Raw genomic sequence first — 57,295 nt, 5'->3', positions numbered from 1 at the left:
GCGGCGTTCCGCCGCGGGATCCGCGCAGGTCATTCCGTCGGCCCGGAGAAGCAAACATCTACGGATTTTTCGCGGGTCGGCCGAGTTTGCCGTCGCTTTCGGCAGTGCCGAGTTTTCGCAGCCGATCAGCCGCGATGTCGCCCCGACATGAGGGCTGAATTACTCACTTCGGGACAATTTGCCCGAGACGTGCGAGAAGGGCCGCTCAGTCCCAGCGGCGGGAGCGCTGCCGCTTGACGTCGGAGCGGCGCTTCTTGTTCTCCAGACGCCGCTCGTTGATGCCGCGCGGGACCTTCTTGGGGATGCGCTTCTTCGGCGGCGGCGCCGTGGCCTCGGCCAGCAGCGCGCCGAGCCGGGCGCGCGCGGCCTCGCGGTTGCGCATCTGGGAGCGGTACTCCTCGGCGCGGATCGTCAGGACGCCCCGGACGAGCCGTCCCGACAGCCGCTCCAGCGCGCGCGCCTTGAGGGGCTCGGGCAGGGACGGGGACGCGGCGACGTCGAAGGACAGCTCGGCGGCGGTCGCGCTGGTGTTGACGTGCTGCCCGCCGGGTCCCGAGGAGCGGGAGAAACGCCAGCCGAGCTCGGACTCCGGGATGGAGACCGAGCCGCGGACGTGGATGTCGTCGGGCATGTCCCCGATTATCCCCGTCCGCGGACGATCATGTCGTCCGGTTTTCCGCCGCCCCGGGGGTGCGTGTCGTGCAAGTACTTACTTACACTGATCGTCATGACCGAAGGACTGTTCTCCGACGACGACCTCATCCGCCGGATCACCCGGGAGGGCGTGCTCATCGCGGCGGGCGGGGCCGCGTCGCTGCTGCAGACCGCGCATCCCCAGGTCGCGCAGGGCGTGTACGACCACAGCTACACCGCCGAGGACCCGCTGCGGCGGCTGCGCAACACCATGGGCTGGCTCTACGCGGTGCAGTTCGGGACGCGGGAGGAGGCGGAGGCCCTCAGTGCCCTCGTGACGCGGGGGCACGACCAGGTCACCGGCCCCGGTTACCGGGCGAACGACCCGGAGCTGCAGGTGTGGGTCGCGGCCACCCTCTTCGCCGTCGCCGCGCAGTTCTACCAGCTGCTGTTCCGCCGGACGCTCGCCGAGGACGAGCTGGCGGAGTTCTACGGCCAGACCAAGGTCTACGCGACGATCCTGGGCTGCCCCGAGGAGCGGCTGCCCAAGACGTACCGGGACTTCCGCGTGTACTACGCCGGCATGCTCAACGACCTGGAGATCAGCGACGCGTCCCGGGCGATCGCCCACCAGGTGCTGCACCCGAGGCTGCCCGGCGGCCCGCTGAACGCGCCCGGCCTGGCGGCGATCCGGCTGATCACCGCGGGGATGATGCCGGCGCCGATCCGCGAGCAGTACGGATGGACGTGGAACCGGGCGCGCGAGCTGCGGTTCCGGATGCTGATGGGGGCGCTGTCGGTGGTGTACCCGCGGCTGCCGCTGCGGCTGCGGACGCTGCCCCGCGACTACTACCTCCACACGACGCGCAAGATGCTGGCGAAGGCGACGGCCGGGCGCCGTCCGGCGATCCGCGTCCCGTCGAGCTGACCGCGTCCCGTCGAGCTGAGCGCGGCCGCGTGACCCACAGGCAGGTCACGCGGCCGCTCTTCCATGCCGGGGCCGTCCCCAGCACCCGGCCCGGCCTGGGAACGGCCCCGCACACCGGGGCCGCCGCCCGTCCGCCCGCTCCCCCCAGAGCCTGGACGGGACGGCGCTCCCCGGTGAGCCTCTACACCGACGCGCTCGAGATGATCTTGTCGGCGGCCTTCTTCGCCTGGTCGATCGGGATCGCGAAGCCGACGCCGATGTTGCCCGAGCTGCTGCCGGACGTGGCGATCGCCGTGTTGACGCCGATCACCTGGCCGGCGCTGTTCACCAGCGCGCCGCCGGAGTTGCCGGGGTTGATGGCCGCGTCGGTCTGGATCGCGTTCTCGATGACGGCCTGCTGCTGCTGGGACAGCCGTCCCTGCAGGCCCGGCGGCAGGTCCTGCTGGCCGCCGCCGGAGTCGCCCTCCTGGACCTGGCGGCCGAGCGCGCTGACGATGCCGGACGTCACCGACCCGCTCAGCCCGAGCGGGTTGCCGACCGCGAGGACGGTGTCGCCGACCGCGAGCCGGTCGCTGTCGCCGAGCGTCGCGGGCTTCAGCCCGGACACGCCCTGCGCCTTGATCACCGCGATGTCGTTCGCGGTGTCGGCGCCGAGCAGCGTCGCCGGCGCCGTCCTGCCGTCGCTGAACTTCACCGAGAGCTGTCCGCCGTCCGACACGACGTGCGCGTTCGTCATGATCACGCCGTCGGAGCGCAGGATCACCCCGGACCCCTCGCTCTCGCCCGTCTGCGACCGGCTCGAGATCGACACGACGCTCGGCTGCACCGCGGCGGCGACCTGCGCCGTCGTGCTCGCCTTGCTGGACGCGCCGGAGACGGCGACCGGGCTGGAGTAGACGGTGCCGTGGTCGGCGAACGCCATCGCCACGGCCGCGCCCGCCCCGCCCGCGCCGACCGCCAGCGCGGCCCCCGCGACCAGCGCCGCGACCTTCTGCCGGGCCGTCCACAGCGGGCCACGGCGGAACGGCCCCGCCGCCCCGGCCTGCGGGACGCCCCAGTGCGGCGGCCCCGCCGCGCCGGCACCTGCCGCCGCCGTGGGCGCGTGCCACGCCCCGGGCTGCTGCCATCCCCCGTACGCCTGCTGGCCGTGGGCCTGCTGGCCGTGCGCTTGCTCCTCGGGTGCCTGCTGGCCGGGCGTCTGCTGGCCGGGCGCAGCCTCCCCGAGCAGCGGCTGGTCGTGCGGCTGCCGCTGGTGCGGCTGTCCGGGCCGGCTGAGATCGGGCCGCTCGGGGCCTCCGGCGTGCCCCGGTGCCGCGGGCCGCTCGGATGGCGCGTGCCGCTCGGATCCCGCGACGTGCCGATCCCAACTGTGCTGCTGTGGCTCCTCGGGCCTTCCGGCGTCCATGTGAACTCCCTCGTCTCGCCGTCGCATACGAATCTGCGCCGGGGGTCTGGAGCCCACCTGGATCCGGCCTGAAAGTGTGCTGGATAAGGCCGGCGTCAAAAAAACCGCGGCCGGGAGGGCGTGCGGCGTGTCGCCCTCTCGGCCGCGGTGGCGAGGAGGAGTGGCCAGGGCGCGGGGATCCGGTCCCTGTCCGGACCGGGGCGCGCCCTGTGCCGACTACTCAAGCGCACGTACCTGAACGTTCCCTGAATCCACGCCCCGCTCTTCCCGAGGATCCCGCGCGCCCCCGGGACCGCGCGGGATCGCGGCGGCGACGCCGAGGGCCGCGACCGCGATCACAGCGAGCACCGCGAACGCCCCGGTGTAGCCCGACTCCGGCGAGAGCTTCGCCGCGGACGCCCTGCGCGCCGCGAGGATCGCGGTGACGGCCTGCGCGCCGACGGCGGCCCCGACCGTCCGCACGATCGTGTTGACGCCCGTCGCCACCCCGGTCTGCCCGGGCGGCGCGTTCTCCACGACGAGGTTCCCGATGGCCGCGAACGCCAGCCCGTAGCCGACCCCGATGACCGCGCAGGCGGCGTACACCTCCCACAGCGCCCCGTGCGCCCACGCGAGCAGGGCGAACGCGGCGACCGCGCAGACCGTCCCGGCCTGGAACGGGACGCGGGACCCGGCGCGGCGGGCGAGCCGGGGCGCCGCCGGGCCGGCGAGCAGCATCAGCGCCGCCATCGGCACCATCAGCAGCCCGGCCGCGGACGCGGAGAGCCCGAACCCGTAGCCGGACGCCCGCGGCGCCTGCACGAACTGCGGGATCAGCGTGATCGAACCGAACATCGCCACGCACACGACCAGGGTGGCCAGCGTGGTGGCGGCCGGTCCGCGCCCGCGCAGCAGCCGCAGGTCGACCAGCGGCGCGCGGACGCGCAGCTCAGCCGCCGTGAAGGCGGCCAGCGCCAGGGCCGCGCCCGCGAACAGCCCGATGACCCGCGCCGAGCCCCAGCCCCACGCGCGCCCCTGGCTGATCGCCAGCAGCAGGCAGACCAGCGTCGCCGGCAGCAGCACCGCGCCGACCGGGTCGATCCGCCCGGAACCGCCCGGCCGCGTCGCCGGCAGCCGGGTCGCCAGGGCGAGCGCGCCGGCGGCGAGGACCAGCGTCGCCCAGAACAGCCACGGCGTCCCGGCGGCGTCGACGAGCGGGCCCGCGACCACCATCCCGGCCGACCCGCCGATCCCGAACACGGCGCTGACCAGCGCGACCACGCTGCGCAGCCGGTGCGGCGGCAGCGCCGACCGGGCGATCCCGAGCGCGAGCGGGAAAGCCCCAGAGCCCGTCCCCTGGACGGCGCGTCCCGCCACCAGCCACCCGAAGGAGTGCGCGGACGCGGCGAGGCCCGCGGCGACCGTCCCGGCGGTGAACAGCAGCAGGCAGGCCACCAGGATCCGGCGGTGCCCGTACAGGTCGCCGAGCCGCCCGGCGATCGGCGTGACGACGGCCCCGGCCAGCATGAACGCCGTGAGCGTCCAGGTCACCTGCGCGGCGGGGACGTCGAGCTCGTCCCGCAGCACGGGCAGCGCGGCGATGACGATCGTCTGCGCGAGGCTCGCGGGGAACGCGGCGGCCAGCAGCGCCGCGACCATCCCCCTCCGTTCCGGCCCTCCGGGCATCGGATCCGCCTTTCCGATCGATATTAGGTAAGGCGAACCTAAATCTTGCGGACAGGCGTCCGCAAGATGTTCGGCTACGGTTCTCCGCATGTCCGAGTCCGGCCCGCACCGCCCGCCCGCCGGGCCGCCCGACCCGACCGCCGGGCCGTCCGACCCGCCCGCCCGGGAGCGGCGGCCCTGGGGCAGCATCAGCCGCGCGCAGATCGTCGCCGCCGCCCTCGAGATCACCCGACGGGACGGCCTCGGCGCCCTCACCATCCGCGCCCTCGCCGCCGACCTCGGCGTCTCCCGCATGGCCCTCTACCGGCACGTCTCCGGCAAGGACGAGCTCGTCGCCCTCGTCATGGACGCGATCGCGGCGCGCGACATCGTCCCGCCCGACCTCGGCGCCGGCCCCTGGCCCGGCCGCCTCCGCCGCATCGCCGACGGCCTGCGCCGCGAACTCGGCGCCTACCCCGGCACCATCGACGCCCTGGTCACCCGCGGCGACCACGGTCCCGGCGCCCTCCGGCTCGTGGAGACGATCCTCGCGACCCTCGCCGACGCCGGCCTCGACGAGCGCGCCGCCGTCCGCTACTACCTGGTCTTCATCGACCTCGTCCTCGGCCGGATGCACTTCGAGGCCCACGGCGACCCCATCGACCGGCACCGCAACGCCAGCCTCGGCGTCCACGGCCGCGCCGCCGGCGACGGCCCCGGCGCCCTGCCCCGGCTGCGCGCCGCCGAACCCCACCTCCGCGAGATCACCACCGCGGAGGTGTTCGACACCGAGCTCGACATGCTGATCCGCGCCGTCGAGGCGGAGGCGGGGAGCCGCAGGTGAAGGGAATGCTCGGCGCACCTTCAGGGGACATTCAGGTTCGGGTGCGAGCCTCGGAGGCGACCCTGGAGGGAGAGCGTGTCAGTGGTTGAACGGACGGCGAACGCGAACGCGGGCGTGCGGGCGCCCGAGGCGACGCTGCTCGTCGTCGAGGACGAGCCGAACATCCTGGAGCTGCTGGCCGGCAGCCTGCGCTTCACCGGCTTCGAGGTGCTCACCGCGACCAACGGGGCCGACGCCGTCCAGTCCGCGCGCCGGCACCGGCCCGACCTGATCGTCCTCGACGTGATGCTGCCCGACATCGACGGGTTCGACGTCGCGCGGCGGCTGCGGTCCGGCGGCGACCACACTCCCGTGCTGTTCCTCACCGCGCGCGACGCGGTTCAGGACCGCATCAAGGGCCTGACGATCGGCGGCGACGACTACGTCACCAAGCCGTTCAGCCTGGAGGAGGTCATCGCCCGCATCCGCGCCGTCCTGCGGCGCTTCCGCGGCGGCGTCGCCGAGCCCCCGCCCCGGATGGTGTTCGCGGACGTCGAGCTGGACGAGGACAGCCACGAGGTCTGGCGCGGCGGCAAGGCGGTGCAGCTGTCGCCGACCGAGTTCAAGCTGCTCCGCTATTTCATGGCGAACGCCGGGCGCGTCCTGTCCAAGGCCCAGATCCTCGACCACGTGTGGAACTACGACTTCCGCGGCGACGCGGGCATCGTCGAGTCCTACGTGTCCGCGCTGCGGCGCAAGGTCGACAACGCCGAGCCCCGCCTCATCCACACGCTGAGGGGCGTCGGCTACGTCCTGAGAGAGCCCCCGGCCTGATGGAGCCCCGCGTCCCCGGCCCCGGCGCGCTCCCCGCGCACCCCGCGGGCCCGGCGCCCGGCGACCGGCCGGTCATGGAACCGGGACCGCCGCCCGGCGGCGCGCACGCGGCCGGCATGCCGTACGGCCCGTACCCGGGCGGGACGGGGGGCGACGAGCCGCCGCGGGGGACGCGGCGCCCGCGCTGGAACTCCTGGATCCGCGGGCTGTGGTCGCGGTCGCCGCTGCAGATGAAGCTCATCGCCGGCATGCTCGTCCTGGTCACCCTCGGGATGACCGTGATGAGCGCGGCCGGCGCCTCGGTGCTGCGCCAGTACCTCGTCGGGCGCGCCGACGACCAGCTGCGCTCCTCGGTCGGGCATGTGATCATCCAGGTGACCGAGCAGGTCCAGGGGCACTACAACCTGAACGTCCGGGTGCCCAGCGAGATGTACGCGCAGGTCCGCGGGAGCAACGGCCGTCCGATCGGGCAGAACCTCGCGGTGGGCGAGCGCGGCTACCCCAAGCTGCCCGCCGACGTCACCGGCCGGATCGACCGGCCGTTCACCGTGTCCGGGACGGGCGGGTCGAGCACGAACTGGCGGGTCCTCGCCGAGCCGATCCCCGGCACCGGCGCCACCGTCCTCATCGCGGTCAGCCTGGCGGAGATCCAGCGGACCGTGAACCGGCTCATCGCCATCGACGTGATCGTCGGGCTGCTGGTCCTCGCGGTGCTGGTCGTCCTCGGGGTGTGGGTGGTGCGCGCGAGCCTGCGCCCGCTCGCCGAGGTGGAGGAGACCGCCGGCGCGATCGCGGCCGGCGACCTGTCGCGGCGCGTCCCGGAGGCCGACCCGCGCACCGAGATGGGCCGGCTCGGACGGTCCCTGAACGCGATGCTCGCCCAGATCGAGGCGGCGTTCGGCGCCCGCGCCGAGTCGGAGGCGGCGGCGCGGCGCTCGGAGGAGACGGCCCGCCGGTCCGAGGAGCGGATGCGCCGCTTCGTCGCCGACGCGAGCCACGAGCTGCGCACCCCGCTCACCGCCATCCGCGGTTTCGCCGAGTTCTACCGGCAGGGCGCCGCCCGCACCCCCGAGGAGATCGGCCGGATGATCGGCCGCATCGAGGAGACCGCCGGCCGGATGGGCCTGCTCGTCGAGGACCTGCTGCTGCTCGCCCGCCTCGACCGCCAGCGGCCCATCGAGCGGCGCCCCGTCGACCTGCTCGCCGTCGCCGCCGACTCGGTGCAGGAGGCCCGGGTGGTCGCGCCGGACCGCCGGATCGAGCTGTCGGTCGAGGGCGGTCTCGCCTACCAGGTGCGCGGGGACGAGCCGCGCCTGCGGCAGGTCCTCGGCAACCTGCTGACGAACGCGGTGGCGCACACGCCGCCGGGCACGCCGGTGGAGGTGCGCCTGTCCCCGGGCACCCTGCGCGGGGCGCCCGCCGCGATGCTGGAGGTCGCGGACGAGGGCCCCGGCCTCTCGCCCGACCAGGCCGAACGCGTCTTCGAGCGCTTCTACCGCGCCGACGCGTCCCGCTCCCGCGAGGGCGGCCGGACCGGGACCGGCCTCGGTCTCGCCATCGTCGCCGCGCTCGTCGCCGCGCACGAGGGGTCGGTCGAGGTCGACTCGGCCCCGGGCGAGGGCGCGACCTTCCGCGTGCTCCTCCCGCTCGACGCCGACTGAGCCGCGCTCAGTGGACCGGGCTCCGGGGGCCGGGCTCCGGGGGCCGGGCTCAGGGCGGTCGGGCTCAGGGGGAGGCCGGGCTCAGGGGGAGGCCGGGCTCAGGATCGTCACGCCGGTGCGGCCGGGAGGCCGGGCTCAGGGGCGCTGGAGGTTCCGGATCGCGCGCATGGCCTCGCGTCGCGCGTCGCCGGACAGCACGTCGATGTAGACCTCGCCGTCGAGATGCCCGCACTCATGCTGCAGGCAGCGGGCGAAGTACCCGGTCCCCTCCACGCGGACGGGCCGGCCCTTCGCGTCCACGCCCTCCACGACCGCGTGCGCGTGGCGCGGGGTGTCGAACCGCAGGCCCGGCAGCGACAGGCACCCCTCGGGCTCCACCAGCAGCTCGCCGTCGGCGGCCACGAGCACCGGGTTGACGACGTGGCCGACGTGCCGGCGGCCCCGGTCGTCCTCGCAGTCGTACACGAACAGCCGCAGGCCGGAGCCGACCTGGTTCGCGGCCACGCCCGCGCCGTCCGCCTCGTACATCGTGACGAACATGTCGTCGACCAGCTTCTCCAGGGACGCGTCGAACGTCCGCACGGGGTCGCACGCGGTGCGCAGCACCGGGTCGCCGAGAAGCCGGATCGGGCGGGCGGTCCCGTTGCGCGTCGTGGTCCTCTTGCTCACCCGGATGATCCTATGTCGCGATTTCCGCTCCGCCCGAACGGCCGCGGAAACGCGAACGGTGCGCCCGGCAAGGGCCGGGCGCACCGTTCGGGGAGCGGGTGACGTTTCCGCCGGGGCTGGGGATCAGCTCGGGTCGGCGGGCCCGCGCGGGGCCGGGGGGACGATCGGGGCGTGGCCGCCGGACGGGCCGCCGTCGGTGTCCTCGATCGGACGCGGCGCCTTCGCGGGCGGCGGGACCTGCGGCCCCGTGCCCGTGCCGGTGGCCGGGCCGTCCGGCTCCGGCTTCTTCATCGACGGCGCCGGAGCGGCGACCGGCTTGGCCACGATCGGCTTCGGCCCGGTCGCGGTGGACGGCGCGGGCGGCTTGGGGCCGGCCGCGGCGGCGGGGGCGGGCTGCGCGGGGACCGGCTGGGCGGGGGCGGCGGCCGGCTGCTTGCGCGGCGGCGTCTGCCGGACGGCGTCCTCGACCATCTTCTCCAGCGGGCCCGCCTCGTTCTCGGCGGTCAGCAGCCGGTGCAGGGTCTCGCTGATCTCGGTGAGCCGCTGCAGCGCCTGCGTGTGGTTCTTGGTCAGCGAGGTGAGCCGCTGGGTGGCGCCCTCGTTGATCACGCTGGCGCGGCGCTCGGACGCGGTGAGCGTGCGCTCGGCCTCCAGCCGCGCGCTCGTCACCGTCTGCTCCGCCTCCTGCTTGGCGGCCGACAGCACGCTGTCGGACTCCTTCTTGGCGGCGGCCAGCATGTGGTCGGCCTTCTCCTGGGCCTGGGAGAGGTTCTTGTCGGCGTGCGCGCGGGCCTCGTCGATGATGCGCTTGGACTCCTGCTCGGCGTCCTTGCGGATCTCGGCGCCCTTGGCCTCGGCCTCGGCGACCTTGTCCTGCGCCTCGTCCTCGGCGAGGTTGATGATCTGGCGCAGCCGGTCGCTCAGGTCGTCGCCGGTGGGCTTGCGGGCCTCGCGCACCTCGGCCATCTCCCGGCGGACGCGCTCGGCGTCGTCCTGGGCGCGCGCGAGCCGGGCCTCCAGCTCGCGGTGCTTTTGCTGGGCGCGGGCGATGTAGTCGTCGACCTGGCGGCGGTTGTAGCCGCGCATGACGATCTCGAAGGACTCGTCTTGAAGGAGGTTCGGCAGGATTTCGGCTTCGTTGCTCATGATGCCTTGGGGGGTCGTTGGCGGGGGTATCACCCCGTCAGGGTCGGTTTGCGAATCCTCACCCGCCGGTCAGCGGGCCCACAGCAGAAACGTCAGCATCGACTCTCGTGCGATCCGCCCCGCTCGCGCAACCGGAACGCCCTTCTCGCTGCCGTTTCTTCATCTGGCTGGAGGCGACAAACTACCCAATTTCCCGAAAAAACGCCCTCACCTGCGCCGCCGTGTCGCGCGACATCCACCGAATCCGACATCCCGTCGAACCCGTGCCCGACCCCGCCTCCCCGGCCCCCGGACGGATCCGGGCACGGCCTAGCATCGGGCGCATGAGCTATGTGGGGTCGCTGGGCGAGGACGAGCCGAAGATCCACGCCGAGGCGTGGGTGGCGCCCGGAGCCGTGATCGTCGGACGCGTGACGCTCGGCCGGGCGTCCAGCGTCTGGTACGGCTCGGTGCTGCGCGGCGACGATGAGGAGATCGTCGTCGGCGACGAGTGCAACATCCAGGACCTCAGCTGCCTGCATGCCGACCCGGGCATGCCCGCCGTCCTGGAGGACCGGGTCAGCCTCGGGCACAAGGCCATGGTGCACGGCGCGCACGTCGAGACCGGCTCGCTGATCGGCATCGGCGCCATCGTGCTGAACGGCGCCCGGATCGGGGCGGGCACGCTCATCGCCGCCGGCGCGCTGGTGCCGCCCGGCAAGCAGATCCCCTCGGGCGTCCTGGTGGCGGGCACGCCCGGCAAGATCGTCCGGGAGCTGAACGACGGCGACCGCCTCGTCCTCCAGCACACGCCCGACGTCTACATGCAGAAGGCCGAGCGCCACGGCCGCGCCACCTGGCGCTGACGCCGCCGGCTGCCCCGGCGGACGGGCAGATCGACGGGTTTGCGCGGGACGGTAGGCGCTGACCTGCGGGTATTCGCGGCGGGCGGCTCGGGGGGAAATCTGGGGCGTTCCGTCTGACTACCATGACCCACGTGGTGTGGGGACCGGGCTATGGCAGTGCTCCGCCGCCCAACCCCCGGATGGGGCAGGATCCGTTCGCGGAGGCCGAGCGCGACACGAGGGCGATGGTGGCCGCCCAATGGTGGCCGTCGGCGCCTCCTCAGCAGCGCCATCACGCCATCGCCGGCCGCATGCTCGTCCTGCCGGACGGGACGTGGTGGCTGTTCGGCGCGTGGGCCCGGTGGTACCGGCTGCACCCGTCGGACGGCCAGTGGTACCTGTGCCCGCCGCCTCGGACGCCCGCCGTGCGGATGGCGGCGCGGCCCGCGCAGCAGGGCGGGATGCAGGTCCCGCAGCTGCCGCCGCACGTGATCCCGGCCGGGCCCGACTTCTCCTACGACCCGCCCGCGTCGCTGCCGTTCGTCGGCCACGGCTTCGCCGGCGAGCTGACGGCGCGGGTCCGCGCGACCGTGGAGTCCGCGGCGGCGCTGCCCGCGCCGGAGTACCCGCACTGGTGGTCGCAGTTCACGCAGGAGACGCCGTCCACGGTGGCCGTCGCGTGGGGCGTGATGATGTGGTGCGCGACCGCGCCGGTGTTCGACGCCCGGCTGGACGCGCAGATGCTGGACCTGTGGAAGCCGTACCGGGCCAAGCCGCTGCCGGACGTGGACGGCCCGCGCTGGATGACCCCGCCCGCGCTGGAGACGCTGGTCGGGCTGTACTCCGAGCGGCTGCGCGCCAGCCGCGTGGACGCGGCGGTCGTCGTCCTGCGGACGATGTGGGCGGTCGCGAGCGCGCTGCGCGACGACGTGCGGTTCCAGACCCGGGCGGACGCGCTGCTGGCGATCCTCGGGACGACGCTGAGCAACCCGACGGTCGACTACGGGGCGCTCCCGTACGGGGACCAGGCGATCGTCCAGCAGTGGCTGACCCGGTGCCCGCCGCACCTCGTGCCCGCGCTGCGGAACGAGAGCTCGCCGGGCGACAACTTCCGGCACGCGTTCTACACGCTGAGCGAGGCCATCGGCGACCTGCCGGGCGACCCGGCCGACCCGGCGTACACCGAGCCGCGGATGGTCGCCGCCGCGCTGCTGGCCGCCGACCTGGACGTCGTCCGCAAGGACGTGGCGGGCTCGATCGTCCCGTGGCTGGACCCGGAGATCCGGTACACGGTGCAGGCGGTGGCGGAGCAGAAGGGGCACCCACTGCGCCGGCTGTGGCCGGCCGACCTGCGGCTGCCGGAACCGCTGCGGGCGGCGGGCTCCGGCGAGGGCGCCGAGACGCTGCTCGCCGCGATGTACGAGCTGGACCTCGCGTGGTGCCGGCTCGGCGGGATGCCGGCGCGGCCCCGCGGCTTCCCGGTGCCGACCGCGATCATCGCGGGGATCATCGGGCGCGGCCGGGCGCGCGCCACGGCCGCCGCGCCGACGCAGACGCCGCCGCCGAGCCCGTCGCCGAGCGTGTCGCCGTCACCCCCGTTCGGCATGCAGAGCCAGCCGGGCGTGGCGCCGGGGGCGCCGCCGAAGCCGGCGGAGCCGCAGGGGCCCGCGCAGCCGTTCGTCCAGCCGCCGGCCCAGCCGGGGTGGGAGAACGCGCCCGGCCCGGCGGGGCTGCCGCAGCCGGCGGCCGGGTTCGCTTCGCCGGATCCGGCGATGGGCGGGTTCTCGCCCGCCGAGGAGGACGCCGGCGGGAGCGTGGCGCCGCCGTACACCGAGCTCGGTTTCCAGCAGGCCGCGCCCAAGCCCGTACTGAGCGATCAGGGGCAGGCCGCCTTCGGGATGCCGGGCGCGCCGCCGCTCGGGCCGCCCGACCCCGGACGGCCCGGCCATCCGGGCTTCGACGCCGGTCAGGCGCAGCCGCCCGCGGGCGGGGCGCCGTATCCGGGGGCCGGGCAGCCGCCCTTCGCGGACCAGGAGGGCACGTCGCCCGACCGGGGGCCGGGGCCGGCGGAGCAGCCGCTCGGCGGTTTCTCACCGGACGAGGAGAAGCACGACGAGCCGATCGTGCCGCCGTACACGCAGCTCGGCTACCAGCCGGCCGGTGCCGGGCCTCCCGCTCAGGGCCTGCCTCCCGGCGCCGGCGTGCCCCCGGCCGCACAGAACCCGCAGGGGCCTCCGGCCGCGCAGAGCCCGCAGGGGCCTCCGGCCGTGCAGAATCCGCAAGTCCCTCCGGCGGTTTCGGGGCCGCAGGGAGCCCAGCCGGGGGAGCAGCCGGCCGCGTTCGACCCGTACGCGACGCGCGCCGAGGACGCAGGCGCGCCGTCGCAGCCGGCCGCCGGCGCGTACGCGACGCGGTTCGAGGACGGCGCGGCGTCCAAGCAGGGCCCCCCGGTGCCGCCGCTTCCGCAGAACGCGCCCCCGCGGAACGCGCAGCCGCCCGGCACGCGCATCCTCGGCCCGGAGGACCTGGAGGACGGCCCCGCGCAGGGGCCGCCGCCCGGCCCCGGGACGCGGGTCATGTCCGAGACCATGGTCGGCGACTTCGACTTCCTCGACGACACGCCGTCGCCCGAGCGGCCCGTCCACGAGATCCCGCCGCCGCAGGACCTCGGCCGCCGCCGGACGCTCGAACGGTTCGGGATCGGGTTCGTGTCCGGCGAGCACGACGCGGGCGAGCTGCTGGACGAGCTGCGCACGCAGGTCGAGGAGTGGAACGCGGCGGCCGGGGAGGACGCCGAGGTGACCCGGGTCGACGGCCGGCCGGGCTCGGCGCCGGCCGGCGTGCCCGGGGTGCTGCTGGTCGGCGGCCCGCACACCGGGCAGCGCAGGCTGGCGCGGCTGATCGCGCTGACGCTGGCGGACGCGGGCCTCGGCGACGGCGCGATCCGCGCGCACGACGCCGACGACGTCCGCGACGCGCCGGTGGACGCCATGGAGCGGATCCTGCGGCAGCCGGGCCCGGCGATCCTCTTCGAGCGGCTGGACGTGGCGATCGGCGCCGCGCAGGACCCGGTCGCGGTCACCGGCGCGGTGCGGCGGGCGCGGCGCGACCCGGTGAACACGACGCCGCTGATCGCGACGTGCGAGCCGCGCGCGTACAAGCGGCTGCTGAGGGAGCACCCGAAGCTGGTGCAGGCGTTCCGGGTGTACCGGCTGCCCGACTTCAGCGGGCTCGACGACCGGATGACGCTGCTGCACCTGCTGGCGGACGAGCGGCGCGTCACGATCGGGGCGTCGGCGCTGGAGGTCGCGAAGGAGGACCTCGAACGGCTCCGCGGCCCCGGCGACCTGGTGAACGCGCGGCTCGTCGAGGCGTACCTGGACCAGGCGAGCCAGCGGAACATGGCGCGGGCCGGCGCGTCGCACGACCGGCTCGTCCTGACGCCGGACGACCTGCACGGCGTCGCGGAGGGCATCGAGCCGGCGCTGCGGCCGCCCGGCGACATCGACGGCTACCTGCGCCGGCTGGACGGGCTCACCGGGCTGGACGACGTCAAGGCGGTCGTCCGGGAGCTGGCGGACGAGGCCGAGCAGACGGCGGACCGGGTCCGGTACGGCGTGGCGGACCGCGACGCCCACCACCTGGTGTTCGTCGGGCCGCCGGGGACGGGCAAGACGACGGTGGCGGGGCTCGTCGGCGGGATCTACGCCGCGCTCGGGCTGCTGGAGTCGGGGCACGTGGTGGCGTGCCGCCCGGTGCATCTGGCGGGGCGCGACCAGCCGGACACCGAGAGCCGGGTCGCCGGCATGATCGAGCAGGCCCTCGGCGGCGTGCTGCTGATCCAGGAGGCGTACCTGCTGGACCGCAGCCCGGCGGTGGTGAACGAGCTGCTGCGCGGCATGCGCGAGCGCGGCGGCCGGTTCATGGTGGTCTGCTCCAGCCCGGCGGCGGAGATGGAGGGGTTCCTCGCGGGCAATCCCGCGTTCCGCGCCGAGTTCGCGCGGATCGTGGAGTTCCACGGGATCAGCGACCGGGAGATGGTCCGGCTGTTCCAGAAGTACGCCGAGCGGGACCTGTACATGCTGGACGAGGAGCTGCGCGTCGAGCTGCTCACCCGCTTCGAGCGGTTGCGGCAGGACCCGTCGTTCGCCTACGCCAGGACCGTCCGGGCGCTGTTCGAGCAGACGGTCGCGCGGCAGGCGGCGCGCCTCGCGGGCGCCGACGTCAACGCGGCGACGGTGGCCCGGCTCACCGCCCGCGACCTGCCGGAGTCGGCGCTGGAGCAGATGCTCGGCGACTTCCACCGGGGCGGCTGACGGCGTCCGACAGGAGTCCTTGACGGGCTCCTCTCGGGACCCCTCCCGGGTGATCGGGCGCATCATGCTCACCTGACCCGGGAAGACCACGGATATGGGTGGCCCTCGAATGGCCCTCTTGGGTCATGTGCCCGTCGGGGCGGGACGCGTAGCCTCGAACTCGGGTGTGGGGAACGAACGGAGGTGGACGCGGTGCGCCAGCAGAACCTCGATCTGCGCGTCCACGACCGCGTTGCGTTGGACGAGATCGAACTCTATGCCGAGATGCTCAGCGCGGTGGCGGCGGCGGAGCGGCCGCTCACCATCGCGGAAATCGACATGGTGCTCGGGGTGCGTTCCGGCGAGGCCGGTCGTCGCGAGCTGACGCCGCAGGAGTAGCCGAGGCCCGATCCGCCCGGGGACGTCCGCGCCGGACGTCCCCGGTCCGCGTTTCCAGGGCGGTTCCGCGCACCGGGGCCGGCCCGTGCTCCGGAGGCCGCCGCGACGGTCCGCGGACGGCGGCTGAGACGGGCTGACCGTATTCGCCGAAAGTGCAGGTCCGGAACCGGCCGCCCAGGTCAGCCCGCGACGTCGTACCCGGCCTCGTCGATCGCCGCGCGCAGCGCCGCGTCGTCCAGGCCGTCGCCACGGACGGTGACGAGCTTGGCGTCCACGTCCACCGCCACCTCGCTCACGCCGGGCACCCGCCCGACCTCCCCGCTGATCGCGGTCACGCAGTGCCCGCAGCTGATCGCCGGGACGCTGTAACGAATCTCACTCACGCGCGTCGTCACTCTCCGTGCGGCCGTTGGTCCGGCCCCGAGCCTATGCGCAGCGGGCCCGATTGGGGCAACCGCAGGGGTATGTACCTGGTGATCTAGGGCAATCTTGTAGGTGAGAGGATGGGTGACACCGGCCGAAGCTGGGGCAAAGGTTCTTTTTACGGCCGGTAGCGCCTACGATCCTCTGCGGACTGTTCCGGCACCACAGGAGAACGACGTGCGCTTGCGTCTCACGCCGCGTGAGGACAGCTTCTACGACATGTTCGCCGACTCGGCGAACAACCTGGTCACCGGCGCCAGGCTGCTCGTGGAGCTCATCAGCGACGGCGCCGACCGGGCAGCGATCGCGGAGAAGATGCGCGCCTGCGAGCACGCGGGCGACGAATGCACTCACGCGATCATGCGACGGCTGAACGAAACGTTCATCACCCCGTTCGACCGCGAGGACATCTACCGGCTGGCCTCGACGATCGACGACGTGATGGACGAGATGGAGGAGGCAGCCGACCTCGTCGTCCTCTACAAGATCGACGAGTTCCCCAAGGGGATCGTGCACATGGTGGAGGTGCTGGAGCGGGCCGCCGAGCTGACCGCGGAGGCCATGCCCCGGCTGCGCTCCATGAAGGAGCTCAACGAGTACTGGATCGAGATCAACCGGCTCGAGAACCAGGGCGACCAGGTGTACCGCAAGCTGCTGGCGCAGCTGTTCAGCGGCGAGTACGACACCCTGACCGTGCTGAAGCTCAAGCAGGTCATCGACCGCCTCGAAGAGGCCGCGGACGCGTTCGAGCACGTCGCGAACACGGTCGAGACCATCGCGGTCAAGGAATCATGAGCGCGGACCCGGAGCCGGGCTCGACCATCGTCCGGGAGCCGTCGGCGGACACCGACGGGTCGATCGGCGAGCAGGCGACCCGGCGCGTCTCCGGACGGGCGTGGCTGCTGCTGCTCGCCGGGATCCTCCTGGTGATGGTGGCGGGCGCGCTCGGACTGCGGTCCGACGCGCAGATGGCCGTGCTCGTCCTGGTCGTCGTGGTGTCGCTGGTGTTCGACTACACCAACGGCTTCCACGACGCCGCGAACGCGATCGCGACGGCGGTGTCCACGCGGGCGCTGACGCCCCGGGTGGCGCTCGGCATGGCCGCGGTGATGAACATGCTGGGCGCGCTGCTCGGGGTCGAGGTCGCCAAGACCATCAGCGAGGTCATCACCCCGCCGACCGGCCTCCACGGCCTCACCGTCATCGCCGCCGGCGTGCTCGGCGCGATCACCTGGAACCTGATCACCTGGTACTTCGGGCTGCCGTCCTCGTCCTCGCACGCGCTGATCGGCGGCGTCGTCGGGGCCGGGCTCGCCTCGTCGTCGTACGTGAACTGGCACAGCGTGGTCGACAAGGTCGTCGTGCCGATGGTGGTGTCGCCGGTCGTCGGGTTCGTCCTGGCCTACCTGGTGATGGTCGCGATCCTGTGGATCTTCCGGCGGGCGCAGCCCAGCCGGGTGGTGCGCCGGTTCCGCATCGCGCAGACGCTGTCGGCGGCCTCGCTCGCCCTCGGCCACGGCCTGCAGGACGCGCAGAAGACGATGGGCGTCATCGTGCTCGCGCTGGTCACCACCGGGCACGCGAGCGGGAACTCGGTGCCGCTGTGGGTGATCGTGGCGTGCGCGGGCGCGCTGTCGCTCGGCACCTACGCGGGCGGCTGGCGGATCATGCGGACGCTGGGCCGCAAGGTGATCGAGGTGGACCCGCCGAAGGGCTTCGCCGCGGAAGCGACCGCTTCGATCGTCCTGTACGTCACCGCCTACTTCTGGCACGCTCCAATCTCCACCACGCACACGATCACCTCGGCGATCATGGGGGCAGGGGCCACGAAACGGCTGTCCGCCGTCCGCTGGGGCATGGCCGGCAACATCGTCATGGCCTGGGTCCTCACCCTCCCCGCCGCCGCGATCGTCGCCGCCGTCGTCTACTGGGCGGTGCACTTCTGGGCGTGATTTCCCAGGGGGGACGAGTTTGCCCAGGGGGGCGACCCCCTGGAACCCCCGTTGCGACTGACAGGCTGTTTCGCCGCTCCGCTAGCGCTCCGCGGCGAAACAGCCTGTCAGTCGTCGGGCAGGCCCGCTGCGCTCGCTGCACTCGCTCCGCGGGCCTGCCCGTGGCCGTGGCTGGGGTCCGGCCTTCCGGGCCGGTGTTCAGCCGGGTCGTAGGGAGAGGTGTTCAGCCGGTCTTACTGGCCGGTGATGCGGTCCAGTGCGGGGGGTGCGATGGTGCCCTGGGCGGTCAGGTAGGCGACGAAGCCGTCCAGGTCGATCGGGCCTAGGACCTGGTCCTTGCCCTGGGTGAACGTGGTGAAGCCGTCGCCGCCGCCGAGCAGGAAGTTGTTCGCGGCGACCTTGTAGGTGGCGGCCGGGTCCACGGCGGCGCCGTCGACCGTGATGTTCGAGACGCGGTCGCCGGCCGGCCTGGAGCGGTCGATGGTGAAGTGCAGGTTCGCGGACGGCTGGAGTATCTTCTCGCCCGCGGACGTCCACTGCTGCTCCAGCAGGGCGTCGAGCTGCGCGCCGGTCAGCGACGTCACGCCGAGCACGTTGCTGAACGGCTGGACGGCGAACGCCTCGCCGTAGGTGACGACGCCGTCGCCCTCGGAGCCGCTCGCCTTGTAGGTGAGGTCGGTCCGGACGCCGCCGGGGTTCATCAGCGCGACCTGGGCGCCCTTGTCCTTCATCGCGGCGAGCTGGGAGTCGGCGATGACGTCGCCGAGCGTGGTCTCGCCGGCGGCGGACGGGGCGCGGGTGAGATCGGCGGTGATCTTGCCGATGGGTTTGTCGGCGATCACGCTGACCCGGTCCTTCCAGGTCTGCACGAACCGCTGCGTCGCCGGGTCCGGCGGGACGTCGCGGGTGACGACGTGGTTGTCGGCCGTCATCGACGAGCGGACGATGTCGTCGGTGCGCCGGTCGACCTTGAAGTCGACCTGGGTGATGATCCGGCCGAACGAGGAGCCGGACGAGTAGAGCCGCGGCCGGCCGTCCGGGCCCTTCACCGTGCAGACGTACTGCTGGTGGGTGTGGCCGGAGAGGACGACGTCGATGTCCGGGTCGGCCTGCTGGGCGATCCGGGTGCCCGCGCCGGGGACCACGCCGCAGTCGTCGGGCTTCTCGCCGGCGGTGACGTTGTCGCCCTCGTGGACGAGGAGCACCATCGCGTGGACGCCGCGCTCCTTCAGCTCCTTGGCGGCCTTGTTCGCGGCGTCGACCTCGTCGTCGAACCGCAGGCCCTTGACGCCGTCGGCGGTGACGATGGTCGGCGTCGTCTTGGTGACGACGCCGATGAAGCCGACCTTGACGCCGTTGATCCAGCGGATCGTCCAGGGGTCGAGGAGCGGCTTGTTCTCCTTCTCCAGCAGCACGTTCGCCGCCAGGTAGTCGAACTTCGCGCCCTCCCACTCGCCCGCCGGGGAGCAGCCGTCGACGGGGTGGCAGCCGCCGTTCTGGATGCGCAGCAGCTCCTGGTAGCCCTCGTCGAACTCGTGGTTCCCGACGGCCGACGCGGTGAGCCCGATGTCGTTCATGAACTGGACGGACGGCTCGTCGTGGAACGCCGCCGAGATGAGCGGGGACGCGCCGATCAGGTCGCCCTGCGCGACCGTGAGCGTGTCGCGGTTGCGCAGCTGCTTCAGGTGCGCGGCGACGTAGGCGGCGCCGCCGGCGGGGACGGAGTTCCCGTTCTCGTCGATGGCGGTGCCGCTGCTGCCCGTCGGGGGCTCCAGGTTGCCGTGGAAGTCGTTCAGCGCGAGCAGGCGCACGGACGCCGGGGGCTCGGGGTGCGCGGACGCGGGTTGCGCGGCCAGTCCCGCCGCCACCAGCCCCGCGGTGGCGCCGGCAAGGAGGGTGCGTCGTCGGATCATGGGCTGGACGCTAGAGACGCCGGGCATCCGGCGATCGGCGGAGTGATGACGGTTATGTGACGACTTGACCAGGGCGGCGGGCGGTTAGGGTGTGATCATGGAGGAGCTGCGGGCGGACGAGGCGGAGCGGGTGGGGGCGCTGGTCGAGGCGGCCGCCGGAGCCGACGGCGTGGCACCGCTGTCGGAGCACGCGCTGCTCGCGCTGCGCGCCGGGCGCGGGGGACTGGTGGTCCGCGACGGCGGCGCGGTCGCGGGCTACGCGCATCTCGATCCGGCGACGGAGGACGAGCCCGCCGCAGGCGAGCTGGTCGTGCACCCCGACCACCGGCGGCGCGGGCATGGGCGCGCGCTGCTGCGGGCGCTGCGCGAGAAGGCCGGCGGGCCGCTGCGGGTGTGGGCCCACGGCGATCTCCCGGCCGCCGCAGGGCTCGCCGAGTCCGAAGGGATGGCCCGTGTGCGCGCGCTGTTCCAGATGCGCCGTCCCGCCGAGGGGCCGCTGCCCGAGCCGGCGGTCGCCGAGGGCGTCCGGCTGCGCACGTTCGAGCCGGGACGCGACGAGGAGGCGTGGCTGCGGGTGAACGGCCGCGCGTTCGCCGACCATCCCGAGCAGGGCGCCTGGACGATCGAGGACGTCCGCGAGCGCGAGGCGGAGGACTGGTTCGACCCGTCCGGCTTCTTCCTGGCCGAGCGCGGCGGAGAGCTCGCCGGGTTCCACTGGACGAAGGTGCATCCCGGCGGCATCGGCGAGGTGTACGTGGTGGGCGTCGACCCGGACGCGCAGGGCCTCGGCCTGGGCCGGACCCTCACGCTCGCCGGGCTGCACCATCTGCGCGACACCGGGGTCGCGCAGTTCATGCTCTACGTGGACGAGTCGAACACGGCGGCCGTCCGGCTCTACGAGTCGCTGGGGTTCACCCGGTTCGCGGTCGACGTGATGTACGGCGCCCCCGAGTGATGTCAAGGAATCCTTGACATCATGACCCCTCCTGCCCGTGCCCTGATCGGCGTCGCCGCCCGCCTCGACGAGCTGGAGCCGCTGCCGGCCCGCGACGAGGACGGCCGGTGAGCGCGTTCCTCGCCGATGAGCAGGCGGACGCGATCCGCGAGGCCGTCGCCGAGGCCGTCCTGTCGGCGAGCGAGCAGGGACGCAAGGGCCTCGACAGCGACCCGGACGCCTCCCTGCTGATGGTCGCCGCGTCGGCCGTCGCGGCGGAGGAGACCAGCAGGCTGCTGCGCCAGTCGATCACCGGCGCGCGCGCCGCCGGGCACAGCTGGGAGGCCCTCGGCGGGCTGCTCGGCATCAGCCGCCAGGCCGCCCAGCAGCGGTTCGGCGCCTCCGTGGCGGCGGCCAAGGGGGCCGTCCCTGACGGCGGCCCCACCCGCAGGGTGCTGCGGCCACTGCACGCCTTCAACGAGATGGAGGCGCTGGAGAAGGAGGGCCGCCGAGGCTGGCACGCCGTCGACTACGGCTACCTCTTCCATCTGGTCGAGGCGTCGCCGGACAAGTGGGAGCACCGGCGCCTGTGGTGGCCGTCGCGCCGCCGCCGTCGCGCGCTGGAGGAGCAGGGGTGGGAGCTCATCGTCCCGTCCGACTTCGATTCGCCGTGGGCCTACTACAAGCGCCGCCTGGACGAGCCCGCCGATCCGCGGTGACCGGAGGCGGTGCCGCGCCGCCGCCGGAACCTCCGGCGGCGGTCCGGATCCGTCTCCGTGGCCGGATCGCGCCGGTTCCCGGTGTCCGTTCCGGCAAACCCGGATGACCTTCTCCGCACGGGCTTTTGGCATGTCTGAGCTGCGCTGTTAACCCGGCGGCCACGCCAAATCGGGACATTCTTCGTAATAGGGCCTGGCCTCGTTCATTCTCCGTTCACCTGGATCGGGGTGTCCGGTCACCTCGCCTGCCTACCGTCGCATCCGACGGCGACCCCACCACCTGGTCAAACCGTGCCAGTGCGGCGGTCGGGGGACCCGCCCGACGAATCCAAGAGGAGACCTCCCGGTGAAGAACGGTTCTCGGCTCGCCGCCCTCGGCGGTGTGGTCGTCGCTGGGGCGCTGGCCCTGTCCGCCTGCGGCAGTGACGACAACAACGGCGGCAACACCACGGGTGCGAACAGCCCAGCGGCCGCAAACATCGACTGCGCGAAGGGCGCGATCAACGCGGCCGGGTCGAGCGCGCAGAAGAACGCGATCGAGGAGTGGACGAAGGTCTACACCAGCAAGTGCTCGGGCGCCAACATCAACTACAACCCGAGCGGCTCGGGCGCGGGCGTCCAGGCGTTCACCTCCGGCCAGGTCGCCTTCGCCGGTTCCGACTCGGCGCTCAAGCCCGAGGAGCACGGCCCCGCCGACGCGCGCTGCAAGACCGGCAAGGCGATCGACCTGCCGATGGTGCCCGGCCCGATCGCGGTCGTCTACAAGCTCAACGGGGTCGACGGCCTCCAGCTGTCGCCGAAGACGCTCGCGGGCATCTTCGCCGGCAAGATCACCAAGTGGAACGACGCGGCGATCGCCAAGGAGAACAGCGGCGCCAAGCTGCCGTCCTCCGAGATCAAGACGCTGCACCGCTCGGACGACTCCGGCACCAGCGACAACTTCACCAAGTACCTGAAGGCCACCGCGCCCGACGTGTGGTCGTTCGAGCCCGGCAAGAAGTGGGTCGCCCCCGGCGGCCAGGGCCTGAAGGGCTCCGACGGCATCTCCACCGCGCTGAAGCAGACCGAGGGCTCGATCTCCTACGTCGAGCTGTCGTTCGCCAGCAACAACAGCCTGCAGACGGCGAAGCTGCAGAACGGCGCCGGCGAGTACACCGAGATCAGCCCGGAGAGCGCCTCCAAGGCCGTCCAGGGCGCGCAGATCGTCGGGACCGGCAACGACCTCGCCCTGAAGCTGGACTACGGCACCAAGGTCGCGGGCGCCTACCCGCTGGTCCTCGTGACCTACGAGATCGCCTGTGAGAAGGGCCTGCCCGCCGAGCAGGCGAAGTTCGTCAAGTCCTTCCTGACCTACATCTCCAGCCCCGAGGGGCAGCAGTCGCTGACCGCCCAGGGCTACGCCCCGCTGCCCGACAACATCGCCACCAAGGTGCGCGAGACGGTCAAGGGCCTGTCCTGACCGGCGAGGACTCCGGCACCAGCCACAGCCCCGCCGCCGGCGATCCCGGCGGCGGGGCCGCCGCACGTCTCAGCGGCCCGGACGCGGGCCGCGAGGAGGGAGACACCGTGACGAGCGACACACCCGCCGCCCTGGCCAAGGCGGCGGAGCGTCCCCGGCCCGCGCTCTCGATGAGCACCGGCCGCGCCGGGGACCGGATCTTCGCCGGGCTGAGCCGCGGCTCCGGCCTGGTGATCCTGGCGATCATGGCGGCGATCGCCGTCTTCCTGGTGTGGAAGGCGATCCCGGCGCTCCAGGACGACAAGGCGAACTTCATCACCTCGCAGGAGTGGAACCCCGACGGGACCCCCGCGAAGTTCGGCATCGCCCAGCTCGTCTTCGGCACGCTGATGACCTCGGTCCTCGCACTGGTCATCTCGGTGCCCGTGGCGGTCGGCATCGCGCTGTTCATCACCTACTACGCGCCCCGCCGGCTCGCCGGCGCGATGGCCTACCTGGTCGACCTGCTCGCCGCGGTGCCGAGCATCGTCTACGGCCTGTGGGGGCTGAACTTCCTGGTCACGAAGATGACCGGGGTGTCGGAGTTCCTCAACACCTACTTCGGCTGGATCCCGCTGTTCGGCGGGAACGAGACCGGCGGCCGGACGATCCTCACCGCGTCCATCGTGCTCGCCATCATGATCCTGCCGATCATCTCCGCGATCACCCGCGAGGTGTTCGTGCAGGTCCCGCACGCGCACGTGGAGGCGGCGCTGGCGCTCGGCGCGACCCGCTGGGAGATGATCCGGATGTCGGTGCTGCCGTTCGGCCGGTCCGGGATGGTGTCGGCGGCGATGCTCGGCCTCGGCCGCGCCCTCGGCGAGACGATCGCGGTCGCGATGGTGCTGTCCACCACGTCCGGGATCGACTGGCACATCCTCAAGGACGGCGGCAACACGTTCGCGGCGAACATCGCGAACACCTTCGCGATGTCCGGGCCGGCGGGGCGCAGCGCGCTCATCGCGTCCGGTCTCGTCCTGTTCGTCATCACCCTGATCGTCAACGTGGGCGCCCGCGCGGTCGTGGCCCGCCGCAAGGAGTTCTCGTGACCTCCCTCTCCGGAACCAAGCCGACCTCGACGCTGGCCTCGGTCTCGGCGGGCCGCAAGGCCAAGGACCGCGCCGCGCGGGTGTTCGTCTACGCGGCGTTCCTGCTGGCGGTCATCCCGCTGGTGTCGGTGCTGTGGACGGTGATCTCCAACGGCGCCAAGCGGTTCGACGGCGTGTTCCTCACCCACTCCATGAACGGCCTGGCCAGCAAGGACGCCGGCGGCGGCGCCTACCACGCGATCATCGGCACGCTGGAGCAGGTCGGGCTGACCGCGCTGATCTCCGTCCCGCTGGGCGTGCTCACCGCGATCTACCTGGTGGAGTACGCCCGCAACGGGCGCCTCGGCCGCACCATCAGCTTCTTCGTCGATGTCATGACCGGCATCCCGTCGATCGTGTCGGGCCTGTTCGTCCTGGCGTTCTGGCTGCTCGCGCTCGGTATGGACTTCTCCGGCTTCGCGGGCGCGCTGTCGCTGACGATCCTGATGCTGCCGACCGTCGTCCGCGCCACCGAGGAGATGCTCAAGCTCGTCCCCGGCGACCTCAAGGAGGCGGCGTACGCGCTCGGCGTGCCGCGCTGGCGCACGATCATGTTCGTGGTGCTGCCGACGGCGCTGCCCGGCATCGTGTCCGGCGTCATGCTCGCCGTCGCGCGCGTGATGGGCGAGACCGCCCCGCTGCTGCTGACGATCTTCATCACGAAGGCGATCAACACCGACCCGTTCAGCGGCGCGCAGGGCTCGCTGCCCACCTTCATCTGGGACCAGTCCACCGACCCCAACACCAACGCGGTGGACCGCGCCTGGGCGGGCGCGCTGGTGCTGATCCTGCTCATCATGCTGCTCAACCTGGCGGCCCGCCTCGTCGCGTGGCTGCGCAAGCCGTCGTCCCGATAGCCCGATAGGAGAGAACCCCACAATGGCCAAGCGGATCGAAGTCTCCGGGCTGCACGCCTACTACGGCGGCACCCACGCCATCGAGGACATCTCGATGACGATCGAGCCGCGCTCGGTGACGGCGTTCATCGGCCCGTCGGGCTGCGGCAAGTCCACGTTCCTGCGCACCCTGAACCGGATGCACGAGGTGATCCCGGGGGCGCGCGTCGAGGGCAAGGTGATGCTGGACGACGAGGACCTGTACGCCTCGTCGGTCGACCCGGTCGCGGTCCGCCGCGTCGTCGGCATGGTGTTCCAGCGGCCCAACCCGTTCCCGACCATGTCGATCTACGACAACGTCGCGGCCGGGCTGAAGCTGAACGGGGTGCGCGGCAAGCGCCGCCTCGACGAGGTCGTCGAGGAGTCGCTGCGCGGCGCGAACCTCTGGAACGAGGTCAAGGACCGGCTCGGCAAGCCCGGCGCGGGCCTGTCCGGCGGCCAGCAGCAGCGGCTGTGCATCGCCCGCGCGATCGCCGTCCAGCCGCAGGTGCTGCTGATGGACGAGCCGTGCTCGGCGCTCGACCCGATCTCCACGCTCGCGATCGAGGACCTGATCGGCAAGCTGAAGAGCCAGTACACGATCGTCATCGTCACGCACAACATGCAGCAGGCCGCCCGCGTCAGCGACCGGACGGCGTTCTTCAACATCGCCGGCACCGGCAAGCCCGGGAAGCTCATCGAGATCGACGACACCAGCAAGATCTTCACGAACCCCGAGCAGAAGGGCACGGAGGATTACATCACCGGACGCTTCGGCTAACCTGCCGCGGTGGACCGAGACCGCGCGCGCCCGCGGGCGCACCTGTTAAGGACGCCCGCGTTCCCGCTGCTCACGGCCGTGGCGGCGGCCGGTCTCGCGGGCTGCGGCGGCGGAGGCGGCCACCGGGCCGCGCCGGTGGTGCAGGCGGACCGGGCGCACTGCGGCCGGGGCTGGAACGATCCGCGCGCGGGCACGCAGACGCTGATGGTGCACAACGCCGACAGCGCCGCGACGGAGGTCGACCTCATCGACCCGTCCAGCGGGGCGATCTACGCCGAGCTGGAAGGGGTCGGGCCGGGGACGACGCGGGCGCTGCGGGTGACGGTCGGCGGCGGGACCTACGCGTTCTGGTGCTTCCCGGACGGCGGCCACCCGGTCACCGGGCCGAAGGTGACCGTGACCGGCTCCGCGGGCGGCCCGGCGGTGCGTCCCGTCACGCAGAACGACCTGTTCCCCGCGCTGCGGTCCTACCGCGCGTACGTGACGAAGGGGCTCGGCGTCCTGCGCGACCGGGTGGACGAGCTGCGCGACGCCGTCCGCTCCGGCGACCTGGACGCGGCGCGCGAGAAATGGCTGCCCGCGCACCTGGCCTATGAGCGGCTCGGCGCCGCGTACGGCACGTTCGGCGACTACGCCGACAAGATCGACGGACGCCCGGCGGGACTGCCGGACGGCGTCCGCGACCCGGGCTTCACCGGCTTCCGGCGCATCGAGCACGGGCTGTGGCACGGGGAGTCCGCGGCGTCGCTGCGGGGACCGGCGGACCGGCTCGCCGCCGACGTCCGGGCGCTGGTCGCCGACTTCCCGCGCGAGCAGATCGACCCGTCCGACCTCGGGCTGCGGGCGCACGAGATCCTCGAGAACACGGTGCGGTTCGAGCTGACCGGCAAGGGCGACCAGGGCAGCGGGACGGCCCTCGCGACCGCGTCGGCGAACCTCGACGGGACCCGCGCGGTCCTCGACCCGCTGCGCCCCGTGCTGAAGCCCCGGATGGACCTCGGCGGCATCGACGCCGGCCTCGACCGCGTGTCCAGGCTGCTGGAGGCGCAGCACCGGCACGGGAGATGGACGCCGCTGGACGAGCTGAGCACCACCGACCGTGAGCGCGTCAACGGCGCCGTCGGCGACCTCGTCGAGCGGCTCGCGTCCGTCGCGACCGTCGCCGCCGTCCGGAGGACGTCATGAACGCCGGTCCGGAGGACGTCGTGAGCACCGGTCCGGAGGACACCGGGAGCGGGCCCGGCCGCCGCTCGTTCCTGCGCGGCGCGCTCGCCGCGGGCGTCGCGGGAGCGGTCACGACCGGAAGCGCCGCCGCCGCGAAGGCCCCGGCGGACGCGAAGGACCCGAAGAGCCCGTCCCCGGCGGCGCCGCCGTTCCACGGCGTCCACCAGGCCGGGATCATCGAGGAGCCGCAGGCCCGCTCCATCGTCGCCGCGTTCGACGTGATCGCCGAGAGCAGGGCCGAGCTCACCGACCTGATGCGCGCGCTGACCGACCGGGCGCGCGTCCTGACCGGCGGCGGCGTCCCGGCCGAGCCGGGCATCAGCGCACCGCCTCCCGACTCCGGCATCCTCGGCCCGGACGCCCCCGGCGGCGGCCTCACCGTCACCGCCGGCGTCGGCGCGTCCCTGTTCGACGACCGGTTCGGGCTCGCGTCCCGGCGCCCGAAGCGGCTCACCCGGATGCGGACCTTCCCCGACGACGACCTCGACCCCGCCTGGTGCCACGGCGACCTCGCCCTCACCCTCGGCGCCGCCGACGAGGACACCGTCCTGCACGCGCTCCGCGACATCTGCCGCCACACCCGCGGCGGCATGCAGATCCGCTGGCGGATCAGCGGGTTCTCCAGCCGGCCCCGGCCGTCCGGCGCGCCCCGCAACCTGATGGGCTTCAAGGACGGCATCGCCAACCCCGACGTCACCGACGCCGCCGCCATGAACCGGCTCGTGTGGGCGGCCGCCGACGAGCCGCCCTGGACGTCCGGCGGGACGTACCAGGTCATCCGGCTGATCCGGATGCTGGTCGAGTTCTGGGACCGGGTCGGGCTGCCCGAGCAGGAGCAGATGTTCGGCCGCAGCCGCGACACCGGCGCGCCCCTCGACGGCGTCCACGAGACCGACGCGCCCCGCTACGCCGCCGACCCCGTCGGCAAGGTCATCCCGCTGACCAGCCACATCCGCCGCGCCAACCCGCGCGTCCCGGACACCGAGGCCAGCCGCATCCTGCGCCGGTCCTGCAACTACGACCGGGGCGTCGACGGCGCCGGGAACCTCGACATGGGCCTCGTCTTCGGCTGCTTCCAGCAGGATCCGCACCGCCAGTTCGAGGCCGTCCAGGAGCGGCTCGCCGGCGAACCCCTCACCGACTACATATCACCGTTCGGCGGCGGTTACTTCTTCGTTCTTCCCGGCGCCCGGAATCGGGTAGATCATCTCGGCCGGGGGTTGCTCGGGTAGGCGCGCGGCGCGCCTGCGGGCCCCTCGCACCAGAGGAGGAGACAAGACATGCGGGAGACACCAGGTCCGAGAGAACCGGCCGGAACCGGACACCGGCCGGGCGCCCGCCGCCGGCCCGCGCTGATCGCCGCCGCCGCCGTCACGGCGGGGCTGGCCGGCCTCGCCGCCGCCTGCGGAACGTCCGGCGCGCCCACCGGGATCGCGGCGCGGGACGGCGCCACCGGCCACGGGCCGGGCGCGCCCCCGCGGACACCGATCGAGCACGTCGTGGTGATCTACGGGGAGAACATCTCCTTCGACCACTACTTCGGCACCTACCCGCACGCCGCCAACACCGACGGGACGCCGTTCCACCCCGCCAAGCACACCCCGAAGGTCAACGGCCTCACCGAGAAGCTCCTGAAGGACAACCCGAACCAGTACGACCCGAAGCGGCTGACCCCGTCCCAGGCCCTCACCTGCGACCAGGACCACGGCTACGCCGCCGAGCAGAAGGCCGTCAACGGCGGCGAGATGGACAAGTTCGTCGAGTTCACCGGCAAGGACAAGTGCACCGGGCAGCCCATTCTGTTCGGCGAGCCGGGCCTCGTCATGGACTACTACGACGGCAACACCGTCACCGGCATGTGGAACTACGCCCAGCACTACGCCATGAGCGACAACTCGTGGGACGGGACGTTCGGGCCGTCCACCCCCGGCGCCATCAACCTGATCTCCGGGCAGACCCACGGCGTCTACGCGGTCGACCCGAAGACCCACGAGAAGGTCACCGACGCCTACACCGTCCAGTCCCCGGACGCGGACGGCGTCGGCACCATGATCAACGACCCGGACCCGGCGTTCGACGACTGCTCCGACAATAACCACACCTCGGCCAACGCCCTCGCCGTCATGACCGGCAAGAACATCGGCGACCTCCTCAACGCCAGGAAGGTCACCTGGGGCTGGTTCCAGGGCGGGTTCCGGCCCACCGGCAAGGCGAACGGCTACGCCGTCTGCGGCGCCGCCCACGCCAACATCGGCCACAACCAGGTCGTCGACTACAGCCCGCACCACGAGCCGTTCCAGTACTACAAGTCGACGGCGAACGAGAAGCACCTGCCGCCGTCGTCCGTCCAGGCCATCGGCCGCACCGACCAGGCCAACCACCAGTACGACCTGACGGACTTCGACGCCGCGCTCGGCGCCCACAACCTGCCGGCCGTCAGCTTCCTCAAGGCGCCCTCGTACCAGGACGGCCACGCCGGCTACTCCGACCCGATCGACGAGCAGAGGTTCGTCACCAGCACGATCAACAAGCTGCAGCGGTCGCCGGAGTGGAAGTCCACCGCCGTCGTCCTCGCCTACGACGACTCCGACGGCTGGTACGACCACGCCGCACCGCGCATCACGAACGGCTCGACCGACGCCGCGACCGACCAGCCCCTGTGCACGAGCGTCAAGGCCATGGGCGGCTACCAGGACCGCTGCGGCCCGAGCCAGCGCCTGCCGATGCTGGTCGTCTCCCCGTACGCCAAGGTCAACCACGTCGACCACCGCCCGGTGGAGCAGGCGTCGGTGCTGCGCTTCATCGAGGACAACTGGGGCACCGGCCGGATCGGCGACGCCTCCTTCGACGCCCGCGCGGGCGGCATCGAGGGCATGTTCGACTTCCGGCGCCCCAAGGCCGAGCAGGTCATCCTCGACCCCGACACCGGCGCGGTCGTGTCCAGGGGGGCGACCCCCTGACCCCCGTCACGGGCAGGCGCGCCGCACTCGCCTGCCCGTGGCCGGCGGCCGAGGTCCGATCCGCGGGAACCGCCGTCAGCGGGCGCTGAACGAAGAACCCCCGCCAGGGCTCACGCTTTGGCGGGGGTTCTCTCTTCGGCGTCGCCGGGACGATGATCGGGGACGAAGCGGTAGCCGACGTTGCGGACGGTGCCGATCAGCGACTCGTACTCGGCACCGAGCTTGGCGCGCAGCCGCCGGACGTGGACGTCCACGGTCCGGGTGCCCCCGAAGTAGTCGTAGCCCCACACCTCCTGCAGCAGCTGGGCGCGGGTGAAGACCCGGCCCGGGTGCTGCGCGAGGTACTTGAGCAGCTCGAACTCCTTGAACGTGAGGTCCAGGATCCGGCCGCGCAGCCGCGCCGTGTAGGTCGCCTCGTCGATGGTCAGCTCGCCGCTGCGGATCTCGCCGGGCACCTCCTCGGCGTCGGCGACCGCCGCCGCCCGGCCGACCGCGAGCCGCAGCCGCGCCTCGACCTCGGCGGGCCCGGCGGTCTGCAGCAGCATGTCGTCCAGCCCCCACTCGGAGCTGAGCGCGGCGAGACCGCCCTCGGTCACGATGCCGAGCAGCGGGCAGTCCAGTCCGGTGGTGCGCAGCAGCCGGCACAGGCTCTTGGCCTGCACCAGCTCGCGCCGCGCGTCCACCAGGACGACGTCGGCGGGCGGCGCGTCGATCAGCGCGGACGCCTCGGCCGGCGCGACCCGCACCGAGTGCAGCAGCAGCCCGAGCGCGGGCAGGACCTCGTCGGACGGCTCCAGCGCGTTGGTCAACAAGAGCAAGCTGCTCAAGGGCCCGCCTCCTCGTCCCCTAAAAAGACGTAGGACCCAGGCGGCTCATCCTCAAGCCCGGCCACGGTCGGCGGCTCGAAGACGAGGTGACCATGAAGGGTCATGCGGATGAACTCCATGGCCTCGTCGCCCGGATCCCTCGTCCTGAGCATATCCGAGCCCTGGACAGAGGCAATGGCCGCATACCGGGAAGCCATGAGATCGTGGGAGCGTGGCCAGAGGGACGATGCGGTACTGGGCCGCGGCCAAGGCGGCGGCGGGGACGCACGAGGAGCCTTACGACGCCGGGACGCTGGCGGAGGCGATCGAGGCCGCGCTGGCGCGCGACGGGCGCGGCGCGGACTTCGCGCGGGTCGTCGGCCGCAGCTCGTTCCTGATCGACGGGGACCCGGTGGGCGGCCGTCCGCACGGGTCGGTGGAGCTGCCGGAGGGCGGCGTGGTGGAGGTGCTGCCGCCCTTCGCGGGCGGCTGATCCCGGAGTTCCGGCGCCGGAACCGATCTCACGGAGTGATCCGGGCGCCGGGCGAACTCATCCCGCAGTGCGACTCGACCGGGGCGTTCCGGGCAATAAGGTGTGGCGATCGCGCATGCCGCCGCTCGAGGGAGAGAGATGCGCAAAGCACTGCTGGGGTTGCTGATCGTGGTCGCCGTGGGCCTGGTCGTCGCCGACCGGGTCGGGGTCCGGATCGCGCAGAACCGGATCGGGCAGCAGGTCGCGGCGCAGTACAACCTGCCGCGGCAGCCCGATGTCACGATCCACGGCATCCCGTTCCTGACACAGGTGGTCGGCGGCGAGTACGACCACATCACCGTCGACATCGGCGACTGGACGGAGCAGGGCGTCACCGTCTCCGACGTGACGGTGGACATGCGCGGCCTCAACGCGCCGCTGTCCGACGTGATCAACGGCGACACCACGAACATGACGGCCGACACCGCCGCCGCCTCCGCGATCATCCCCTACGACGTGATCAAGAAGGAGGCCCCGAAGGAGGTCAAGAGCATCGGCCCCAAGGGGAACGACCTCTCGGTGGACCTGACCGGCAGCGTCCTCGGGTTCCAGGTGAACGGCACCGCGGTCGTGTCGGTGAAGCCGACCTCCAAGGGCATCGCGATCACGCCGGAGTCGGTGGGCGAGGGCGCCGCGCAGATGCCGCTGACGCTCGTCCGGCAGCAGCTGACCTGGGTCGTCCCGGTCAGGGACCTGCCCATCGGGGCGCGGATCAGCGGCATCGAGCCGACCGCCGGCGGCCTGAAGGTCACGGCGACCGCCCACGACGTCAACCTGAACGATCTTCAGCAGCAGCAGAAATAGCCGCGGCCCCCGTGAACCGGGACGCGCCCGCATCCGTGACAGGGATGTGGGTCCCACCGCGGATGAGGGTTTGCTGCGCGCCCTGTACAGCGAGCACGGCGGTCCCCTCCTGGGCTACGTCCTGCGGCTGACCGGCGGGGACCGGCTCCAGGCGGAGGACGTCGTGCAGGAGACGCTGCTGCGCGCCTGGCGGCATCCGGACGCGCTGGCGGGCCGTCCGGTCCGCCCCTGGCTGTTCACCGTCGCGCGCAACCTCGTGGTGGACGCGCACCGGGCGAAACGGGCGCGGCCCCCGGAGACGGGCATCGACGAGCAGGTGATGGCGACCCTGCCGGGCTCGGACGACATCGACCGGGCGCTGGAGTCCTGGACGGTCGCCGAGGCGCTCGCCGAGCTGACCCCGTCGCACCGGGCCGTGCTCGTGGAGACCTACTACCGCGGCCGGTCGGTCGCCGAGGCCGCCCAGGCGCTCGGCATCCCGGCCGGCACCGTGAAGTCCCGCACCTTTTACGCGCTGCGGGCGCTCAAACTCGCATTGGAGGAGCGGGGGTTGGCGCCATGAACGAATGCGCGGACGTGCGCACCGCGCTCGGCGTGTACGTGGTCGGCGCGATCGACCCGGCCGAGCGGGGGCGGGTCGACGCGCACCTGGAGGGCTGCCCGGCGTGCCGGGACGAGCTGGCCGGGCTGGCCGGGCTGCCGGCGCTGCTCGGCCGGGTCGAGGAGGCGCAGCTGGAGCAGGTGGCCGGGCCGGGCCGCGCGGCGGCGCCGGACCCGGAGTTCCTGGACGGGCTGCTGACCCGCGCGGCCGAACGGCGGAGGGGACGGCTCGGACCGCTGGGGCGGCCGGCCGGCGGGCGGGGCCGCGTCACCCGATGGGCCCCGCTCGCCGCCGCCGCGTGCCTGCTGCTGGTCGCGGGCGCGCTGTTCGGCGGGTTCGTGCTGCCGTCCGGCGACGGCGGCCGCACCGCGTCCCCGCCGGGCGCGTCCCCGCCCGCCGCGTCGGCCCCGCCGGAGCCGGAGCCGGAGCCGACCGTGACCCCGGCGGGCCGGGGCGAGCGGATCACCGCCGTCAACCCCGACAACAAGATCAAGGGCGTCGTCTTCCTCCAGCGCAAGGAGTGGGGCACCCAGGTCGAGCTGTACCTGTCGGGCGTGCCGAAGGGGGAGCACTGCCGGATGATGGTGATCGCCAGGGACGGGCGGCGGGACGCCATCGGCAGCTGGTCCGTCCCCTACGACACCGGCTACGGCGACTACCACGGCTCGACGATGTTCCCGCGCGGCCAGCTCTACTCGTTCGAGATCGTCGGGCTGGACGGGAAGCCGCTGCTCACGATCCCCACGTAGGCTCGCGGTGTGGAAGAAACGCGGTCGCGGGCGGGTTGCCCAAGGTGATGACAGGAGCTCTGGTCGCCCTCGGGGTGCTGCTCGCGGCGACGGTGTTCGGCCTCGTGCGGCGGCGCCGTGACGGCGTGCTGCGCGCCGTGCCGGGCGCCGGCGGCGCCACCCGGGACGGGCGGAAGGACGGCGACGTCCAGGTGGACGAGCAGGTGGGCGAGCAGGCCGGCGAGACCCTGCGGCCCGACGAGCTGGGCGCCGAACTCGGCGCGAAGGCCACGCTCGTGCAGTTCTCCAGCGCGTTCTGCGCGCCCTGCCGCACGACCCGGCGCGTCCTCGGCGAGGTCGCCGGGATGGTGGACGGCGTCGCGCACGTGGAGCTGGACGCCGAGGCGCACCTGGAGCTGGTGCGCCGGCTGAACGTGGTGCGGACGCCGACGGTCCTCGTCCTGGACGGGGCGGGGCGGATCGTCCGGCGCGCCGCCGGGGCGCCCCGCAAGGCCGACGTGATCGCCGCCCTCGGCGTCGCGATCCCGTGACCGAGCCCGGTGAGCGCGCCGGACGAGTGAGCCCGGCGGGCGTGGTCCGGTGACCGGGGAGCCGTGCCCGGAAGGCCTCCGGGCGGGTCCGTCACGGTGCTGTCAAGACCCGGAGGCGGCCGATCAACCTGTGAGCCGTACCCCGATGACCTGGGATAAGACACATGTCACTGTCTCGGAAGGCGAGACGGATGTGACAGGGCGTGGATTGTCGGCTTAACATCGTGTCCGTGCGTTACTGGACAGAGCAGATGCTCACGAAGCGCCGCGCGGTCGACTTCTGCCGCGTGGCCGCCTCGCTCTGTCGCACGGCCTGAGGCATCGAGCCCATCCGCCCCCGAGCTCTTCCGATTTCCACGCTCGTACGCACGCTTCCTCTCCGCCATGGAGCACCCCGATGCAGGTTGATCCGCGTGGGCCGCGCTTCGGCGCCTCGGTCACGACGGTCGTTCTCGTCGCGGTCCTGGTGACCGGAAGCTGGGCACTGCTCGCCGCTCAGGCCGTCGTGTTCGCCATCGGCGCGTTCCTCGGCCTCCGGTACGCCCCGTACGGGCTGGTGTTCAAAGCGCTGATCCGCCCCCGGCTCGCTCCTCCCGCGGAACTGGAGGACGAGGCCCCGCCCCGCTTCGCGCAGGGCGTCGGGTTCGTCTTCGCCGCGGTGGGGACGGTCGGATACGGGACGGGGATCACCTGGCTCGGCATCGGTGCCACCGCCCTCGCGCTGGCGGCGGCGTTCCTGAACGCGGCGTTCGGGTTCTGCCTCGGCTGCGAGATTTATCCGCTCTTCCGACGTATCACCGCGAAGATTCGCTCCGACAGGGAGGTTCCCGCATGAGCCGCTCCGACGTCCTGGTGGACACCGAATGGGTCGAGGCCCACCTGGACGACCCGGGCCTGGTCCTGGTCGAGGTGGACGAGGACGTGTCCGCCTACGACAAGGGCCACATCCGTGGCGCCGTCAAGATCGACTGGAAGACCGAGCTGCAGGACCCGGTGCGCCGCGACTTCGTGGACAAGACCGGCTTCGAGCAGCTGCTGTCCGGCAAGGGCATCGCCAACGACGACCTGGTGATCCTCTACGGCGGCAACAACAACTGGTTCGCCGCGTACGCGTACTGGTACTTCAAGCTGTACGGGCACGACAAGGTGAAGCTGCTCGACGGCGGCCGCAAGAAGTGGGAGCTGGACTCCCGCGAGCTGGTCGAGGACGTCCCGTCGCGTCCGCGCACCGACTACAAGGCCAAGGAGCAGGACCTCACGATCCGCGCCTTCCGCGACGAGGTCGTCGACGCGATCGGCAGCAAGAACCTGATCGACGTCCGGTCCCCGGACGAGTTCAGCGGCAAGCTGCTCGCCCCGGCGCACCTGCCGCAGGAGCAGTCGCAGCGGGCCGGCCACGTGCCGACCGCGCGCAGCATCCCGTGGTCGAAGGCGGCCAACGACGACGGCACGTTCAAGTCCGACGACGAGCTCCGCGAGCTGTACACCGAGGCCGGCGTCGACCTGAGCAAGGACACGATCGCCTACTGCCGCATCGGCGAGCGCTCGTCCCACACCTGGTTCGCGCTGCGCGAGCTGCTCGGCCTGCCGAACGTGAAGAACTACGACGGTTCGTGGACCGAGTACGGCTCGCTGGTCGGCGTGCCGATCGAGCTCGGCGAGCCCAAGTAGCACCCGAGTAACACCCCGCACGACACCCCACCGCCGCCGGCGGAACGAATCTTTCCGTGTGCACGGAGATGGAGGAGCAATGACCCAGGGCTGCGCAGCGCCGGAGCAGACGGCGCACCTTCCCGCGACCGTCGACCTGACCAACGAGGCCGTGATCCAGGGCACCGTCACCCGTGACGGCGCTCCCGTGTCCAGCGCGTACGCGCGACTGCTCGACTCGACCGGCGAGTTCACCGCCGAGGTCGTCACCGGTGACGAGGGCGTGTTCCGCTTCTTCGCCGCCGACGGCGACTGGACGGTGCGGGTGCTGGCCGCGGGCGGGGTGAGCGTCGACAACGCGGTCACCGCCAAGACCGGCGAGGTCGCCGCGCTCCAGGTGGCCATCTGACCCACCGCGCGCCCGCTCGGGGGACGACCCCGGGCGGGCACCGGCCGGGTCCGGCCTGAACCTCCGAACCCCGCCGTCCCGGTCCGTCCGGGGCGGCGGGGTTCGCCGTTTCCCGGCCGCCGCCTGGGACGGTCGCCGCAGCCCGTAGCGGTCGGTGACCTGGGGGAGGCCGGTGGCCTGGGGAGGCCGGTGGCCTGCGGAGTAGCATCGGCGCGATGTTCGCACTGTCGGGTCGGTCGCCGCTGCTGCTGCCGTGGGCCGCGCTCAAGCTCGCGGGACGGTTCGTCCTGCCGCTGACGCTGTGGTTCACCGCCGGTCGGCTGCTGCGGTACGGCGCGCTGTACGGCGGGTACCGGCTCGGCGCGATGAAGGGCACCGCCGCGACGGTCGCGCCGCTCGTCACCGTCGGCCTGCTGGTGGTGATCACTCTGGCGACGGCGGTGCTGATGGTGCACTGCGTCCGCGAGGGCCTGGACGTCGTGCACGCCCGCGCGGCGGACGGTGACCTGACGCCGTGGGCCGTCGGGAACGACGAGTCGGTGGTCGGCGCGATGGCGCGGGCCGCGCTCCCGTTCGTGATCTTCTACCTGGCGTGGGGGATGCAGACCGACGACGCCCGCGAGTTCGCCGACATGGCGGCGAGCCGCGGCTTCGCCGAGGGCGGCTTCCAGGGGCAGCTCAAGGGCATGGGCATGCTGATCTCGCTGGAGAAGCACGTCGTGCTCGCCGTCGGGATCACCGTGGGGTTCTTCGTGGTGAAGACGGCGGTGGAGTGGCTGCTGGAGGAGCGGCTCGGCCGCTCGGCGGGCGCGCTGATGGCCTTCCTGGAGATCAACTTCACGCTGTTCGGCATCTTCACGATCGACCACCTGCGCGGCGACGCGGCCGGCTGGATCACCGGGCGGCGGGCCTGGCAGTGGATCGACGGCGCCGCCGGACCCGTCCTGGACCTGTGGCCGCCGTTCAAGGACGCGGTGCTCGGCGCGCTGATCTGGCTGGTCATCGCCGGGGTGATCCTCGGCCTGGACGCGGGCGACGAGCGCGTCGTGCTCGGCCGCGGCCGGGCCGCGCGGCGGCTCGCGGCGGCCGGCGGGATCGAGCGGCAGGGCAGCGTCCGGGAGGTGCTGACCCGCGGGTTCCGGGAGATGTGGCTGCCCGCCTGGTACGGGCTGCGGCTCGTCCGCCGGTCCGGGATGATGCCGTTCGCGGTGTTCTGCCTGCTGTTCTCCGCGCTGGACGTGGGCCGGGACGCGTCCCGCCGCTGGGTGTACGAACTGCTCGGCCCGCACGAGGTGACGTGGTGGATGCCGCGGCTGCCGCTGGTGGACTTCGGGACGGGCCTGGTCTTCGAGATCCTCCGGATCTGCCTGCTCGCCGCCGCGTTCAACCTGGTGATGGCGCGGGTCACGGCGCGAAACGCAGCGAAGGCAGTGGCGTCCCCTGCTTCCGCGACGCCTTCGGCGCCTGCACCCGCAGCGCCAGGGCCGCCGCCACCGTACGGGGCACCGTCCCTCTGACGGTGACGCGGCCGACGGCGCCGGGCCGTACCGTCCCGGCGGCGAGGCCGGTCGCCGACCAGCTGCGGCCGTCGCCGTCGGTGAAGGTGTAGACGATGCCGTAGGAGCCGACCGCCTTCGCGGCGGCCGCGTCGTCCGGCCGGACGGCCAGCACCACCTGCAGCTCCGTGACGGTGCCGTCCTTCGGCTTCGTGCCGAACGACGGCGGCGCGGCGGCCTGCCGTGCGACCACCTTCCACCGCGCGCCCACCAGCGTGCCGGTCGCGCCGCGCGGAACGTCCGTCACCTTCTCCGGCGGTTTCAGGTTCTTCTCGACGCTGTCGGTCTCGTCCATCCATTTCAGGACGAGGAGGGCGGGCAGTAGCGCGGTCAGCGCGAGCGCCTGGATGACGCGCCGGTCGCGGGGACGGAGCCGCGAGCGCGGCCGCGCGGGGATCGCGGGCAGGTCGGGGTTCGTGCGCTGCGGGTCGTCGAACCCGGAACCGGCCGCGGTCGTCACGAGGCCGCCTCCGGGTCGAAGCGGTCGACGGCGCCGCGGAGCAGCGCCCGCGCCCGGTCCGCGTCGATCCCGAGGTCGATGTCGGCGGCGGCGGACAACTGGGGGAGCAGCCCGCCCGTCCCGACGACGAGATGCGCGCCGCGCAGGCGGTCCTTCGGCAGCTCGAACAGCAGCGTGCCCGGCGCCCAGATCATCGGCTGCATGTCCGGGACGGTGCTCGTCGTCCCGGACCGCGGGTCGTACCGGTAGCCGTAGCCGCCGGGCGTCTTCAGCACCGCGGTGCCGAGGCGGAGCGGCTCGCGCTCGCTCCTCGCCCGGATCCGCACCGCGAGGTAGACGCCGTCGGTGCCGATCGCCGGCTCGTTCCCGAAGCTCAGACCGGGCGCCAGTGACCGCGCCGCCTGCACGCCGTCGACGCGGACGCTGAACATGCGATTGGAGACGGTCTGCCCGATCTTCCCGTCGTTGCGGAGCGGGTCCATCTCCTTGGCGTCCACCTTCGGCCGCATCGTGTGCACCCACATCGCCGCGACGAGCAGGCCCGTCCCGACGACACCGGCACCGCCGCGCACCAGCAGTTCGCGCCCGTCCATCAGGGGCTCGCGGTCGGCCGGGGCCGCTGCGGCCGGGTGGTCCGCACGGTCGGACGCGCCGCGCCGGACGTCGGGCGGGCGGCTCGGGTCGGGCGTGCCGCCCGCGTCGGGAACAGCGTGGGGGACGGCGCGGGCGCCGCCGGGGTCGCGGCGGCCGCGACCGGGAGGGTCATCTTCGCGGCGAGCGCACCGTCCTCGGTATCGGGCAGCCAGTTGTAGCTGACGTCGGTGAAGCCCGTCCGGTACTCCCACTTCCGCAGGCCGACGGTGAACCGGCGCGGCGCGTCCGCCGGTCCCGCCTTCCATATCGCGGACGCCTCGACGGGCAGGCCCGGCTGCACCGAGTCCGTCTTCGCGCCGCCCGCGACGCCCTCGACCTGGTCGGGCTCCAGCCACTTGCCGGCCTTGGTGCGCGCGGCGAGACCGTCCTTCAGGCCGCCGTCGCCGAGCGACTCGGTCTCCTTGCCGTTGTTGACGACCCGCATCCGGACGATCAGGTACCGCTTCGGGGCCGTGTCGAACGCGCCCTTCACCAGGCCGAGCCGCGCGTCCCGGACCGTCAGCGTGAACAGGCCGACGTCCAGCGCCCTGCCCGGCCTCTCGACGGGCTGCTTCGGCGCCTCCTCGAAACCGCCCGCGACCCACGTCGCCGCCGCGACGGCGGCGACCGCGCACACCACGGCGACGGGGACCAGCCGGCGCCTCGCGGAGGCGCGGTCCCCGCCTTCGCCGGACGGCTCCCCCGGAGGCGGGGGGACGGGGGCGGTGGAGTGCACGCGCCGAATGCTAGTACGGCGACCGTTGAGTCCTTAAGGTCGCGGATGACCTGGCTCGGGGCCTTCCGGAGAGCGCCGGGGGCTACGCTTCCAGCGTGACGGAGATCATCGACTATGGGCGGTTCGCGGAACGGCTCGCCGCGCCGCGCCCGCGCTGGGACCTGCTGCGCGAATTCCAGGACGAATGGGGCTACACGGTGCCCGCCGGAGTCGACCCGTGGCCGAAGTGGTCGGAGACCGAGCACCGCGCCTACGTCCGCACGCTCCACGAGGAATGGACCGGCGAGGAGGAGGACCCCTTCGAGGGCGTCGACCGGACGCTGCCGATCCCGAAGGCGCTGGACGAATGGTGGGACCTGCCGTTCAACTCCTTCACGTACTCGTCCCGGCTGTACTGGACGAACCCCGAGTACCCGCCGACGCTGCGGCCCGACCCGTCCGGGTACGGCGTCTCGGAGGGCCTGCCGGAGCCGAACCCGTTCGTCGGAACCGGCGGTGACCTGCGGCTCTGCTGCTTCATGGCCGAGTACGAGTACTGCAACGAGTGGGCCTACCTCGCGTCCGAAGCCGGCCACGACGACCCGCGCGTGCTCGTCAGCGTCGGCGAGGACGGGTGGGTCCCGCAGGCCCGGTCGATCTCCGAGTTCTTCGTGCTGCTCGCCGCCGTCCGGCTGCCGTCCCACTTCGGCTGGTCCGTCCAGCTCGGCGACGACGACTTCCCCGACGACCCCCCGGTGCGGGAGCGCATCGAGGCGGCCTACCGGCCGATGGGCTTCCAGAACTGGCGGGAGCTCGGCGCCGACACCGCCCTGTTCGGCGGCCCCGACGTGATCGTCCGGCACGACACCGGCATGGCGGACTACGCCGTCGAGATCAGCGGCCGCAGCCGGGACGCCCTCGCCGCCACCGCCCGCACCCTCGGCTGGACGTGGGACGAGGATCTCGTGGAGCCGCCGAGCAAGGACGAGGAGCCCCAGTGAAGCGGCGAGCCTCTTGGAAGCGCGGGGAGGCCGCGTGAGGGCGGAGAGCCTTGCCGCTGAAAGGAGGCGGACCCGCGCGTCCCGATGAGGACGGGAGGCCGGGTGACGGCGGCGAATCGTCTAGAGTCATGGCGTTCGCACGGTTTCAGGAGAGATGGGAATGCGCGGAGCGGGACTCGTGGCCGGCGCCACCGGCCTGGCCCTGACCACGGCGCTCGTGTTCGCCCCGGTCGCGTCCGCCGCCCCCGGCGACCGGCCGCAGGCGGCGCCGACCACCAAGCCGCCGGCCACCAGGAAGCCGACGCCGACCAAGTCGCCGGAGCGCAAGCAGCAGCAGGCCCCGTCCGGCGGCCAGTGCAACAAGCCGAGCGGCCAGCCCGCCTCGGCGATCACCCAGCAGCCCTGGGCGCAGCGGCGGCTGGACTTCGAGCAGGCGTGGTCGATCACCCGCGGCGCCGGCGTGACCGTCGCCGTCGTCGACAGCGGCATCGAGGCCGCCCACCCGCAGCTCAAGGGCAAGATCGTCGGCAGTTTCGACGCGACGGGCACCACGCCCACCGACTGCTACGGGCACGGCACCCAGGTCTCCGGCATCATCGCCGGGTCCGACATGCGCCGCCGCAACGTCCCGTTCGTCGGGGTCGCGCCGCAGGTCAAGCTGCTCGACGCCAAGTTCACCACGGGCGAGAGCACCGACGACAACACCCTGCTGCCGAAGGCGATCAAGTGGGCCGCCGAGCACGGCGCCAAGGTCATCAACGTCTCGGCGCGCGCCCCCGACACCACGCTCCTGCAGCAGGCCGTCAAGGTCGCGCAGCAGCACGACGTGCTGATCGTCGCCGCAGCGGGCAACGTCGACAAGGACGAGCGCGGCAAGGAGAGCGCGGGCTACCCGGCCAACTATCCGGGCGTCCTGTCGGTCGCCGCGGTGGACCAGAACGGCACGATCTCCGACTTCTCCAACCACAAGACGCGCATCGACGTGTCCGCGCCGGGCCAGGACATCATCTCGACCGTCGGTACCGGCTACGCGGGCGGCCTGCAGGGCACCAGCTTCAGCGCCCCCTACGCCGCCGGAGTCGCCGCGCTCGTCCGGTCCCGGTTCCCGAAGCTGACGTACCAGCAGGTCATCAACCGGATCCTGATCACCGCCGAAGGCGGCAACGGGCAGGGCAGCGGGTACGGAATGATCAGCCCGATGCAGGCGGTGTCCGCCGTGCTGGACCCGAACGCCAAGCCCGGGCAGACGTCCGCCGCCCGCCCGCTGAGCAGCCCCGTCCCCATCGCGCACGCCGCGCCCGTCGACCACCGCACCCGGAACATCGGGCTCGGTATCGCCGGTGGCGCGCTCGGTCTCACCGTCCTCGTCGCCTTCGGCGGGGCCGTCATTCCGATGGGCCGCCGCCGAGGCTGGAAGCCGGGCCGCGTCCCCGCTCTCCCGACAGGCGAAGACCGCCACTGATCGCGGTAGCGTTTTTGGTTTTCTCTGCTCTAAGCATTTTGGAAGTTCTTGCGACGGGGCGGCGCTCTCCAAAGCCGATAGGAGTTCCGCCCCCGGGTCGCGCCACCCCACCACCCCAGGGTCTCGGCATAGTGGCGTAATGGCTTGTTTGTGACCGGGTGTCTGGTTCGCTCGCCGGGACGCGGTGCAGGCACGGTTCAAAGATCATGTGGGTGTCGAATCCAGTGACCGCGCGCTACTGTCGGGCCAGTGCCCAGGCCTGGCGGAGTACCTGGAACAGGTGCCGGACCCGCGGGATCGGCGCGGCGTCCGCCACAGCCTGACGTCGTTGTTAATGGCGGCCGCGGCGGCGGTGCTGGCCGGAGCGACATCGTTCACCGCGGTCGGCGAATGGGTCGCGGACGCGCCGCCGCAGGTCCTGGCCGCTCTGGGCGTCCGCCGTGATCCGCTGACCCGGCAGTTCGCGCCGCCCGGCCAGGCCACCATCCGGCGCGTTCTGGAAGCAACAGACGCCAGTGCTGGATGCTGACGTCGGGGCCTGGCTGGATGCGCGGCGGCGGGCCGTCGGCCAGGCAGCAGGACACGCGCGGCGCCCGGCGGGCAGTCGCGGTGGACGGCAAGGCGGTGCGAGGCACCCGTCATGCCAGCGGGGACGGCCGGCCGGTGCACCTGCTGGCCGCCCTCGATCAGCGCTGTGGTGTTGTGCTCGCCAGGTCGGCGTGGAAGACAAGACCAACGAGATCACCTGGTTCGCGCCGCTGCTGGAGCCGCTGGACCTGGCCGGGTGCCGACGCGCTGCACACCCCAGCGCGAGCACGCCGAGTTCCTTGTCACCGGCAAGGGGGCCCATTACATCCTGGTGGTCAAGAAGAACCAGCCGGGCCTGTACGCCTAGGTCAATGCCCTGGCGGCGCATCCCGGTCGTCGCCCGCCAGCACAACCGGGGCCATGGCCGCCAGGAGCATCGCACCCTCAAGGCCGCGGCCGTCGCCGCCGGGCTCGGCTTCCCGCACGCCGCCCAGGCCATCTGCCTGACCCGCCAGATCCGGCCGCTGGACGACGGGAAGCGGCGGACCGCCACCGTCTACGCCATCACCAGCCTGGACGCCCACCAGGCAACCCCCGCCCAGCTCGCCGCCTGGATCCGCGGCCACTGGCAGATCGAGGCCCTGCACCACATCCGCGACGTCGGCTACGGCGAAGACGCCTCCCAGATCCGCACCGGCAGCGGACCCGCGCCATGTCCACCCTGCGCAACCTGGCCATCGGCATCTTGAAAAAGGCCGGGCACACCGGCATCGCCGCCGCTTGCCGCCACCACGCCCGGGACGCCACCCGGACTCTCGAAACCCTCGGACCGCGCCCAGCATGAATAGAACGGACATGACGCGACCACGCCGAGGCCCTGGAGGTCGCTGTACCCCTCTGCCGTACCTTCACCGCCTGGCCCTCGAAGAGGGTGAAGTTGCCGGACGTGGCTGCGTTCGCTCAGGTGACCCGCGCAGCCACCAGGGTCTCGAAGGTATAGGGCCGCAGGCCATCGGCACGGCCGGCGAAGTACCGCTGCTGGAGGTCTGCACGTGCGGGATGGTCCACGACCTTTAGCCCGCACCGGCTGATCAGCCTCTCGATCTCGATGACCGGCCAGCCGGGCTGAAGAGGCTCGCCGGCAGAAGCCGCGATCGGCGTGTAGATCCGGGTGAATTGCGTCCCCAGGTCGTCCAGCACACAGTCCTCGGCCCGGTAGGAGAACACCACCTCAGACCCGGGAGCGGCCGCCGCGATCGTCCGCAAGGTCGACTCGATCGCCTGTGCCGTCAGATAGGGGGCGACACCCGTCCAGCAGAACATCGCCGGCTGTGCCCAGTCGAACCCGGCCGCGCCCAGAACATCCTGAAGCGGTTCGGCCTCGAGATCAACCGGCACGAACACCTGCGAGTCACTGAGCGGCAGGCCGAGCTCCCTGACCCGCTGGAGCTTCCAGGCCTGGGAAGCAGGATGATCAACCTCGAACACCGTCAGCGAGCCGAGCAGATCCGGCTGCCGCCACGCGAACGAGTCAAGCCCCGCGCCAAGAATCACGTACTGCGTGAAGGCGCCGGCAGCCAGCCGGTCCTCGGCGTACCGGCTGCGGGTGCAGACAGCCGCGCGGGACTCGCGACGGACCGGGCCGGGGAACAGCGGATCGAACCGGTCTCGCAGCTCCCGCCATACCGGGCCGACAAGCACCAGGGCCAGCACATCATCCAGTACCCACGGCGACGCCGTCTCCAGGCGAAACAATCCACGCGACACGGCCGCGAACATCGCCGTCCTGCTCGGCCCGCTCTCCATGCATTCCTCCCCGCCGGCCAGAACCCACGCGCGCCCACTCTGCGCACTTCACAGGATGCGCCTGAAGCGCCCAGACGGCCACAGCCAGATCGCCTGCCGCCACGATCTGCTCGCCATCGGGATCCTCCAAAACGGCCGGGCACACCACCGTCACAGCCCCCTTGCAGGCACCACACCCGGGACGCCACCAGGACCCTCGAGACCCTCCGACTCGACCCAGCATGAATAAAACGGACATAGCGCGACCATGTCGAGGCCTTGCCCGCCACCCCCCTCCGTCAGGTACCAAGGGACGAACTCCCCCTTCCGCGAGGTACGAACATCGATAAAGGCCACGCGGTTCAGCAGCCTTTCCCGCTCGAAAAATACCGAGAAGAATATGGCTCGAACGGCCTTGAACGGCCTCGAATGTCGGCCACGCAGGGTACTATTTACGTATGCAATCAGTGACGGTCGAGCTTGGGGCCGCGTCCACCATGGAACTGGTGAACGCGCTCTCAATCATCGCCACTGAACTCGCATCGCGAGAAGCCCCGGAATCTTCTGTGGCCTGCCTGGAACTCACCGAAACTCTTGTGGCCGCGTGCGATTTGCAGGAAAGCGTCCTCGCCGGATTCATAGGCCGAGTCGACGCCTGCGGGGAGCAGGCCCGGTGGGGATATCCCTCCACCCAAGCATGGCTGCGGTCGCGGCTGAGCATGCGCGATAACCGGGTGAAAGAGCGTCTGGTGCTGGCGCGGCAGCGTCATCGTCTCCCGCAGGTGGCCGAACGCCTCGCCGCCGGGGACCTGTCCCACGGTTACGCCGTCACCGTCGCCGACTCGGTCGCCCGCCTGGACGACACCAACTGCGCCGAGGCCGAGACAATCCTCCTCGGGTTCGTCGAGCAGGGCTTCTCGGCCGGGAAGGTCGCCGCGTTCGGCCGTCGGATCCGCGACCTCATCGCCGAACGCGACGACGCCGAAGACGCCCCCGACGAGGATTCGCGGCGCGGTTACGACAAGTCCTGGCTCACCACCACCCGATCCCTGGACGGCGGCCGCTACGTCAAAGGCTGGCTGAACCCCGAAGACGCCGCGATCTGGGACGGCACCCTCGCCCCACTGGCCAAGCCGGCCGGGCCGGACGACCATCGTGACCTCCCCGAACGGACGGCGGCGGCACTGTCGAGCGTGCTCTCAGGTGGGCACAAGGCCTCCAAGGTCACCGTCATCTGCGACCTGGACACCCTCACCGGAGGCAACGCACCCGCCCGCCTCACCGACGGCACGCCGATCCCCGCCGCCCAGGCCCGCCGCATCGCCCTCTCGGCCGGAGTCTCACCCCTGCTCCTGGGGCGCGGGAACACTCCGCTGTACCTGGGATATCGGGAACGGTTCGCCTCCGCAGCACAGCGCCAAGTCCTGGAGACGCTCTACTCCTCCTGCGCGGTACGAGGCTGCGAAGTGCCCGGGACACTGTGCGAAGTGGACCACGTGCACGGCTGGGCACTCGGGCGATCGCCCACCGACATCGACCAACTCGCACTCACCTGCGGATGGCACAACCGCTTCAAGCACAGTCACCCCGACCAGATCCAGATCAGCAAAGATCAGGACGGGCGATACGTCTACCGGCTACTCCCACCAGCCGACGCCCGAGCATCCGCAACCGGGGCCGGACCACCAGGCAGCATCGGCCCACCCGACAACCCCGCGCTCGACTGGGCCGCATAGCCGCACCACTCCAGTAACACCGGGCTCGGTCATGCCCACGCCGGTCCGCCCGCATCCACACCGATGACGGGCGGCCGCGGCATGCCCACACGCCACGCGACCGCCTCACACCGGCTGCGTATGCCCCACCACCAGACAACCCTTCAGAGACCGCCCCAACCGGCTACTACACCGCTCACCGGACCAGCCTGCCCACACCGCCCCTGGACTGGACCGTGTCACCGCCCACCCTCGGCAACACCACACCCGGCTACGCCCTGCGCCGGTCCGCCCGCATCCACCCCGATGACGGGCGGCCCCGGCGTGCCCACCTTTCCGCACTGGCTGCGCCTGTCCTCTCCAGACGGCGCTTAGCGGAGGCCCCGGCCCGCCCGTTCGCTACGCCGCCCTGCGGCATCGGCCAACCCGGCGCCCCTGGGGCTGAGCCGCATCACCGCCCCGTCGCTAGCAACATCAGCGCCCGCCACGCCCTGCGCCGGTGTCCGCCACATCCATTCCGATGACGGGCGAGCCAGTCGGGCCTGCATGCCGCATGCACCCTGACAGCGCGATATCGGGACGACTTGAGTGATACCGCCGCAGTGGTCAACGCCGCATGGCAGCCGCATCGCGCGTTCCCACAGCCCCACGGCCAGAGTGATCGGCAATGCTGTAACAGCCATGACGTGTTGTGAGCGGTCGATGCCTCCCACGAAGGAAGTTCTGGGCCTTTCCAGCGAGGGATCTGGTGATGGTGTTGGGGAACTGCTGGTGCCTCGCCCCTACCTCCTTGCTGCCCCTTGGTACCTGACGGAAGGGGGTGGTGGGGTGGCGCGACCCGGGGCGGGGCAGGCGGAGCCTGCCCCTAACGCTGCCTCAGGGGCCGCAGAGGCTCCAAAGTCAAGGGTGGACGAAGTCCATCGCGCAGCGACGCCGAAGGCGCCCTTGACTTTGGAGGGGCGGCCCCGTACGCAAGCGCCACCCCACCACCCGAACACCCTTTCTCCCTTATCGGCGCTTAGAGCACCGCTTAAAGATGGCTGCCTAACGAGCGCCCCTACAAGCACCGCCTAAATAACGCCGCCTAACGAGCACCGCCCAGAGAACACACCCCAGAAAGCGTCGTCTAACGAGCGCCGCCTAGAGAGCGCCGCCTAGAGAGCGCCGCCTAGAGAGCGCCGCCTAACGAGCACCGCCTAACGAGCACCGCCTAACGAGCGCACTCAGCGAACACCGTCTTAGAAGGCGCCAGCAGGGCCACGCATTGCCGGGCGAGCCCATCGATGACGAGCCGGTCCGAAGAAACCGGCGGACGCTCTCCAACGCCCCCCGAGCTCGCGTGCGCAGCAGCCTCAAGGGTTGGTGGCGGACGCCACGAAGAAGGGGAAGGCCACGAAGAGACGGTTCGTGCGGGCGCGTTCGCGCTGGTCGGCGAGCCAGTCGTCGGCGAGGCGGGGTTCGGCGAGGCGCGCGAGCAGCGGGAGGACCGCGCCGTCGGTGAACACGGCGGTGTGGACCTCGACGGCGACGTCCCGGAAACCGGCGTCCAGCAGGAGGCCCCGGTACTGCCGCGCGGCGCGGGGAGACGGGACCTGGTCGGCGCGGGCGTGCACGAGGGTGCGGGTGACGTCGGGGAACGCGGAGTCGACGACGAGGGTGTCCCAGTCCTGGCCGCAGAGCACGATGCGCCCGCCGGGGGCGAGGACGCGGCGGGCCTCGGTGAGCAGGCGGGCGGGGACGGGCAGGTCGTGGAGGACCTTGTCGGCCCGGTAGCCGGTGAGTTCGGCATCGCGGAACGGCAGGGCGCGGGCGTCGGCGACGCGGAGGTCGGCGTCGGGGTGGCGGGTGCGCGCCGCGCCGATCATCTCCTCGTCGACGTCGACTCCGGTGGCGCGGACGCCGCGGGCGGTGAGTTCCGCGACGGCGCGTCCGGTGCCGCAGCCGATGTCGGCGACGAATGCGCCGGGCGCGGTGCGGAGCAGGTGGTAGGTGCGGGCGCGGAGCCGGGTCGCGGCGGGGGTGGCGTCGGCGGCGTCGAGCGCGGCGATGAGGTCGGCGATGAGGTCGGCGGGCATGCGGTCATGCTGCGACCTCAAGCGAACATGAAGTCAAGCGCGCCGGAAACGCGGAGAGCCCCGAGCGCGCGCGGCTCGGGGCTCTCCGGACGTGCCCGTTACCGCGCTTCGCCGTGGAAGGCGGTCTGGATGAGGCGCTTGCCGGCGCGGCGGTCGGAGTGGGTGCCGCGGCCGACGGGCAGCGGCCCGGGGCGGACGTCGAACAGGTTGCCCTCGTCCTTGTTGCCGGACATGATCAGCGCCGGCGTGGCCATGTCCTTCAGCCGCTGCATGACCGGGTCGAACATGGCGCGGCCCGCGCCGCCCATGGTGCGGGCGAGGATCAGGTGCATGCCGATGTCGCGGGCCTGCGGCAGCAGCTCGGCGACCTGCGCGAGCGGGTTGCCGGACGGGGTGGCGACGAGGTCGTAGTCGTCCACGATGAGGAACAGCTCCGACCCGCTCCACCAGGACCGGTTCCGCAGCTGCTCGGGCGTCAGGTCGGACGGGGGGAGCCGGTTGACGAGGGCGCCGTTGACGTCCTTCATCAGCCCCGCGGCCGCCGTCGAGGACGCCGCGTACCCGATGACCTGGTCGCTCTCGGCGGAGTCCAGCAGGGCGCGCCGGTAGTCGAGCATGATGATGCGGGCCTCGTCGGGGGTGTACCGCGCCTTGACGGCGTCGACGACGACGCGCAGCAGGTTCGACTTGCCGCACTCGTTGTCGCCGATGACGACGAAGTGCGGGTCGTTCTCGAAGTCCAGCAGGACGGGCGACAGCGTGTCCTCGTCGATGCCGATCGGGATGCGCTTGCCGGTCTCGGACACCTGCGGCAGCGACGCCAGCGGCAGCACGTCCGGCAGCATCCGGACCTGCGGCGCGGGCGGGCGGCCCTGCCAGCCGGCCTGGACGGTCTGCACGAGCTGCTTGACGCCGTCGGCGAGGTCCTCGGAGGTGGGGCGGCCGTCGGTGCGGGGCAGGGCGGCGAGGAAGTGCAGGCCCTCGCGGGTGAGGCCGCGGCCGGGCCGGTTCTCGGGGACGTTCGCGGCGAGCTTGCGGTCCATCTCCGACTCGTACGGGTCGCCGAGCTTGAGCTCCAGCTTCGTCCCGAACAGGTCGCGGATGGTGAGGCGGAACTCCGACCACTTGTTGGTGGCGGCGACGACGTGGATGCCGTAGCCGAGGCCGCGGGCGGCGAGGTCGGTGATGGTGGTCTCGACCGCCTCGAACTCCTGCCGGACGGTCAGCCAGTTGTCGACGACGAGGAACACGTCGCCGAAGCCGTCGCCGGGGATCTGGCCGGCGGCGCGCAGCCGCCGGTAGGTGGCGATGGAGTCGATGCCGCGCTCGGTGAAGAACCGCTCGCGGGACTCCAGCAGGCCGGAGACCTCGGCGACGGTGCGGCGGACGCGGTCGGGGTCGAGGCGGCTGGCGACGCCGCCGACGTGCGGGAGGTCGGCGAGCGGGGCGAGGGAGCCGCCGCCGAAGTCCAGGCAGTAGAACTGCACCTCCTGCGGCGTGTGCATCAGCGCGAGGGAGGTGATGAGGGTCCGCAGCAGCGTCGACTTGCCGGCCTGCGGGGCGCCCGCGACGCCGACGTGCCCGGCGGCGCCGGACAGGTCCAGCCACATCGGGTCGCGGCGCTGGTCGAACGGCTTGTCGACGATGCCGGCGAACGCGTGCAGCTGCCCGCGGCCGTCCCAGCCGGCGGTGGTGAAGCCGAACTCGGGGGTGTGCTGCAGGTTCGGCAGGACCTGGTCCAGGGTGGACGGGTCCTCCAGCGGCGGCAGCCAGATCTGGTGCGGGGGCGGGCCGTGCCCGGCGAGCTGCTTGACGACGAGGTCGAACAGGCTGATCTGCGGGCCGTCGTCCTCCTTGCCGTCCTGGTGCTGCTGCGGCTGCTCCTGCATCCGCGGCTGCACGTAGGCGGGGGTGAACGGGACGATCTGGGCGAGCTGCCGCGGCCCCTGCCGGCCGGGCTGCGCCGCCTCGTCCTCGGGACGGTAGGCGCCGGACACGTACGCGGCGCGGAACCGGGTCAGCGACTCGGTGCCGATCTTCAGGTAGCCGTTGCCGGGCGCCTGCGGCAGCTCGTAGGCGTCGGGGGAGCCGAGGACGACCCGCGACTCCATCGCGGAGAACGTCCGCAGGCCGATCCGGTACGACAGGTGGGTGTCGAGGCCGCGGAGCTTGCCCTCCTCCAGGCGCTGCGACGCGAGCAACAGGTGGACGCCGAGGGACCGGCCGAGCCGTCCGATCATGACGAACAGCTCGGCGAAGTCGGGCTTGGCGGACAGCAGCTCGGAGAACTCGTCGAGCACCACGAACAGCGTCGGCATCGGCTTGAGCGCGGCGCCCTGCTCGCGGGCCTTCTCGTAGTCGCGCAGCGAGGCGTAGTTGCCGGCCTGCCGCAGCCATTCCTGGCGCCGCACCATCTCGCCGTGCAGCGCGTCGTACATGCGGTCGACGAGGGGGAGCTCGTCCTCCAGGTTGGTGATGATGGCGGAGACGTGCTGGAGGCCGTCCATCCCGAGGAACGTCGCGCCGCCCTTGAAGTCGACGAGGACGAAGTTCAGCACCTCCGAGGAGTGCGTCATCGCCAGGCCGAGGACGAGCGTGCGGAGCAGCTCCGACTTGCCGGAGCCGGTCGCGCCGATGCACAGGCCGTGCGGGCCGTACCCGCCCTGCGCGGCCTCCTTGATGTCGAGCTCGATGGGGCGGCCGTCGGCGTCCAGGCCGATCGGGACGCGGAGCCGGTTGCGCGGGGCGCGGGGCTGCCACGCCTGCCGCGGGTCGATGCGGGTCGGGTCGGGGACGCCCAGCAGCGTCGTCAGCGTCGTCGCGGCGGACAGCGCGTCCAGCTCGGCGCCGGCGGCGGCGCTGGCCCGCAGCGGCGCCAGCTGCCGCGCGAGGCCGTCCGCCTGGACGTAGCTGTACCGGTCGGGCTTGCCGAGGGAGCTGGCGACGTCCTTGCCGGTGCGGTCGCGGCGCAGCATCGCCATCTTGTCGGCGGCGACCCGCAGCCGGAGCATGGTGTTGTCGGCGGTCGGCGCGACGTTTCCGGTCAGGTCGATGACGCAGACGCCCTCGATGCCGTCCGAGCCGATCTGCGAGTCGGGGGTGACGGCGCCGCCGTCGACGATGACGACGTGGTACGGCAGGTCGTTCTGCGACAGGCCGGGGGTGAACCGGGCGCGGTCCTTCACCTCGGTGCCGTACATCCGCTCCAGCTCCGACAGGCTGGTCGCCATCAGCCGGACGGGCCCCGCCGCGTCCGTCAGCGTCGGGTGCATCGCGTGCGGCAGCCACTTCACCCAGTCCCAGTGCGGCATCGCCTCGGCGGACGCGCACACGCTGACCCGCATGTCGTCGGGCGAGTGGAACGCCGTCAGCTGCGCGATCATCGCGCGGACCATGCCGCGGACCGCGTCGAGGTCGCCCATCGGCAGGATCCGCGCGAACGACGGCAGCGACACCGCGACCGGCAGGTTCGGGACGGTGGAGTGCGCGCGGACGAAGCGGCGCAGCGCGCCCGCCGTCATCGGCTCCAGGTCCTCGATGGGCTTGGTCTCCGGCGGGATCAGCTGCACGGCGAGCTTCTGCGGGCCGGCGCCGATGCGCACGTTGCCGAAGTCGGCGTCGGAGGGGCGGCGCTCCCAGATGCGGGCGCTCATCACCAGCGACCACAGCGAGTCGGGGTCGGGGCTGTTCCACTCCAGCGACTCGCGCTGCTGCTCGGCGGCGCGCCGCACCCGGCGCCGCACCTGGCTCAGGTAGCGGAAGTAGTCGCGGCGGGCGCCGTTCAGTTTGAACTTGCGCTCGCCGGAGCCGCGGCCCAGCTGGCCGATCATCATGCCGCCCACGGCCAGCGCCATGCCGCCGCTGCTGATCATCATCATCGGCGACTTGGTGCCGCCGCCGACGAACATCAGACCCATCATCACCGGCATGACGGCCATCGGCAGGTAGGTGAGCACCGCCTGCATGCCGCCGCTCTGCATCTCCGGGATCTCCGGCGGGGATTCGAGGAGCAGCTCGCCCTTCGGGGCAGGGGGCGGTTTACGGCGCTCCTTGCGCTTGACGAGGATCGTGCTCACCTGGGGGTTCCCTCCGCGGGCCAACGCGTCCCGGGGGCGGCCGGACGGCGGCGGGGAGCGCGGCCGACCCGCGGGTTGGTGGAGTTCTTTGTTGATTCGGTGTTGATTTAGCCTAATCGGACGCCACATCCTAAGCTGCGCGTCGATCGGATCCGGCCCGCGATCTGACCTGGAGGACGGGAGCTCCCGTGAATTCCCCCGCCACAACCGAACTGTGCAGGGTGACCATCGTCGCGCCCCGGCGGCGCGTCGACGTGTCCCTGCCCGCCGACGTGCCGCTCGCCCACATGCTGCCCACCCTCCTGCGGGCCGCCGGGGAGAACATGGCCGATGCCGGTCTCGCGCATTCCGGGTGGGTGCTGCAACGGCTGGACGGCAGCCCCTTCGACCCGGCGCAGACGACGAGCGCGCTCGGGGTGCGGGACGGCGAGATCCTCTACTTCCGGCCGCGGATGGCGCAGCTCCCGGAGATGTCGTTCGACGACGTCGCCGACGTCATCGCCACCGGGATCCGGGAGCGCTCGGACCGCTGGCGGCCCACCACGACGCGCTCGTTCGGGCTCGGCGCGGCCGGGGCGGCGCTGGCCGTCGGCGCCGTCGTCATCGCGCTGTCCGGCCCGCCGTGGATCGTCCCGGCTGTCGCCGCCGGCCTGATCGCGCTGCTGACCCTCGTCGTCGCGGTCGCGCTGTCGCGGGCGCTCGCCGACTCCGGCGCGGGCGTCGTGCTCGGGTACGCGGCGCTGCCCTATGCCTTCCTCGCCGGCGCCCTCGCCCCCGCCCGCAAGGGCCTGGAGCTGTCCGACCTCGGCGCGCCGCACCTGCTCGCCGGGTTCGGGGTGGCCGCGCTCGCCGCGATCATCGCCGCGTTCGGGGTCGCGGACGGGCTGCCGGTCTTCCTCGGCGTCGCGTTCGCCGGCTTCGTCGGCGCGGTCGGGGCCGGCGTCGGGTTCGCGTTCGACGACCTGCCGGCCGCGGGGATCGCGGCCGTCGCCGCGGTCGTGGTGATGATGTTCATCGCGGCGGTCCCGTCGCTGTCGTTCAAGCTGGCGCGGGTGCCGCTGCCGCCCGTCCCGGCCAGCGCGGAGGAGCTGCGCAGCGACACCGAGACCGTCGACGGCCGGATGGTGCTCGCCCGGACGGCCGCCGCGGACCGCTTCTCCACCGGCCTCATCGCGTCCATCGCGCTCGTCGCGGCGGGCGCGATGCTCTTCCTGTTCGGCTCGGACGGGTGGGCCGCCCCCACGACGAGCGCGGTGATGTCGGTGTCGCTGCTGCTGCGCGCCCGCGTCTTCCGCGGCGTGTCGCAGCGCGCCTGGATGCTCGTCGTCGGGCTGTTCGGCCTGGTGCTGACCGTGATCGGGATCGCGCTGCACGGCAGCCAGGTCGTCGCGCTCGCCGCCGCGCTCGTCCCGCTGCTGGTGCTCGTCGGCATCGTGGTCGGGGTGACGATGTGGCTGCCGACGCACAAGCCGACCCCGTTCTGGGGACGCTGGGGCGACATCCTCGACGTCCTGGTGATGATCTCGCTGATCCCGCTGGCGCTCGCGGTGCTGGACGTCTACTCCCGCGTCCGCGGGCTGGCCGGGTGAGGCGCTGATGCAGAGCCGGCGGGATCTCTACCAGGCGCACCGGCTGATGACGCAGCGCGTCGGGCTGGCGCTGTTGCAGGGCGAGCCCGACGTCGCCGAGTCGCCGATGCGGCGGCTGTCGGCGGCCGCGTTCGGCGGCGTGATGGTCGGGCTGCTCGTCGTCGCGGTGTTCGGGATCTGGGGCGTGCTGTCGCCGGGCGGCGCGAAGGGGCTGGACCAGCCGGGCGTCCTCATCATCGAGAAGGAGACCGGCACCAAGTACATCTACGACGCCAACACGAAGAAGATGTTCCCGGTCGCCAACTACGCCTCGGCGATGCTGGCGCTGAACTCCGACAACGTGTCCCGCCGCACCGTGTCCCGCAAGTCGCTCGACGGGTTCGAGCGCGGCGCGATGATCGGCATCCAGGGCGCGCCGGACTCGCTGCCCGACAGCGGGCAGCTCATCCGCGGCCCGTGGTCGGTGTGCGTCCGCGAGACGCAGGCCGCGAACGGCGTGCCGCAGGAGCTCACCGCGCTCGCCGCCGGGCGGGACGTCGGCGGCCGCGGGCTCTCCGACGGCGAGGCGGTGGTCGTGCAGGCCGGCGGCGTCCCGTGGGTCATCTGGAAGGACCACCGGATGCAGCTGTCGCTGCCGCAGAACCAGGTGCCGGTGCTGACGAACGGACCCGAGGCCGCCGAGGTCCCGCCGAAGTGGCTGAACGCGATCCCGTCCGCCGGCGGCTTCGGTGCCCCGAACGTCCCGGGGCGCGGCAAGGCGGTGGCCGGGCCGGGCGGCGGGCAGGCGCGGGTCGGCCAGGTGTTCCGGGCGCAGACCGGCGCGGGCGGGCAGACGCTCTGGTACGTGATGCTCCAGGACGGGCTGTCGCTCATCAACGCGACGCAGGCGCAGCTCCTGCTGCTCGACCCCAACGAGAGCCAGGCGTACCCGGGCGCGAGCGTCCGCCCGGTCGACACCGATGTGTCGTCCGCGCAGCAGATCGCGTCGAAGACGCGGCTGCTGGACCAGAACCTCCCGCCGACGCTGCCGAGGTTCGTCAGGTGGGACCCGTCCACCCCGCTGTGCTCGGTGTTCCCGGTCGGGTCGCCGACGTCGCACCTGACGGTCGGCGGGTCGCTGCCCGCGCCGTCCGCGGGGGTGCTCGGGTCCGGGTCCGCCGGCGGGTCCAGCACCGTGGACCAGATGGTCCTGCCGCCGGGCGGCGCCGCGCTGATGAGCCTCGTGCCGGGCACCGGCGACTCGTCCACCGCCACCGAGGGCTCCGGCTCGCTGTCGCTCGTCAACGACCAGGGCATCCGGTTCGCGCTGCCGTCGGCGGACGTCGCGAAGAAGCTCGGCTACGACGCGAAGAAGGCGGCTCCGGTGCCGTCGAGCGTGGTGCACCTCATCCCGCAGGGCCCCGCGCTGGACCCGACACAGGCCCGAAAGCCCATTCCGACCGCGCAGGGCTGACGAAGCGACTGTCCGAAAATCGGTGTGATACAGATCACATCAACATTCTCAACCCGGGATGAACCGCTAGATCAACATTCGCGTCGACATAGGCGGGACATACGACCTATGATCGCTGACATTTCGTGCCTCAGGAGTGCTCCCCGGGCAGGCCGCGCGCCGGCTCTCTGCGGCTCCCGCGGCGCGGCGCCACAGACTCGCAAACGGAGGTGACACTGTGGGTGGACAGTCCGCAGTCGACAGAAACGCAATGCAGCAGGCGGCGACGCGGATCGAGGACTCCGCGAACATCGTCAAGGGCCTGCAGAGCCAGCTCGAGAGCCACAAGTCCTCGCTGATGTCCGGCTGGGCCGGCAACGCCGCGGTGTCCTTCGACCGGGTCTTCAACGAGTTCCAGACCGAGATGAACAAGGTGCGCACCGCCCTCGACGGCATGCACCAGAAGCTGACGCACACGAAGATCACCTACGAGTCGACCGAGCAGGAGCAGACCGAGGCGGTCAACAAGATCAACCAGCTGCTCAACGGCGGCACCTGATCGTCCCCCCACCCGCCGACCCTCTGAACGCGAAGGACTCGAGACGTGAGCGACAGTTACACCAAGGCGAACTTCGGCACCATGCAGCAGGCGCAGGCCGACTTCTCGCTGGCCTACCGCGCCCTGACCGACGAACTCCACGACCTGGAGGCGCAGCTCGAGCAGCACCTCTCCCAGTGGGAGGGCGACGCCCAGGGCGCCTACTGGGAGGCCAAGCGCACGTGGGACGCCGCCGCCGCCCACATGGGCCAGGTCCTCAACCAGCTCGGTGTCGTCATCGGCGAGGCGCACAGCAACTACAGCGCCGCCGAGCGCCGCAACCAGGGCATCTGGGGCTGAACGACCGCTGGACCGCCTACGTCGTGCCGCCCCCGCCGGGCCGCACGGCGTAGGCGCGCCCGGGGGGTCCGGAGGCCATTCGCCAGGAGGATGAGCTATGAGCAAGTACAACCTGCCGCCTGAAGCGCTCGCGAAGGTCGACTACACCTACACGACTGGTGCCGGCGAGTACACCCAGGTCCACACCCAGCACGGGCTGACCCAGCAGGAGTGGAACGACCTTCCCGAGTACGAGCAGCGGCAGCTCTACTACCAGTACGGTATTCCGGCCAAGAGCCCGACGGATCCCTCCAACTCCGTCCCGCGCAAGTCCCAGCCCGACGACGAGAAGTGGGGCATCGAGGCGGACGACGGCTACGAGGTCGACCCCAAGGAACTGCGGGCCCTGGCCAGCAAGATGCACAGCGAGTTCACCGGCTGGCAGCAGCGGCTCGCGAAGGTCCAGAAGATCGCCATCACCACCGGCAACCTCGGCGGCGTCCCGGGCAGCGAGAGCTTCGTCGACCTGGCGAACCAGTCGCGCGACGGGTTCGGCACGTACATCAAGAACATCACCGACGCCTACAACGGCGTGATCGAGAAGCTGACGGCGACCGCGGACGGCTACGAGGCCGCTCACGGCAAGACCCAGCAGCAGGTCAACGGCGTCCACCCCGGCGGCAACGCCAACTTCAAGTAACCCGCCGAACGGAGGGAGGTACAGCCCATGGGCCAGGAGTACTACGTCATCCGCGGCTCCCAGTCGTGGTCCAAGCCGACAGCCGACGGGATGAGCCTCGACGACGTCAAGAAGAAGCTGTCGAGCATCAACTCGGAGCCGGTGAAAGAGGCCGGCACCGCCTACTCCGACGCGGCGGACGCACTTGCGGAAATGAGCACCGCGCTCCGCGGGTTCGCTCAGACGCTCGTCAAGCACTGGAAGGGCGACGAGGCCAAGAAGGCGGTCGCCCAGCTGCAGCAGGTCCACGCGACCTCGATCAACCTGTCGAACAGCAGCCACACGAACGCGTCGACCTACACCTGGTACGGCACGCAGATCCTCGACTGGTACAAGCAGGCCGGCCAGGACGCCAGTGACGGTCTCATCCACACCAGCGGCGACGACAAGCACGGCCGGGAACTGATGCAGCGGTTCCTGAACCGCACCGGCGAGGCCTTCAACGCCCACCCGACGCAGATCACCAAGGACCTCCCCGAGGACCACGGTGGGCTGAGCGACAAGCCGACGTTCCCCGGTGGTCCCGGTGGCCCCGGCGCGGGTCCCGGTGGCCCCGGCGCCGGCCCCGGTGGCCTGCACGGAGGCGGTGCCGGTGGTGCCGGCAGTGGCTTCGGCAGCGACCCCGGCGGCCTCGGCAAGCACGGCGCCGGTAGCTCGAGCCCGTTCGCACCGGTCGGCGACGGAGGGCCGCACCTCCCCGGCGGGAGCGGCAGCGGCGGCTTCGGCAGCGATCCCGGCGGCCTCGGCGGCAGCCACGGCGGTGGGGGAAGCCTCGGCGGCAGCGGTGGCCTCGGCAGCGACCTGTCCAGCTTCCCCGGTGGCGGCGGTGGCGGCGGGCTTCCCGGCGGCGGTGGTGGTGGCCTCGGAGCAAGGGCGCCGGCGTGACCGTCGCAGTGGTCGACACCGGGGTCAACGCGTCCCTGCCCGACCTGAAGGACGCCGT

Annotated in this window: 52 protein-coding genes; 38 read left to right on the top strand and 14 right to left on the bottom strand. The window is 72.4% G+C overall.

Annotation, left to right across the window (positions count from 1 at the left end; translation table 11 throughout):
• Positions 1 to 205 precede the first annotated feature (205 nt).
• Entirely contained in the window at positions 206 to 631 is a 426-nt protein-coding gene (gene arfB, locus amrb99_RS16320; protein WP_190856815.1) for an alternative ribosome rescue aminoacyl-tRNA hydrolase ArfB, read from the bottom strand.
• A gap of 96 nt (positions 632 to 727) precedes the next feature.
• Between arfB and amrb99_RS16315 the strand changes: the two genes are divergently transcribed.
• The gene (locus tag amrb99_RS16315) at positions 728 to 1,561 is read left to right on the top strand and encodes an oxygenase MpaB family protein (protein WP_190856814.1); all 834 of its coding nucleotides are present in this window, start codon (positions 728 to 730) and stop codon (positions 1,559 to 1,561) included.
• A 181-nt stretch (positions 1,562 to 1,742) separates the two neighbouring features.
• Here amrb99_RS16315 and amrb99_RS16310 read toward each other — a convergent pair whose 3' ends face one another.
• Together amrb99_RS16310 and amrb99_RS16305 are read right to left on the bottom strand one after the other, a co-directional pair.
• Entirely contained in the window at positions 1,743 to 2,966 is a 1,224-nt protein-coding gene (locus amrb99_RS16310) for a trypsin-like peptidase domain-containing protein (RefSeq protein ID WP_190856813.1), read from the bottom strand.
• Between the two features lie 216 nt (positions 2,967 to 3,182).
• The gene (locus amrb99_RS16305; protein ID WP_190856812.1) at positions 3,183 to 4,631 is read right to left on the bottom strand and encodes an MFS transporter; all 1,449 of its coding nucleotides are present in this window, start codon (positions 4,629 to 4,631) and stop codon (positions 3,183 to 3,185) included.
• A gap of 88 nt (positions 4,632 to 4,719) precedes the next feature.
• On the opposite strand from amrb99_RS16305, the gene amrb99_RS16300 reads away from it, so the two are divergent.
• From amrb99_RS16300 to amrb99_RS16290, 3 genes are all read left to right on the top strand, one after another.
• Entirely contained in the window at positions 4,720 to 5,454 is a 735-nt protein-coding gene (locus amrb99_RS16300; RefSeq protein WP_190856811.1) for a TetR family transcriptional regulator, read from the top strand.
• A gap of 81 nt (positions 5,455 to 5,535) precedes the next feature.
• Positions 5,536 to 6,267 (top strand): response regulator transcription factor, encoded by a 732-nt coding sequence (locus amrb99_RS16295; RefSeq protein ID WP_347256714.1) that lies wholly within the window; start codon positions 5,536 to 5,538, stop codon positions 6,265 to 6,267.
• Positions 6,267 to 7,928, top strand: a complete 1,662-nt coding sequence (locus amrb99_RS16290) for a HAMP domain-containing sensor histidine kinase (protein ID WP_277819931.1) — start codon at positions 6,267 to 6,269, stop codon at positions 7,926 to 7,928. The genes amrb99_RS16295 and amrb99_RS16290 overlap by 1 nt, the downstream gene beginning before the upstream one ends.
• 135 nt (positions 7,929 to 8,063) lie before the next feature.
• On the opposite strand, the gene def is transcribed toward amrb99_RS16290, so the two are convergent.
• Complete coding sequence (gene def / locus amrb99_RS16285; RefSeq protein ID WP_190856810.1) at positions 8,064 to 8,597, bottom strand: peptide deformylase; 534 nt, start codon at positions 8,595 to 8,597, stop codon at positions 8,064 to 8,066.
• A gap of 123 nt (positions 8,598 to 8,720) precedes the next feature.
• On the bottom strand, positions 8,721 to 9,743 hold the full coding sequence (locus amrb99_RS52420; RefSeq protein ID WP_190856809.1) for a DivIVA domain-containing protein: 1,023 nt from the start codon (positions 9,741 to 9,743) through the stop codon (positions 8,721 to 8,723).
• A gap of 323 nt (positions 9,744 to 10,066) precedes the next feature.
• Here amrb99_RS52420 and amrb99_RS16275 point away from each other — a divergent pair, with 323 nt between their 5' ends.
• From amrb99_RS16275 to amrb99_RS16265, 3 genes are all read left to right on the top strand, one after another.
• On the top strand, positions 10,067 to 10,588 hold the full coding sequence (locus tag amrb99_RS16275; protein WP_190856808.1) for a gamma carbonic anhydrase family protein: 522 nt from the start codon (positions 10,067 to 10,069) through the stop codon (positions 10,586 to 10,588).
• A 131-nt stretch (positions 10,589 to 10,719) separates the two neighbouring features.
• The gene (locus amrb99_RS53130; RefSeq protein ID WP_190856807.1) at positions 10,720 to 14,883 is read left to right on the top strand and encodes an AAA family ATPase; all 4,164 of its coding nucleotides are present in this window, start codon (positions 10,720 to 10,722) and stop codon (positions 14,881 to 14,883) included.
• Positions 14,884 to 15,066: 183 nt separating this feature from the next.
• The gene (locus tag amrb99_RS16265; RefSeq protein ID WP_194736913.1) at positions 15,067 to 15,261 is read left to right on the top strand and encodes a hypothetical protein; all 195 of its coding nucleotides are present in this window, start codon (positions 15,067 to 15,069) and stop codon (positions 15,259 to 15,261) included.
• Between the two features lie 179 nt (positions 15,262 to 15,440).
• Here amrb99_RS16265 and amrb99_RS16260 read toward each other — a convergent pair whose 3' ends face one another.
• A complete protein-coding gene (locus amrb99_RS16260; RefSeq protein WP_190856806.1) occupies positions 15,441 to 15,644 on the bottom strand; it encodes a cation transporter in 204 nt (67 codons plus the stop codon).
• A gap of 217 nt (positions 15,645 to 15,861) precedes the next feature.
• Here amrb99_RS16260 and amrb99_RS16255 point away from each other — a divergent pair, with 217 nt between their 5' ends.
• Complete coding sequence (locus amrb99_RS16255) at positions 15,862 to 16,479, top strand: DUF47 family protein (protein WP_190856805.1); 618 nt, start codon at positions 15,862 to 15,864, stop codon at positions 16,477 to 16,479.
• 173 nt (positions 16,480 to 16,652) lie between these two features.
• Entirely contained in the window at positions 16,653 to 17,636 is a 984-nt protein-coding gene (locus amrb99_RS16250; protein WP_190856906.1) for an inorganic phosphate transporter, read from the top strand.
• Between the two features lie 233 nt (positions 17,637 to 17,869).
• Here the strand turns inward: amrb99_RS16250 and amrb99_RS16245 are convergent, their stop codons facing one another.
• On the bottom strand, positions 17,870 to 19,549 hold the full coding sequence (locus amrb99_RS16245) for a bifunctional metallophosphatase/5'-nucleotidase (protein ID WP_190856804.1): 1,680 nt from the start codon (positions 19,547 to 19,549) through the stop codon (positions 17,870 to 17,872).
• 97 nt (positions 19,550 to 19,646) lie between these two features.
• On the opposite strand from amrb99_RS16245, the gene mshD reads away from it, so the two are divergent.
• The 9 genes from mshD to amrb99_RS16200 all read left to right on the top strand — a co-directional run bounded on the left by mshD (position 19,647) and on the right by amrb99_RS16200 (position 29,628).
• The gene (mshD, locus tag amrb99_RS16240) at positions 19,647 to 20,504 is read left to right on the top strand and encodes a mycothiol synthase (RefSeq protein ID WP_190856803.1); all 858 of its coding nucleotides are present in this window, start codon (positions 19,647 to 19,649) and stop codon (positions 20,502 to 20,504) included.
• A gap of 107 nt (positions 20,505 to 20,611) precedes the next feature.
• Positions 20,612 to 21,202 (top strand): hypothetical protein, encoded by a 591-nt coding sequence (locus amrb99_RS16235; protein WP_190856802.1) that lies wholly within the window; start codon positions 20,612 to 20,614, stop codon positions 21,200 to 21,202.
• Between the two features lie 346 nt (positions 21,203 to 21,548).
• Positions 21,549 to 22,661, top strand: coding sequence for a phosphate ABC transporter substrate-binding protein PstS (gene pstS, locus amrb99_RS16230; protein ID WP_190856801.1), 1,113 nt, complete (start codon positions 21,549 to 21,551; stop codon positions 22,659 to 22,661).
• 170 nt (positions 22,662 to 22,831) lie between these two features.
• Complete coding sequence (gene pstC, locus amrb99_RS16225) at positions 22,832 to 23,749, top strand: phosphate ABC transporter permease subunit PstC (RefSeq protein WP_190856905.1); 918 nt, start codon at positions 22,832 to 22,834, stop codon at positions 23,747 to 23,749.
• Positions 23,746 to 24,645: a phosphate ABC transporter permease PstA gene (gene pstA / locus amrb99_RS16220; protein ID WP_190856800.1), complete on the top strand. Its 900-nt coding sequence runs from the start codon at positions 23,746 to 23,748 to the stop codon at positions 24,643 to 24,645. The genes pstC and pstA overlap by 4 nt, the downstream gene beginning before the upstream one ends.
• A gap of 22 nt (positions 24,646 to 24,667) precedes the next feature.
• Positions 24,668 to 25,444, top strand: coding sequence for a phosphate ABC transporter ATP-binding protein PstB (gene pstB / locus amrb99_RS16215; RefSeq protein WP_190856799.1), 777 nt, complete (start codon positions 24,668 to 24,670; stop codon positions 25,442 to 25,444).
• A 9-nt stretch (positions 25,445 to 25,453) separates the two neighbouring features.
• Entirely contained in the window at positions 25,454 to 26,629 is a 1,176-nt protein-coding gene (locus amrb99_RS16210) for an EfeM/EfeO family lipoprotein (RefSeq protein ID WP_206699964.1), read from the top strand.
• A complete protein-coding gene (gene efeB, locus amrb99_RS16205; RefSeq protein WP_190856798.1) occupies positions 26,626 to 27,900 on the top strand; it encodes an iron uptake transporter deferrochelatase/peroxidase subunit in 1,275 nt (424 codons plus the stop codon). Before amrb99_RS16210 ends, efeB begins: the two co-directional genes overlap by 4 nt.
• Positions 27,901 to 27,948: 48 nt before the next feature.
• Positions 27,949 to 29,628, top strand: coding sequence for an alkaline phosphatase family protein (locus amrb99_RS16200; RefSeq protein WP_190856797.1), 1,680 nt, complete (start codon positions 27,949 to 27,951; stop codon positions 29,626 to 29,628).
• A 110-nt stretch (positions 29,629 to 29,738) separates the two neighbouring features.
• Here amrb99_RS16200 and amrb99_RS16195 read toward each other — a convergent pair whose 3' ends face one another.
• Positions 29,739 to 30,455: a response regulator transcription factor gene (locus amrb99_RS16195; RefSeq protein WP_190856796.1), complete on the bottom strand. Its 717-nt coding sequence runs from the start codon at positions 30,453 to 30,455 to the stop codon at positions 29,739 to 29,741.
• A gap of 211 nt (positions 30,456 to 30,666) precedes the next feature.
• On the opposite strand from amrb99_RS16195, the gene amrb99_RS16190 reads away from it, so the two are divergent.
• The 9 genes from amrb99_RS16190 to amrb99_RS16150 all read left to right on the top strand — a co-directional run bounded on the left by amrb99_RS16190 (position 30,667) and on the right by amrb99_RS16150 (position 37,226).
• On the top strand, positions 30,667 to 30,927 hold the full coding sequence (locus amrb99_RS16190; protein WP_190856795.1) for a MoaD/ThiS family protein: 261 nt from the start codon (positions 30,667 to 30,669) through the stop codon (positions 30,925 to 30,927).
• Between the two features lie 138 nt (positions 30,928 to 31,065).
• Entirely contained in the window at positions 31,066 to 31,770 is a 705-nt protein-coding gene (locus amrb99_RS16185; RefSeq protein ID WP_190856794.1) for a DUF2993 domain-containing protein, read from the top strand.
• A gap of 46 nt (positions 31,771 to 31,816) precedes the next feature.
• On the top strand, positions 31,817 to 32,332 hold the full coding sequence (locus amrb99_RS16180; protein WP_347256706.1) for a sigma-70 family RNA polymerase sigma factor: 516 nt from the start codon (positions 31,817 to 31,819) through the stop codon (positions 32,330 to 32,332).
• The gene (locus tag amrb99_RS16175; protein ID WP_190856793.1) at positions 32,329 to 33,120 is read left to right on the top strand and encodes a zf-HC2 domain-containing protein; all 792 of its coding nucleotides are present in this window, start codon (positions 32,329 to 32,331) and stop codon (positions 33,118 to 33,120) included. Before amrb99_RS16180 ends, amrb99_RS16175 begins: the two co-directional genes overlap by 4 nt.
• 47 nt (positions 33,121 to 33,167) lie before the next feature.
• The gene (locus tag amrb99_RS16170; RefSeq protein ID WP_190856792.1) at positions 33,168 to 33,650 is read left to right on the top strand and encodes a thioredoxin family protein; all 483 of its coding nucleotides are present in this window, start codon (positions 33,168 to 33,170) and stop codon (positions 33,648 to 33,650) included.
• Between the two features lie 397 nt (positions 33,651 to 34,047).
• Positions 34,048 to 34,485 carry a DUF4395 domain-containing protein gene (locus tag amrb99_RS16165; RefSeq protein WP_190856791.1) on the top strand — a complete coding sequence of 146 codons (438 nt, stop codon included), beginning with the start codon at positions 34,048 to 34,050 and terminating at the stop codon, positions 34,483 to 34,485.
• The gene (locus amrb99_RS16160) at positions 34,482 to 35,321 is read left to right on the top strand and encodes a sulfurtransferase (protein WP_190856790.1); all 840 of its coding nucleotides are present in this window, start codon (positions 34,482 to 34,484) and stop codon (positions 35,319 to 35,321) included. The genes amrb99_RS16165 and amrb99_RS16160 overlap by 4 nt, the downstream gene beginning before the upstream one ends.
• 79 nt (positions 35,322 to 35,400) lie before the next feature.
• Entirely contained in the window at positions 35,401 to 35,709 is a 309-nt protein-coding gene (locus amrb99_RS16155; RefSeq protein ID WP_151539333.1) for a DUF1416 domain-containing protein, read from the top strand.
• Between the two features lie 215 nt (positions 35,710 to 35,924).
• Positions 35,925 to 37,226 carry a hypothetical protein gene (locus tag amrb99_RS16150; RefSeq protein ID WP_190856789.1) on the top strand — a complete coding sequence of 434 codons (1,302 nt, stop codon included), beginning with the start codon at positions 35,925 to 35,927 and terminating at the stop codon, positions 37,224 to 37,226.
• On the opposite strand, the gene amrb99_RS16145 is transcribed toward amrb99_RS16150, so the two are convergent.
• Genes amrb99_RS16145 through amrb99_RS16135 form a run of 3 tightly spaced genes read right to left on the bottom strand, consistent with a single transcriptional unit; the run spans position 37,114 to position 39,094 of the window.
• Positions 37,114 to 37,725 (bottom strand): hypothetical protein, encoded by a 612-nt coding sequence (locus amrb99_RS16145; protein WP_190856788.1) that lies wholly within the window; start codon positions 37,723 to 37,725, stop codon positions 37,114 to 37,116. The two genes, amrb99_RS16150 and amrb99_RS16145, sit on opposite strands and share 113 nt — an antisense overlap.
• Positions 37,722 to 38,318, bottom strand: a complete 597-nt coding sequence (locus tag amrb99_RS16140) for a hypothetical protein (RefSeq protein ID WP_190856787.1) — start codon at positions 38,316 to 38,318, stop codon at positions 37,722 to 37,724. The genes amrb99_RS16145 and amrb99_RS16140 overlap by 4 nt, the downstream gene beginning before the upstream one ends.
• The gene (locus tag amrb99_RS16135; protein ID WP_190856786.1) at positions 38,318 to 39,094 is read right to left on the bottom strand and encodes a hypothetical protein; all 777 of its coding nucleotides are present in this window, start codon (positions 39,092 to 39,094) and stop codon (positions 38,318 to 38,320) included. Before amrb99_RS16135 ends, amrb99_RS16140 begins: the two co-directional genes overlap by 1 nt.
• A gap of 95 nt (positions 39,095 to 39,189) precedes the next feature.
• On the opposite strand from amrb99_RS16135, the gene amrb99_RS16130 reads away from it, so the two are divergent.
• The 4 genes from amrb99_RS16130 (at position 39,190) to amrb99_RS50085 (ending at position 42,813) form a co-directional block, all read left to right on the top strand.
• Entirely contained in the window at positions 39,190 to 40,074 is an 885-nt protein-coding gene (locus amrb99_RS16130; protein WP_190856785.1) for a hypothetical protein, read from the top strand.
• A 160-nt stretch (positions 40,075 to 40,234) separates the two neighbouring features.
• Positions 40,235 to 41,536: a S8 family serine peptidase gene (locus amrb99_RS16125; protein ID WP_190856784.1), complete on the top strand. Its 1,302-nt coding sequence runs from the start codon at positions 40,235 to 40,237 to the stop codon at positions 41,534 to 41,536.
• 184 nt (positions 41,537 to 41,720) lie between these two features.
• On the top strand, positions 41,721 to 42,065 hold the full coding sequence (locus amrb99_RS51090) for a transposase family protein (RefSeq protein WP_206699963.1): 345 nt from the start codon (positions 41,721 to 41,723) through the stop codon (positions 42,063 to 42,065).
• A 370-nt stretch (positions 42,066 to 42,435) separates the two neighbouring features.
• Entirely contained in the window at positions 42,436 to 42,813 is a 378-nt protein-coding gene (locus amrb99_RS50085) for a transposase (RefSeq protein ID WP_206699962.1), read from the top strand.
• 211 nt (positions 42,814 to 43,024) lie between these two features.
• Here amrb99_RS50085 and amrb99_RS16115 read toward each other — a convergent pair whose 3' ends face one another.
• The gene (locus amrb99_RS16115) at positions 43,025 to 43,870 is read right to left on the bottom strand and encodes a class I SAM-dependent methyltransferase (protein ID WP_190856783.1); all 846 of its coding nucleotides are present in this window, start codon (positions 43,868 to 43,870) and stop codon (positions 43,025 to 43,027) included.
• Between the two features lie 437 nt (positions 43,871 to 44,307).
• Between amrb99_RS16115 and amrb99_RS16110 the strand changes: the two genes are divergently transcribed.
• Entirely contained in the window at positions 44,308 to 45,585 is a 1,278-nt protein-coding gene (locus amrb99_RS16110; RefSeq protein ID WP_190856782.1) for an HNH endonuclease signature motif containing protein, read from the top strand.
• A 1,331-nt stretch (positions 45,586 to 46,916) separates the two neighbouring features.
• On the opposite strand, the gene amrb99_RS16105 is transcribed toward amrb99_RS16110, so the two are convergent.
• Together amrb99_RS16105 and eccCa are read right to left on the bottom strand one after the other, a co-directional pair.
• Positions 46,917 to 47,639 carry a methyltransferase domain-containing protein gene (locus amrb99_RS16105; RefSeq protein WP_190856781.1) on the bottom strand — a complete coding sequence of 241 codons (723 nt, stop codon included), beginning with the start codon at positions 47,637 to 47,639 and terminating at the stop codon, positions 46,917 to 46,919.
• A 98-nt stretch (positions 47,640 to 47,737) separates the two neighbouring features.
• Positions 47,738 to 51,715, bottom strand: a complete 3,978-nt coding sequence (eccCa, locus tag amrb99_RS16100; RefSeq protein WP_190856780.1) for a type VII secretion protein EccCa — start codon at positions 51,713 to 51,715, stop codon at positions 47,738 to 47,740.
• A gap of 221 nt (positions 51,716 to 51,936) precedes the next feature.
• On the opposite strand from eccCa, the gene eccD reads away from it, so the two are divergent.
• From eccD to amrb99_RS16070, 6 genes are all read left to right on the top strand, one after another.
• Positions 51,937 to 53,304, top strand: a complete 1,368-nt coding sequence (gene eccD, locus amrb99_RS16095) for a type VII secretion integral membrane protein EccD (RefSeq protein WP_347256705.1) — start codon at positions 51,937 to 51,939, stop codon at positions 53,302 to 53,304.
• Between the two features lie 7 nt (positions 53,305 to 53,311).
• Entirely contained in the window at positions 53,312 to 54,757 is a 1,446-nt protein-coding gene (gene eccB, locus amrb99_RS16090; protein WP_190856778.1) for a type VII secretion protein EccB, read from the top strand.
• 136 nt (positions 54,758 to 54,893) lie between these two features.
• On the top strand, positions 54,894 to 55,295 hold the full coding sequence (locus amrb99_RS16085; protein ID WP_347256704.1) for a WXG100 family type VII secretion target: 402 nt from the start codon (positions 54,894 to 54,896) through the stop codon (positions 55,293 to 55,295).
• 45 nt (positions 55,296 to 55,340) lie between these two features.
• Positions 55,341 to 55,634 carry a WXG100 family type VII secretion target gene (locus amrb99_RS16080; RefSeq protein WP_190856776.1) on the top strand — a complete coding sequence of 98 codons (294 nt, stop codon included), beginning with the start codon at positions 55,341 to 55,343 and terminating at the stop codon, positions 55,632 to 55,634.
• Positions 55,635 to 55,731: 97 nt separating this feature from the next.
• Complete coding sequence (locus amrb99_RS16075) at positions 55,732 to 56,313, top strand: hypothetical protein (protein ID WP_190856775.1); 582 nt, start codon at positions 55,732 to 55,734, stop codon at positions 56,311 to 56,313.
• Positions 56,314 to 56,340: 27 nt separating this feature from the next.
• Positions 56,341 to 57,237, top strand: a complete 897-nt coding sequence (locus amrb99_RS16070; RefSeq protein ID WP_190856774.1) for a hypothetical protein — start codon at positions 56,341 to 56,343, stop codon at positions 57,235 to 57,237.
• Positions 57,238 to 57,295: the final 58 nt, after the last annotated feature.

Origin of the sequence: Actinomadura sp. RB99 (assembly GCF_014706005.1) — a bacterium.
GTDB lineage: Bacteria > Actinomycetota > Actinomycetes > Streptosporangiales > Streptosporangiaceae > Spirillospora.
The sequence above is the reverse complement of the archived record's forward strand: the minus strand, read 5'-3'. Positions and strand labels throughout refer to the sequence as shown.

Bases quoted from the DNA above. Each gene is read 5' to 3' on its own strand.
- arfB (WP_190856815.1), bottom strand. From the start codon at position 631: ATGCCCGACGACATCCACGTCCGCGGCTCGGTCTCCATCCCGGAGTCC.
- amrb99_RS16315 (WP_190856814.1), top strand. From the start codon at position 728: ATGACCGAAGGACTGTTCTCCGACGACGACCTCATCCGCCGGATCACC.
- amrb99_RS16310 (WP_190856813.1), bottom strand. From the start codon at position 2,966: ATGGACGCCGGAAGGCCCGAGGAGCCACAGCAGCACAGTTGGGATCGG.
- amrb99_RS16305 (WP_190856812.1), bottom strand. From the start codon at position 4,631: ATGCCCGGAGGGCCGGAACGGAGGGGGATGGTCGCGGCGCTGCTGGCC.
- amrb99_RS16300 (WP_190856811.1), top strand. From the start codon at position 4,720: ATGTCCGAGTCCGGCCCGCACCGCCCGCCCGCCGGGCCGCCCGACCCG.
- amrb99_RS16290 (WP_277819931.1), top strand. From the start codon at position 6,267: ATGGAGCCCCGCGTCCCCGGCCCCGGCGCGCTCCCCGCGCACCCCGCG.
- amrb99_RS52420 (WP_190856809.1), bottom strand. From the start codon at position 9,743: ATGAGCAACGAAGCCGAAATCCTGCCGAACCTCCTTCAAGACGAGTCC.
- amrb99_RS16275 (WP_190856808.1), top strand. From the start codon at position 10,067: ATGAGCTATGTGGGGTCGCTGGGCGAGGACGAGCCGAAGATCCACGCC.
- amrb99_RS16250 (WP_190856906.1), top strand. From the start codon at position 16,653: ATGGCCGTGCTCGTCCTGGTCGTCGTGGTGTCGCTGGTGTTCGACTAC.
- amrb99_RS16245 (WP_190856804.1), bottom strand. From the start codon at position 19,549: ATGATCCGACGACGCACCCTCCTTGCCGGCGCCACCGCGGGGCTGGTG.
- mshD (WP_190856803.1), top strand. From the start codon at position 19,647: ATGGAGGAGCTGCGGGCGGACGAGGCGGAGCGGGTGGGGGCGCTGGTC.
- pstC (WP_190856905.1), top strand. From the start codon at position 22,832: ATGAGCACCGGCCGCGCCGGGGACCGGATCTTCGCCGGGCTGAGCCGC.
- pstB (WP_190856799.1), top strand. From the start codon at position 24,668: ATGGCCAAGCGGATCGAAGTCTCCGGGCTGCACGCCTACTACGGCGGC.
- efeB (WP_190856798.1), top strand. From the start codon at position 26,626: ATGAACGCCGGTCCGGAGGACGTCGTGAGCACCGGTCCGGAGGACACC.
- amrb99_RS16200 (WP_190856797.1), top strand. From the start codon at position 27,949: ATGCGGGAGACACCAGGTCCGAGAGAACCGGCCGGAACCGGACACCGG.
- amrb99_RS16185 (WP_190856794.1), top strand. From the start codon at position 31,066: ATGCGCAAAGCACTGCTGGGGTTGCTGATCGTGGTCGCCGTGGGCCTG.
- amrb99_RS16175 (WP_190856793.1), top strand. From the start codon at position 32,329: ATGAACGAATGCGCGGACGTGCGCACCGCGCTCGGCGTGTACGTGGTC.
- amrb99_RS16170 (WP_190856792.1), top strand. From the start codon at position 33,168: ATGACAGGAGCTCTGGTCGCCCTCGGGGTGCTGCTCGCGGCGACGGTG.
- amrb99_RS16165 (WP_190856791.1), top strand. From the start codon at position 34,048: ATGCAGGTTGATCCGCGTGGGCCGCGCTTCGGCGCCTCGGTCACGACG.
- amrb99_RS16160 (WP_190856790.1), top strand. From the start codon at position 34,482: ATGAGCCGCTCCGACGTCCTGGTGGACACCGAATGGGTCGAGGCCCAC.
- amrb99_RS16155 (WP_151539333.1), top strand. From the start codon at position 35,401: ATGACCCAGGGCTGCGCAGCGCCGGAGCAGACGGCGCACCTTCCCGCG.
- amrb99_RS16150 (WP_190856789.1), top strand. From the start codon at position 35,925: ATGTTCGCACTGTCGGGTCGGTCGCCGCTGCTGCTGCCGTGGGCCGCG.
- amrb99_RS16140 (WP_190856787.1), bottom strand. From the start codon at position 38,318: ATGGACGGGCGCGAACTGCTGGTGCGCGGCGGTGCCGGTGTCGTCGGG.
- amrb99_RS16125 (WP_190856784.1), top strand. From the start codon at position 40,235: ATGCGCGGAGCGGGACTCGTGGCCGGCGCCACCGGCCTGGCCCTGACC.
- amrb99_RS50085 (WP_206699962.1), top strand. From the start codon at position 42,436: ATGCCCTGGCGGCGCATCCCGGTCGTCGCCCGCCAGCACAACCGGGGC.
- amrb99_RS16115 (WP_190856783.1), bottom strand. From the start codon at position 43,870: ATGGAGAGCGGGCCGAGCAGGACGGCGATGTTCGCGGCCGTGTCGCGT.
- amrb99_RS16110 (WP_190856782.1), top strand. From the start codon at position 44,308: ATGCAATCAGTGACGGTCGAGCTTGGGGCCGCGTCCACCATGGAACTG.
- amrb99_RS16105 (WP_190856781.1), bottom strand. From the start codon at position 47,639: ATGCCCGCCGACCTCATCGCCGACCTCATCGCCGCGCTCGACGCCGCC.
- eccB (WP_190856778.1), top strand. From the start codon at position 53,312: ATGCAGAGCCGGCGGGATCTCTACCAGGCGCACCGGCTGATGACGCAG.
- amrb99_RS16075 (WP_190856775.1), top strand. From the start codon at position 55,732: ATGAGCAAGTACAACCTGCCGCCTGAAGCGCTCGCGAAGGTCGACTAC.
- amrb99_RS16070 (WP_190856774.1), top strand. From the start codon at position 56,341: ATGGGCCAGGAGTACTACGTCATCCGCGGCTCCCAGTCGTGGTCCAAG.